We start from the raw sequence: 57,671 nt of genomic DNA, 5'->3' as shown, positions 1-57,671 counted from the left end.
AGCCAATTGAGCTTTGGAGTAATAAAGTTATTCAGCAAAAAATTAATTATGTACACAATAATCCCGTTGAGGAAAGATTAGTTTATAAAGCGGAAGATTATGTCTATAGTAATGCTATTGATTATTCAGGTCAAAAAGGAATTATTAATCATGTTGTAGTTTTTAGAATGTTTAGCTGTTGTACCACACAAAAAGATTCGTGCGGGAGCGGGGGATACACATTTAAAGGGAAGACATATATTCTTGATGGAAACCATAAAATGAACGCAGCAATACAATTCAAATTGAGTACTGGAGATGGTTCATATATTAATACAATAATTAAAAATGGTAATTTCTATGAGGCAGATCCTTCGGCTTACATACACAAAGTATACTCGTTTCCCACCTATAAATAATATTAGAAGAACTTAGATAATTATATAATGAAATTAAATTTGGTACTTTTTGATTTAGATGTCCAGATAGGGCATTTAGCTATAAATTTTAAAAATTCTGCAGTAATTAATCTTAATGTAGAAAAAGCAATTAAGGTAAAAGAGTTTTTTAGAAAGAATAAATTAAGATGTCTTCCTAGTTCAATCTCTTCGCATTCTGAATTTCCACATGAGTTTTTGGCGACTATTCTTGCTTTTTTAAAAGAAAAAACTGTAATATTTATTGGGACATATGGGCTCTCATATGAGTCTATTGAAGAGATTTATAGGGAATTAAATGAATTACATAAAGATCAGGAAAAAATAATTTTCATTTGTCATCCTAGAAAACTAAAATCAGGACAAATAGAAATTTTAAATATTAATAATCTTAATGAGATAGATGGAGGGTTAGATTTGTTAAAAAAATAAACATCCCCCCCGCTCCCACACGAATCCTTTCGTGTAGCGGTATGTTGGTTGAGATTTAGTTTTTCTATGTTATAATGAATATGCTTAATGTTTAAAAAAATGAGTGAAAATTATAAATTCCATAATCCTTAAAGTTTATATTTTATCAGTTTTGCCGTTGTAGATTGGTTAGATGTATTTACTAGTAATGAATACAAGGATTTGTTTTTGGAAAGTTTAGAATTTTGCGAAAAAAATAAAGGATTAGAAATTCATGCTTGGTGCATTATGACAAATCATGTGCATCTAGTCTTTAGAAGTATCAATGGTCAAAATCCTGAGCTGTTGGTGGGTGATTTAAAAAGATATACTAGTAGGTCAATTGTAAAAAGCATACAAAAAAATCCAAAAGAAAGCAGGAGAATTTTTGTTGGATTTTTTTAAGAAAGAAGCTAAGAAAAGTTCTAATATGAAGCATTACCAATTTTGGCGACATGACAACAAGCCAATTGAGCTTTGGAGTAATAAAGTTATTCAGCAAAAAATTTAAAAACACATGAAAAAAATCATTTTATTTTTATTAATAATAACTTTATTTAGTTGTAATAAAAAAACTGAAGCTCTAAGTCAGGAAATTAAGACATTAAGACATATGAATGATAGTTTAACTAAAATTACAAATTCTTTAAAGGATAAATATATATTTGATGAAGTGAGAGTAAAAGTAGTACCCTCGGAAAAAAACAATTATAAATTGAACTCCACTTATGAAGGAACATTCTTAATAATAGCGTATAACGAATCTGATAGTGTTTATTTTTCGACTAAAATGGATAGTACAAATGGTCTAAATTTATTAAACCCCAAGCTTTTAAAAAGAGATTTTGAAGGTTATCACTTCAACTTTAAAATGAAAGAACTGGAAAACAATATTCATTTTAATATAAAAATGAATAATAAAATTGGCAAAAACTTAGATGGATTGATGATTTCTGATAAAAAAAATGTACAGTAAGCAAATGCTAAGTCTGAACATTAGGAGACACTGGACTAGCTTGAACCTCAGCTATTCGAAGCATCTTATAAAAATCGAAATTATTATTAAAAGTCAGATACTCTGCGAGAATCCCCCCGATTGCCGCACGAATCCTTTCCTGTGATGCAATCTATTTAAACGGCAAACATCTAAAAAAAAACTGTACCTGTAACTACAATTACAGGTACAGTTTTAACAGTTATTTCAAGAAGAACACTTGCTTCAATTAGACACGGATTAATTGGTCTTGGTTTTAGCCATTTTGCAGCTACTTATCAAGAATATAAAGAAACTGGAGATTGGAATGCAGCTTCAAAAAACGCAGGGATATTTTTTGGTGTATCTTTTAGTACTGATTTTGGTTATGATAGCTCTAAAGATGCGGCAAATGGTGTTGTTCAAAATAAGCCAGTTGTTAAGCCTACAACAGTGGATAGTAATGGTGTGAAAAGTGATAGCCTTGGAGATGATTTAACAGCTACTGGGAATTTACTAACTGGAGTTTCAACATACTTTGTCGCATTAGAAAAATTTGCTTACTCTAATGCATCATATGTCTATAAATATGGTACGACAACAACTAGTGCATTACAATTAACATTAAGAAATAAGGAATTTCAATTAGCAGTAGCTAAATGGGCTCCTATGGCAGGAGACCTAGTTGGATGGGGAGCCGCAGGAATATCCGTTAGTCAATATTTTAGAGGAGATATAGGAGGCTATGAACTAGCTACAGATCTAGGCATGACTTATATTGGGACTAAAGGAGGATGGGCAACCGCAGCTAGCCTAGCATATTTCGGAGGTAAAGGAATATGGAATTATTATAATCCAGAAAATCCATTATTTCCAGTACCTATTAAACATTAAATTTATGAAAGCTTATTATTATTTTTTATATCGTGTGTATTGGCATTATAGAGATTCCCCAAAAAAAGGCCATGAAAGAGCTCTGATTACTACATCTTTTATAAGTTCTTTAATTTTGTATGTAATTTTAATTACAATATTTGGATTCTTATATTTTTTTCAAGAAAACCAAGCTCCATCTTTTTTATCAAATGACAAACTGAAAACCATATTCATAATGTTAATTATTTATGTAATTAACTATTTTTTATTTATCAAACCAATGCGTTTTTTAAAGAAAAACTTTAGAAAAGACAAAAAAGGAGGCTTTTTGATAATTCTATTTTTTATAATCCTTGGTTTTTTATTCTTAATCGGAGCGAATAAAAACAGAGATAAAATCTCTAAGACATATGATAAAACAAAAACTGAGAATAGCTCTTTAAGGTAATGTTATAGAATATGATATCTTACACCGTTTAGATTTATGTAGTTATTGAAAATACTCAAAATTAAATAAGAAAACTAAGTAGTAAATCCAGTATTATACTGGGTTTACTGTTTTAAATACTCTTGTTTTCTATTATTTTTCATCAAATTATTAATATGATACTATTTTTTACAACTTAACAAAGATAGATGATGATAATAACCCAAAGTAAAGAAAGACAAGTATTAAACTGTACCTAAAAGTTTAGACTAATTTATAAATAAATTCGATAATAATGAGCTCGATACTGTATCGGGCTCATTCCTTTTAAATCAAAAAATATTCCCCTACTTTTGATAATCACAATTCATCCCAATGAAAAAAGCCCTTTTGCTTTTCTTTTTATGCATTACATCAACTTACGGGCAAATCTTAGGTTGTACCGATCCGTTGTCTAAAAACTACAATCCAAAGGCTACTGAGAACGATGGAAGTTGTGTTTACAAATCAGTAAAAATAAAACCAGAGTATTCTAATAAGCTAAGTGATTCTATAAAAGAAACCTCGGGATTAATAGCTTTTAATTCGTTATTGTGGACACATAATGATGACCATGACAAAACCATTTATGGGCTAAATCATCAGGGAGAGATTAAAAAGAAAATTGTACTAGAAAAAGTAGTCAATACCGATTGGGAAGAAATCTCACAAGACAGCACGCATATATACATAGGCGATTTCGGGAATAATTATACAGGAAACAGAAGTAATTTGCATATCCTAAAAATCAAGAAAGAATCGTTTCTGGCAGGAAAACCTATCATCGATACCATTTCGTTTACTTATTCCAATCAAACGGATTTTACACGAGAAAAAGCAAACAAAACCAACTTTGATTGCGAAGCTTTTATCGTTACAAACGACAGCATTTATTTGTTTACCAAGCAATGGAAACAAACTAAAACCAGCATTTATACTTTACCCAACAAACCCGGAAATCATATTGCTCAACTAAAAGAAACCCTCGATGTAAAAGGATTGGTAACTGGTGCAACTTATTTGCCTTCCAAGAAACTGATTGTTCTTTGCGGGTATTCAAAAATAGGGAAACCATTTTTATATCTTTTATATGATTATAAAAACAATGATTTCCTATCGGGTAATAAACGAAAAATCAAGATCGCATTGCTATTTCATCAAATTGAAGGTATCGCAACCGAAGATGGATTACATTATTATTTAACCAATGAATCTTTAGTTAGAAAACCTGTACTTAATACACCTCAGCAAATTCATCGAGTTGATTTGAGTCCTATTTTAAGTACATATCTAGGGGATAAGTATGAAAACTTTTTAAAATAAAAATTTCATAACGCTAACCTTAATCTGTGGTGAGCAATTCATAAAAACTCATTTAAAACATAGGTTTTATATATAAAAATTAGCAGCTATAGAAGTATTTAAAGATAAAAGCACCCCAAACTTTATAAAAGAATTGCCAATACTATGGCTGTCAACATATAGAAGGTTCTACTGTAAATACCATGTCCCATAATGTTAAGTTTAGTTTCATAAAGCTTTTTGTATCGTATTTAAAAGGATCACGAGTAATAAAAATGTGTACAGTATTCAAAAGGGGAAATGTTTTTAAATTCGCCAAGGTACTTACTATATGGTATTTTATTTAAAAAGTACACAAAACCGATGTGTCAAAAAGAGATAAAATAGGCACTAAGCGTATAAGCTCAATAAAATAAATTAATAGAAAATCAATCAAAAAAACAGTTGTAAAGCTATCTTTTTTTTGTTTGTAACAAAAGGCTATCTTTGCGGCTACTTTTTTAGGAACTTCTATGAATTTTAGAAGCTAATTGAGTTGCTCATTTTTAAACAATAAAAAACTGATTTTCAGTTACAAATTTCCATGAATTACTTATCTGTAGAAAATATATCCAAGTCATTTGGTGAAAGAACCTTATTTGACAACATCTCTTTTGGAATCAATAAAGACCAAAAAATTGCTTTCATTGCCAAAAACGGCTCTGGAAAAACAACTATCATGAGTATTATCAATGGTTTAGAAGAACCAGATACAGGTCAGGTAGTTTTAAGAAAAGGAATCAGAATGGCTTTCCTTTCCCAAAACAATAATTTACAAGAGGAACTTACTATCGAAGAAAGCATATTTGCTTCTGATAATGAAACCCTAAAAGTTATTGAAGCCTACGAAAAAGCATTAGAAAATCCAGAAGATGAAGAAGCATACCAAAAAGCTTTTGACGGAATGGACCAACACAATGCCTGGGATTTTGAAACACAATACAAGCAAATTCTGTTTAAGCTTAAACTTGAAGACTTTAAACTAAAAGTAAAAAATCTTTCTGGAGGTCAGAAAAAACGTTTATCATTAGCAATTATACTAATTAATCGTCCTGATTTATTGATTCTGGACGAGCCTACCAATCACTTGGATCTTGAAATGATCGAATGGCTAGAAAGTTATTTTGCTAAAGAAAACATTACACTATTCATGGTTACGCACGACCGTTTCTTTTTGGAGCGTGTTTGTAATGAAATCATAGAATTAGACAACGGTAAATTATATCAATACAAAGGAAATTACTCTTATTACTTAGAGAAAAAAGAAGAACGAATTGCTTCTGAAAACTCAAGTGTAGATAAAGCCCAAAACTTATTCGTAAAAGAATTAGAATGGATGCGTCGCCAGCCAAAAGCAAGAACGACAAAATCCAAATCTCGTCAGGATGACTTTTATGATATTAAAGAAAAAGCACAAAGTCGCCGTCGCGAAAATAAAGTGGAGCTTGAAATTAATATGGAGCGCATGGGAAGCAAGATTATTGAGCTTCACAAAATTTCTAAAAAGTTTAAGGACCACGTTATTCTAGATAATTTTGATTTTGATTTCCAACGAGGAGAACGTATCGGAATCATCGGAAAAAACGGAACTGGAAAATCGACTTTCCTAAATTTATTAACAGGAACACTTCCGCTAGACTCAGGAAAAGTTGTTGTTGGTGAAACTATAAAAATCGGATATTATACCCAAAGCGGAATCAATCCAAAACCGGGGCAACGCGTTATCGATGTTATAAAGGAATACGGAGAATATATTCCGTTGATGAAAGGAAAGATTATTTCGGCTTCACAATTATTAGAGCGTTTCCTTTTCGATGCCAAAAAACAATACGATTTCGTAGACAGATTAAGTGGTGGAGAATTAAAACGTTTGTATTTATGTACCGTTTTAATCCAGAATCCTAACTTCCTTATTCTAGATGAGCCTACAAACGATTTAGATATCGTAACATTAAATGTTCTTGAGAGTTTCCTTTTGGATTATCCAGGCTGTTTATTGGTAGTATCTCACGATAGGTATTTTATGGATAAAATTGTAGATCACTTATTCATTTTTAGAGGACAAGGTGTTGTTGAAGATTTCCCCGGAAACTACTCCGATTTTAGAGCTTATGAAGACAGTAGTGATGTAGCTCAAAAAGAAGAAAACAAAGCCGAAAAGAAAGATTGGAAACAAAACAATCCAACCGGGAACTTAACCTTCAACGAGCAAAAAGAATATCAAAAACTAGAAAGAGAAATTAAAGATTTAGAGATCGATAAAACTAAAATTGAACAATTATTCTCGGACGGAAAAGTAGCTGACGCTGATATCGAGAAAAAAGCCAATGAGTTACAAAATATCATTAATAAAATAGATCAAAAAGAAGAACGCTGGTTTGAATTGAGCGCTAAGATTGAAGGGTAATTCAGTCTCCGTTTTCAGTCTCAGGGACGGGGTTACAGTCTTTAGTTGCAGATGAACAGTCAAAAACTTTTGATTTATAAAGATAAAAGCCAAAACAAGATTTACTTTGTTTTGGCTTTTTTGTTTTTATTTTCAACTTAAAACTTTTACAAAGTTGCATCTTAAATAAATTTAAAGGTTTTATCTTATTTTTTTATTGTACTTGTAAAAAATAAATCAATGGGATTTAAAGAATTACTAGCATATCAAAAAGCTTTTCAACTCGCAATGGAAATATTTGAACTATCAAATCATTTCCTCCCGAAGAAAAACACTCTCTTACTGACCAAATACGTCGTTCATCCAGGAGCGTATCTGCTAATATTTCCGAATCATATAGAAAAAGAAGATATGTAAATCATTTATAAGCAAACTCACTGATAGCGATGCCGAAAACTCAGAAACAAATGTTTGGTTGCAGTTTTGTTTGCAGTGCAAATACATAAATAAAGAAACATTTGACAATTTAAATGATAGAAATATTGAAATTGGAAAACTAATTAATTACATAATAAACAATCCTAGCAAATTTGGCTGCGTAATTTAGTAATCAGTCACCGTTTTTAGTTTTCACTAGATAGCAAATTAATTACTTAAAAAGAACACTGAGACTGAGACTGAAAACTGAGACTGAAATTATATTATATTTGCGTTTAAAAAAACTACTTTCTATGAAACACTTTATACCTGCGCTATTAGCCTTGACACTTTTTATTTCTTGTGCTAAAAACAAAAAAACAGAGAATACTGATATTGATTATATTACTAAAAACGAACAACAAATCAAAGATTATGTAGCAAAGAACAAATTGGATGCACATAGAACTGAATCTGGTTTATATTATGTAATTAACGAACCCGGAACTGGAGCACAACCAACACCAACCTCTAATGTAACAGTAGCTTATAAAGGTTCTTTTATAGATGGAAAAGTATTTGACGAAAGTAGTGCTGGAATTTCTTTTGGCTTAGACCAAGTTATAAAAGGATGGACAGAAGGTATTCCTTATTTTAAAACTGGAGGTAGCGGTACACTTATAGTTCCTGCCCATTTAGGATATGGAGATAATGATTACAGTTCTATTCCTGGAGGTTCAGTACTTATTTTTGATATTAAATTAATTTCAGTAAACTAAGTTACTACCTCACTGTTTATTTATTAAACGCTGAAAAAAAACACTAAAAACCTGGCTTTAATTAAATAACAAAACCACAACAAAATCTAATTCTGTTGTGGTTTTATTTTATAAAATAACTATTCTGAAAATATAAAATGAAAATCGAAATACAACCTTACAATGATAGATTTAAAGAACAGATGATTCATGTTTGGGAAAATTCTGTTCGTGCCACACATAATTTCCTTGTTCCATCTGACATTGATTATTATAAAAAAATCGTATCGTCTATCGATTTTAACTCTTTCCCCCTATTTTGCCTGACAAAAGTTGATACCGTTCTTGGCTTTATTGGTATTGCAGAAAATAAAATAGAAATGTTATTTTTAGCTCCAGAACATATAGGGAAAGGGTTTGGCAAAACATTAATGAATTTTGCTATCAATGAACTTGGCGCCAACAAAGTTGATGTTAATGAACAAAATCATAATGCGGTTAATTTTTACTCCAAATTTGGTTTTATACCATACGACAGAACCGATAAAGATGATGAAGGAAAAGAGTATCCTGTTTTAAAAATGAAACTAAAAACCAAGCAATAACTAATTATAATTTAGACCGCATCATTTATTCAAGCGAAAAAGCCACAACAAAATTTAATTCTGTTTTGGCTTTTTTTATTATGAGGTAAAGACTGTGACCGAGACTGAAAACTAATTCTACCAAGGAATCGGATTATAGTCTTTTAAAAATTTCCCACACCAATGTTTTCCTGTATTAATTCCGTCGAATAAAGGATCCATTACACGTGCAGCGCCATCAACAATATCTAGCGGTGGCTGAAAATCTTCTAGTTCTTGTTTCTTTTTGGCCAATTCGGCAGGGTCTTCATCGGTTACCCAGCCCGTATCAACAGCATTCATAAAAATACCGTGTTTTGCCAATGTTCCCGATGAAGTATGCGTTAACATATTCAAGGCAGCTTTTGCCATATTAGTATGTGGGTGGCGGTCTTCTTTAAAAAAGCGATGAAACTTCCCTTCCATCGCCGAAACATTTATAATGTGTTTTTGTCCTGTGTTGTCTTTCTTCATTACTTCCGAAAGGCGATTGCATAAAACAAAAGGCGCAACCGAATTTACTAATTGAACCTCAATCATCTCAGTCGTTTCTATTTGCCCCAATCTTAAACGCCAGCTATTTGTTTTACGTAAATCAACCTGCTGTAAATCGGCATCAAGTTCTCCTTCTGGAAAAACCTCATTTGCTACAAGAGCATTATCAAAAGAATAAGGAATCTGAGATAATTTAGCCGAAGCACGCAATCCTATTCCAGGTTCAGGCCCATGCCAGGTTACAGGCATATTTTGGTTAGAAGAAGCTCCCGAAGTCAATACCTTTAACTCATCCAAACAATTCGTATGATCTAGTAATAATTCTTGTGCTTGTTTAGGTAAAGAAGCTATTGCAAGCTCCTCATTTTCCATTAAATGAGTATAAAATCCAGCCGGACGTCTCACTGTTTGTGCAGCATTATTAATAAGAATATCCAGTCGCTCGTACTTTTGCTCAATAAAATTGCAAAAAATCTCCACACTCGGAATATGTCGTAAATCTAATCCGTGAATTTTTAAACGATGTCCCCATTCCATAAAATCATCCTCTTTAGAAAATCGCAATGCAGAATCAACTGGAAAACGTGTTGTTGCAATTACAGTTGCCCCACCACGCAGAAGCATCAAAGTAATATGATATCCAATTTTTAAACGAGAACCAGTTATAACAGCAACTTGCCCTTTTACATCAGCAGTTTGAAAACGTTTGGCATAATTAAAATCACCACAATCCGTACACATTGTATCGTAAAAATGGTGCATCTTGGTAAAACCCGTTTTACATACGTAACAATTCCTAGGCGTTTCTAATTCTAATTGTTCCTTATGAGCAAGATCATTATAAGCCAATAATTTTGGTGCAACAAATATGCTTGCTTCACGAGCATGTCGAATTCCAGTTTCTTTACGAGCCGTTTTATCCTTCTTTTCCTTTTTACGCTTAACAGCTTCCTTACCATCTTTAATTCTTCGAGAAAACTCACCTCTATCTGGTCTGGAAAACATACCCGCTTCTTTAAGCAATGCAATTCTTTGTTCTTTGGGAATATCAAATATTTGATCGGTATCGGTATTTAATTGTGCCAAAATAGCAATACATCGGGCTATTTCTTCCGAAGTTATTGTATTCTTTATTTCTATTTCTTCCTTCGTTATCATAAAATGCGTATTACTATTAGCCCAAATTTAAAGCCCGCAAATATAGTCTTTTTTAGAGTCTGAAAGTCGAAAGTCTAAAAGTCAGAAAGTCTCCCTTTTTACATTTTACTTTATACTTTATGCCTCTCGACTTTTTTGTATCTTCGCGCCTACTTTGCAAAAGTCATTATGTTATTTCAAATAAAATCATATCTCAAATTCCTTTGGAACTCAAAAAACGAACACGCAGTGCATTCGCCTTTTGTGTTTAATTTATTAACGAAATCTTTTTATGACAAAAAAACAAAGCCAGAATATGCCGTTTTAAGCGCTTATCGAAAATCATTTTCACAAAATAAGAACACAATCGAAGTAACTGATTTTGGTGCCGGGTCAAGAGTCTTTAAAAGCAATACAAGACCAATTTCGAAGATTGCTAAAACAGCTGGGATTTCTCCTAAAAGAGCCGAGTTACTATTCCGAATTACTGCTTACTTTAAACCAGATAATATACTAGAAATAGGAACTTCCTTAGGATTAGCAACTACTGCCCTAGCATTAGGAAATCCAAAAGCAAAAATCATAACACTCGAAGGTTGCACAGAAACAGCAAAACAAGCTCAATTACAATTACAAAAATTTAATTGTGCTAATGTAAAATCAATAGTTACAAAATTCGATAGTTATCTCAACAATCAATTATCAACTACAAATTATCAATTAATTTACTTTGATGGAAATCATTCTAAAAAAGCAACTTTAGATTATTTTGAACTTTTACTGCCAACAATTTCTAATGATACTGTTTGGATTTTTGACGACATACATTGGTCTCCAGAAATGGAAGAAGTCTGGAGAATCATAAAAAACCATCCAAAAGTAAAAGTTACTATTGATACATATCAATGGGGATTGGTATTTTTTAGATATGAACAGGAAAAAGAACATTTTATAATTAGGGCATAAAAAAATGACAGCCATTACTGACTGTCATTTTTGCTCAAAATTCAAAATTTAACCTAATATAAATACTCCATTAACTTACTTTTTTGCCTCGGCAGTTTCTTCTGATTTTGCTCCCATTTTATTTAGGGTATACATTGGTGCAAATTTCAATTTCAACCCAGCAATTTTTCTATTATCCTCAGACGTAAGTCCTTCTTTTTCAACTGTGTTTTTACGGCTATCGAGTGCCTCATACATCATTTTAATCTTATCCCAGTCTTCGCGAGAATAACTGTCTTTATTATTCTCAACTGTATGTACAAATTGTTGGTAAACACTATGAATATTTTTAGCATTTACCCAATCAAAATTCATATCCTCCCCTATTTTACCTTCACCAAATAGAGCATCTCGCATTTTTTGTGGTTTATTTGGTGTATTAAGAGCAGCCATTTCTGATTTAAAAGCTTCATATTTAGCTTTACTTGATTCTAATCTTTCTTGAGCTTTTGCATTTTCTTTGATATCCGCCAAAGCCATTTCTGCTTTTTCTGCTCGCGTAGCATATCCGTCTTCAATTGTTTCCCAATTGGCTTTAGCATTTTCTGCAGTTACGTTTTTTACTGAATCTACATATACTACGTAAGAATCAATAGTTTTTTCAGCTTGCACTGCTTTTTCATCTTTACATGAGGTAAATCCCATGGCAACAAATGCTAGTCCGAATAATAATTGTGTATTTTTCATAATTTTGATTTGTTAATGTTATTCATCAAATATACTGCTATTTTTAAACAAAAATCAGTTTTTTATCAAATATTATAGTTTTAATTAAATTAAAATCACAAAAATTAATAAAATATGATAATTATATAAATTTTAAAATTAATTATATAAAGCACTTTGTCAGTTTTGTAATTTGCACTTAAAAAAAGCTTCTTCCTTCCAATAAATAAGTGTAACAAAAATGTATTTTAAACTACTTATGATTAATTCAAAAGTCTTTTGTACTTTTAAAATCTAAAAATTGTAAATCAACAATCATAAACTCCAATGGCAAATCCATTAATTAAAATAACTAATATTAAACGAAATTTTGTACTTGGAAACGAAATTGTTTATGTCTTAAAAGGAATTGATTTAGAAATAAATAAAGGAGAATATGTTGCCTTAATGGGACCATCGGGCTCTGGAAAATCAACATTAATGAACTTATTGGGATGCTTAGATACTCCTACTTCCGGAAGTTATATCTTAAATGGAAAAGATGTTAGCCAAATGCAAGATGACGAATTAGCAGGAATTAGAAATAAAGAAATCGGCTTTGTTTTTCAAACATTTAATCTTTTACCAAGAACTACTGCACTAGATAATGTGGCTTTACCAATGATTTATGCAGGACATTCTAAATCAGAACGAATTATTCGTGCTACTGAAGTACTAAAACAAGTGAATCTCGAAGACAGAATGGATCACCAACCCAATCAGCTTTCGGGGGGACAACGACAACGTGTGGCAATTGCAAGAGCATTAGTCAACAAGCCATCAATTATTCTGGCTGATGAACCAACTGGAAATTTAGATAGCAAAACCTCCGTAGAAATTATGAAGCTATTTGGCGATATTCATGCCAATGGTAATACTGTGATTCTAGTAACACACGAAGAAGATATTGCTGCCTATGCACATCGCATCATTCGCTTGCGTGACGGCCTTATCGAAAGCGACACAATAACTACAAAACAATTTTAGAGCAAGATTTTAAAAAATTTTGGATTTGAAGTTGTAAAAAACTTCAACCCCTTTCTCGAAAACTTAAATTCTTAGTATCTCAAAATCTTAGTATCTTAAAAAAAATGAAAGTATATACCAAAACAGGAGATAAAGGAACTACAGCGCTTTTTGGCGGTACTCGAGTTCCTAAAGACCATATCCGTATTGATAGTTACGGAACAGTAGATGAGCTCAACTCCTACATAGGTCTCATACGCGATCAGGAAATAAATGTACATTATAAGAACATTTTAATTGAAATCCAAGACCGTTTATTTACTGTAGGAGCAATTCTAGCAACTCCACTAGAAAAAGAAGTCTTAAAAAACGGAGAATTACGTCTTAAAAATTTAGGTATTGTACCAACTGACATCGAATTACTTGAAAATGAAATCGATACCATGGAAGAAACGCTACCACAAATGACACATTTTGTATTGCCAGGAGGACATCAAACCGTGTCATATTGTCACATTGCACGCTGCGTTTGCCGTCGTGCCGAACGACTGGCAGTCCATTTAAGTCATAATGAGACTGTCCCTGAAATAACAATACAGTACTTAAACCGACTTTCTGACTATCTTTTTGTCTTGGCACGAAAGTTGTCTTCTGACTTAAAAGCGGAGGAAGTTAAATGGATTCCGAGAAAGTAATCTGCTACAGTTTTTAGTATTCGCAATGTAAACTGTAACAGAAAATTGAATACTAAAAGGAACGTTCTTAAATTTTACTAAAATAAATCATTTTTTACTTGTCTTTCTCAGTAAAAAAATTATTTTTGCACAAACTAAATTGACAAAACATGTATTGGACATTAGAATTAGCATCATATTTAAGTGATGCACCGTGGCCTGCTAACAAAGACGAACTTATAGACTACGCTATTAGAGCAGGAGCCCCATTAGAAGTAGTAGAAAACCTACAGTCGATTGAAGACGAAGGTGAGATATATGAATCAATGGAAGAAATATGGCCGGATTATCCAACAGACGAAGATTATCTTTGGAATGAGGATGAATATTAAAAAGTAACCCAAAGAAAAAGTCTCAAAAAAGAGGCTTTTTTTTTGTTTAAATTTACACATTTAGATAAATTATAGAAATACCAACAGATCATGAGTTTCATTAACAGTATTATTAAAGTCTTTGTAGGTGATAAATCACAAAAAGATGTCAAAGCTTTACAACCTTATTTAAACAAAATTAAAACTTTCGAAACTAGCTTAACAGCTCTGTCTCATGACGAACTGAGGGCAAGAACAGCATTTTTTAAACAAAAGATAAAGGACGCAAGAGCCGAAAAAGATGCGAAAATTGCTTCTCTTAAAACAGAAGTAGAAAGCATTGAAGATATCGATAAAAGAGAAGACATTTACGAAGCAATAGATACTTTAGAAAAAGAAGCTTACGAAATTTCGGAAAAAACTTTAATAGAAATTCTTCCAGAAGCATTTTCAGTAGTAAAAGAAACAGCTCGTCGATTTAAAGATAACTCACAAATTGAAGTTACTGCTACAGCAAAAGACCGCGAACTTTCGGCTACAAAAACCTATATTACAATAGATGGAGAAAAATCTATCTGGGCTAATAGATGGAATGCTGCTGGTAAAGAAATCACATGGGACATGGTTCACTACGATGTTCAATTAATTGGTGGTATGGTATTACACGAAGGAAAAGTTGCAGAGATGCAAACTGGTGAGGGTAAAACCTTAGTGGCAACTTTACCTCTTTATTTAAATGCTTTAACTGGAAATGGAGTACACTTAGTAACTGTGAATGATTACTTGGCAAAACGTGATAGTACATGGAAAGCACCTTTATTCGAATTTCATGGCCTAACTGTTGATTGTATTGATAATCACCAACCAAGCTCAGAAGGAAGAAAGAAAGCATATGATGCAGATATTACTTACGGAACAAATAACGAATTTGGATTTGACTACCTAAGAGACAATATGGCGCATTCGCCAAATGACTTGGTACAAAGAAAACACAATTATGCAATCGTCGATGAGGTCGATTCAGTATTAATTGACGATGCAAGAACTCCACTTATCATTTCTGGTCCAGTTCCTCAAGGAGACCGTCATGAATTTAATGAACTGAAACCAAAAATTGAAAACTTAGTAAGTTTACAACGCCAATTGGCAAATGGATTCTTAGCAGAAGCTAAAAAATTAATAAAAGAAGGAAATACCAAAGATGGTGGATTCTTATTATTAAGAGCTTACAGAAGTTTACCTAGAAACAAAGCTTTAATTAAATTTTTGAGTGAGGAAGGAATAAAACAATTACTTCAAAAAACTGAAAATCAATACATGCAAGACAACAACCGTGACATGCATAAAATTGATGAAGCTTTATACTTTGTAATTGAAGAAAAAAACAATCAGGTTGAATTAACTGATAACGGAATCAAATTCCTTTCAGGAGATACTGATGCAGACTTTTTCGTATTACCAGACATTGGAACTGAAATTGCTACTATCGAAAAACAAAAATTAGACAAAGATGCTGAAGCTGAAGCCAAAGAAAGATTATTTCAAGATTTTGGTATAAAAAGCGAACGTATCCATACTTTAACTCAGCTATTAAAAGCGTATGCTCTTTTTGAAAAAGATGTAGAATACGTTATCATGGACAACAAAATTATGATTGTCGATGAGCAAACAGGTCGTATCATGGATGGTCGTCGTTACTCTGACGGATTACACCAAGCCATTGAAGCTAAAGAAAATGTAAAAATTGAAGCTGCAACACAAACTTTTGCAACTGTTACATTACAGAACTATTTTAGAATGTACAGCAAGTTAGGTGGTATGACTGGTACTGCCGTAACAGAAGCTGGTGAATTATGGCAAATTTACAAATTAGACGTTGTTGAAATCCCTACGAATCGTCCAATGTCTAGAATAGACAAAGAAGATTACATTTATAAAACTACACGTGAAAAATTTAATGCTGTAATCGAAGATGTAACCGAATTATCTAAAGCAGGAAGACCTGTTTTAATTGGAACAACATCTGTAGAGATCTCTGAATTATTAAGCCGTATGCTTAAAATGAGAGGTGTAATACACAATGTATTGAATGCCAAAATGCACAAGCAAGAGGCACAAATTGTAGAAGAAGCAGGAAAACCTGGAGTAGTAACCATTGCAACCAATATGGCTGGTCGTGGTACCGATATTAAATTATCTCCAGAAGTAAAAGCTGCCGGAGGTTTAGCAATCGTTGGTACTGAACGTCACGATTCTCGTCGTGTCGACAGACAGTTACGTGGTCGTGCTGGTCGTCAAGGTGACCCAGGAAGTTCTCAATTCTACGTTTCTCTAGAAGATAACTTAATGCGTTTATTTGGCTCTGAAAGAGTGGCTAAAGTAATGGATAGAATGGGGTTACAAGAAGGAGAAGTAATTCAGCATTCTATGATGACTAAATCTATTGAGCGTGCTCAAAAGAAAGTAGAAGAAAATAACTTCGGAGTTCGTAAACGTTTATTAGAATATGATGACGTTATGAATTCACAACGTGAAGTAATTTACAAACGTCGTCGTCATGCCTTGTTTGGAGAACGTTTAAAACTTGATATCGCAAACATGCTTTACGATACTTGCGAACTTATCGTAAGCCAAAATAAAGCAACGAATGATTTTAAAAATTTCGAGTTTGAATTAATTCGTTATTTCTCTATAACATCTCCAATATCTGAAGCTGATTTTATCAAATTAACAGATATGGAAATTACAGGAAAACTGTATAAAGAAACCTTAGCTTACTATACTGAAAAAACAGAGCGTAGTGCTAGAGAAGCTTTCCCTATTATTAAAGGTGTTTACGAAGAAAAAAACAATCAATTTGAGCGTATTGTAGTTCCGTTTACAGATGGTATTAAGACATTAAATGTTGTTACCGATCTTAAAAAAGCATATGAAACTGAAGGAACACAACTAATTGCTGATTTCGAGAAAAACATCACTTTATCTATTGTTGATGAGGCTTGGAAAAAACATTTACGTAAAATGGATGAATTGAAACAATCTGTTCAATTAGCTGTTCACGAACAAAAAGATCCATTGCTTATCTATAAATTAGAAGCTTTTAACTTATTCCGTTCAATGTTGGATAACGTAAATAGAGAAGTAATTTCATTCTTATTCAAAGGTGATTTACCAGCTCAAAACGCTCCAGAAATTCAGGAAGCAAGAGAAGTTCGTCAAAAAGAAAATTACAAATTAAGCAAAGACGAAATCGAAAATAGCGAAGACATCAACCGCGAAGCTGGAGAAACTCAGCAACGTCAAGTAACTGAAACGATCACTAGAGATATGCCTAAAATTAATCGCAATGATAATGTAACAGTACAGCAAGTTGCAACTGGAGCAATCGAAACGATGAAATTTAAAAAAGCAGAAAACTTATTAGCTTCTGGCGAATGGGTTATCGTTAAATAATTTTAAGTCTCAACATTCAGTCTCAATTAACATTTTGAGACTGAAAACTGAAACTGAAAACTCAAAAAAATCCCCAATTACAATGTAATTGGGGATTTTTTTATTCTGGATTCTCTTCAAAATAACGAGCTTCAATTCGTTTGATATCTTTAATTGAGCTTTTGGCCCAAGCCAAACGTTTTTCTAAAATTTCATTATCAGATAAATGCCAGTCAATCTCTGTATTTCGTAATCTGCTTGTTAGATTCTGGATAATTATTGCTGCCGAAACAGAGATATTCAAGCTTTCTGTAAATCCTACCATCGGAATTTTAAGAAATCCATCGGCTTTTTGTAAAATCTCTTCTGATAAGCCATCTCTTTCCGTACCAAAAAACAAAGCACTAGGCTTAGTTATATCAAAATCCTCCAGCAAACAATCGTTTTCATGAGGCGTTGTAGCAATAATTTGATATCCTTTGTTTCTTAATGTACCAACGCAATTACTAATATTATCGAATTTATTAATATCAACCCATTTTTGGGCTCCCATAGCAATTTCTTTATCAATACTTTTACCATAACGTTGCTCTATAACATTGAGCTCCTGAATTCCAAAAACTTCACAACTGCGCATTACAGCACTGGTATTATGCATTTGAAAAATATCTTCGACAACAATGGTAAAGTGTTTTGTGCGGTTTTCGAGAACCTTTAAAAATTTGTTTTTTCGGTTTTCAGTAAGTATATTTTCAAGAAAAGCGAGGTAATCTAAATTAATCATTTCAATAGTATTTGTGGCAAAAATACTAAAAAACAGCACAATTAAGACTATAAAAACAATTTCCTATGATATAGTAACAACCGTATGTTCAGTTATACTATTATCTAATTTTTCATATAGCGTATTTGCTTTAGCCAAATCTAGTCCCAAAGTATCATTTACAAAAGTATCCCCCTTAAAAATAACATTTTCATCTTTAGAATGCCTCATTAAGCGCTCACACATTTGATCTACCTCATCTACAAAATAATCGGCATCAATAAGAGATAAAAACCGTTCTAAAACAGACTTCATCCCATCCTTATAATTATACATTGAAACATTTTTATCTGTTATATAAAAATCAAGATAAGCCTGAAAATATTTTTCTAAAACTACTGCTCCGTATTGCTGAAAACTAATTGTCTGAATCTCCTCATAACTAATTCCAAAAATAGATGCAGGCAACAAATTAGGCACCATATGCATTCCTTTAAATTTAGCATGAGATTTTAATACTTCACTTGGGTTTCTATACAGCAAGACAAAAGGCAATTTCGGGAAAATTGATCTTAATTCGTTAATTTGAAATATATGCCAGGAATCCAATTTTACAATTAAATTCTTTTCTTCAATAAATCTCTTCTGACCTAACAATCTGATGACAGATTTGACAACTTCTCTTTTTTTATCCAAATCAAAAAGATCACTTCTTATAATTTGATCAAGAATTGGAGCTTCAGAAACTACTATATTTTGAGGAGAAACAGCCAAAGACTGACAGATCATTGTAGAACCACAACGAGACACATGAAATAATAATGATTTTAATTCTGTAGAGACCAATACTTTAGACCATTCAATAAGGTTATCTACACTACTCACTACTTTATATCTGGTTGAATTATTATAATGAACTTTACATCTCATAAGAGTTTCATCAAAAAAAGGATCTACATACCTTTTATCTCCTAGATAAATCCATTCAAAATACACATCATTATCAGTTTCGACTAATTTATAGGGAATCCAATTTAAAAGGGGATGATCAGCATTTTCCATTTTTATAAAATATATTTTCTTATAAATTTATTATTAAGTTCCTACACTATTATTGCATTGTAAATATATACATTTTACAAAATTCTGACTAATAAACAGTCACTTAAGTATATTTTTTTATAAAATACAGCTAAACATTTGAAGAAGAAATTAAATACAAAACCGCTCTTTCATCCCTTTTAAAAAAGACTAAACCAACAAATTCCAAAATAACACTTACAGTATTTAAAAACAAATTAGTATGTTTGCTGGAAATAAGAAAAATCGCATATAACATTCTGAAAAACTTAACATCCTTCAATTAATTATTACTTCTTAAAAAAGGGAATAAATTAATTTTAATAAATAGAATCCATGATCAAAAAAATTCAATCACTTAGTTTAATATTTATCTTTTTATGTCTGACATCTTGCGAATCAACTAGTCCACAGCGTTTCTTTGATCAAGCAATACTAAACACAAATCTACTTAGCCAATTCGAACCCCATTATTTTGGCGATATGCTGGAAAAACATGCTTATGAGAACCCTAATCCTTCAAGTACAAAGAAAGGTAATGAAGCGCAAAAAGCTGTCGAGATTAAGATACAGCATATAGAACAGGCATTAGAAAAAATTAAAGTACTTGATGCCAATGATGAAGAAAGAAAAGCAATAAAAGAAAACTCAATTGAATTGTTTGAAACAGCACTAGCTGTTTATAAAAATGAATACCTAAAATATGCCAAATTTTGTGATGAAAAATCAACTTCGACAGAAAAAGAAGTTTTATTAAAAAAAATAGAAGAAGTTGATATGCCAAAGATTAACAACCTGATGGATTCTCTTTATCAAAAAGGAAAAGTATTTGCTGATAAACATCAAATAAATGTAAAATGGTAATATCAATAATCTATTGACTATAATATTTAACGCATAGAAACATAGTTTTACAAATCCTAGAAAAGGCGTTTTACTTAAAATTAATCGTATCAAATTATATTATCTACAATAAAACAGTAAAGCTTATCGGTTGAAACCGACACCGATTCTGAGTCGGTTTTTAGTATTAAATCTGCTTTCAAAGGGATTTCATAAACATCACTTATTCCCGTAAAATTTCTAATTTTATTGCTATCACTATCTGGTAATAATGCTTTTTTATACAAGCCTTTGGGATCTCTTTTAATTAGATTATCAATAGAACTATCCAGAAATACAGTTTTAACAAATTCATGTCGTCCTATTTCGTTTCTTAAATCTTCGTAAGGATTAATTACCGACATTAAAACGATAATTTCTGATTTAACAAAATCCTGTCCTACTCTAAACAATCGACGAACATTCTCGCATCTATCGTTTCTTGAAAACCCAAGGTCTTTACAAAGTGTTTTTCTATATATATCACCGTCGATTATTTCAACTTTATAACCTTTTTCTATTAACAAATGCCCTACATTATCTGCCAACGTAGTTTTTCCTGAACCCGATAAACCTGTAAATTGTATTAATATCATTTAAAATTATCATTATTTAAACTTTCATTTACAAAACAGCAGTAACCTAAATCCTTATCTTAGTTATTGTTACTTGTAAAAATACTAAAAAAAAATCTCGCTTTAATAAAATTATCTAAAGCTCATTTTTATACTAAAATTGACTAATTTTAACACGTTGGGTGTAATTACTTCGCTTGTTCGCTTAGTTCTCGCAAAATTTCATTTAACACATAGAAACATAGGTTTTGTACGCTCAAAAAAGGCGTTACACTTGTCTTAAATACACATAGCTAACTTTGTGAAAGAAATGTATTTCTTTTTGTTTTCTTTATTACAAATAAAATCTATGTTTCTATGTATTAAAATTAATTACACTCAACCGTTAACTTTATTTTTTTAGAAATAATCAAAATGAAAAAGAAACTAGTCGTTTTAACTGGAGCTGGAATTAGTGCAGAAAGTGGTATTAAAACCTTTCGCGATAGTGATGGGCTTTGGGAAGGTCATAATGTAATGGATGTCGCAACACCTGAAGGTTGGTACAAAAATCCTGAATTGGTTCTTGATTTTTACAATCAAAGACGCAAGCAACTAAAAGAAGTTGTGCCAAATTTAGGCCATACTATTTTGGCTGAACTCGAAAAAGATTTCGATGTACATATCATAACCCAAAATGTCGATGATTTACATGAACGCGCCGGAAGCTCCAAGGTTTTACACTTGCATGGTGAGTTACTAAAAGTAAGAAGTTCCCAAGATTTAAATTATATTTTAGATTGGCATGATGATTTATTCATAAGTCATTTAGATAAAAAAGGCAATCAGCTTCGTCCTCATATTGTTTGGTTTGGCGAAGAAGTTCCTGCCTTAGAAGAAGCAATAGAAATTGCTGAACAAGCCGATTATTTTGCTGTAATAGGGACTTCCCTGCAAGTATATCCTGCCGCAGGATTAATCTCCTATACTCCTGCAAATACACCTCTTTTTTACATTGACCCAAAACCCATTAAAATTCCGAACTTGAGAAATAAAATTGAAGTTATTCCTGAAATAGCCTCTAAGGGGATGGAAATATTAAAAATAAAACTAGCCGAAATAACAATAAAATAACAAACAGAAAACCAGAAATGATAGTACAAAAATGGCTTGAATTATTATCTAATTATGAACTATTTACCATAATATTTTTTTTCCTTCTCGAAAATTTATTACTAATGCTTTTGCAATCGGTATCGGCAAAATAATTGACCGTGAAGTCACTAAAATTAAAAAAACAGATATAAAGTGGGTTATTAGCACCTTACTATGCAATACGCTTGTAACTTTAATAGGCTATAAACTGTATCAATATCAAATTATTAAAATTGACTTTTCTACTTCATTTATTACAATAGTATTAGATACACTTTTATTAATTTTCCTAATGGATTTTTTTATGTTTTGCTTTCATTATTTGGCACACAAATTAACGTGGTTTCGTCCCATTCATCAATTGCATCATACTCATATTGATACTAACGTTTACAGCTTATTTGTTCTTAACCCAATTGAAACTTTAGGCTTTGGTGCCATATGGCTCATTATAATTTCAATTTTAGAATTTAATTGTATTAGCATAATAATCTATTTAATCCTCAATTTAACCTATGGAATTTTAGCTCATTTAAACAATGATATTTTTCCAAGTTTCTGGAATAAAAATAGTGTTACAAAATGGATTTCGACAACACAATTCCATTCGAACCATCATAAAAACGAATCTCATAATTTCGGCTTTTATTTTACTCTTTGGGACAAAATTTTTAAAACAATCATTTAAAATTGCAATGTTTAACTATAATAACTCACAACTAACTTTCAGAAGTTTTAACAATAACTTACATTTGCATCTTCAAAATTAACAACACAACAATGACTACTTTAAACGAATTGAATGCCATATCGCCAATTGACGGAAGATATAGAAACAAAACCCTTTCATTAGCTCCATTTTTCTCTGAAGAAGCGCTGATTAAATACCGGGTATTGATTGAAGTTGAATACTTTATTGCTTTATGTGAAGTGCCATTGCCACAGCTTGCAAACGTAAATTCAGCTCTTTTTGAAAGTTTGCGTAACATTTATAAAAACTTCTCTACAGAAGATGCCCTTTGGATAAAAGAAACTGAAAAAGTAACTAACCACGATGTAAAAGCCGTTGAATACTTTATTAAAGATGCTTTTGAAAAACTAGGTCTATCTGAATACAAAGAGTTTATCCACTTTGGATTAACTTCTCAAGACATTAATAATACCGCTATCCCTCTTTCTACAAAAGAAGCTTTTGAAAGAGTATATATGCCATCATTAATTACACTTACTGCAAAATTAAAAGAGTTGAGTGTAGAATGGAAAGATATTCCTATGCTTGCTCGTACTCACGGACAACCAGCCTCTCCTACTCGCTTAGGTAAAGAAATTGGCGTTTTTGTAGAACGTATCGAAGAGCAGATGCGTTTGTTATTTAATATTCCATTTGCTGCTAAATTTGGTGGAGCAACTGGAAACTACAATGCACATCATGTTGCTTACCCACAAATTGACTGGAAAAAATTCGGTGGTAATTTTGTAGAAAACATTCTTGGATTACACCACTCTTTTCCAACGACACAAATAGAACATTATGATCATTTTGCAGCATTTTTTGATGCTTTAAAAAGAATCAACAATATAATCATTGATTTAGACAGAGATATTTGGACGTATGTTTCAATGGAATATTTCAAACAAAAAATCAAAGCAGGTGAAATTGGTTCATCGGCTATGCCACATAAAGTAAACCCTATTGATTTTGAAAACTCTGAAGGAAATTTAGGAATCGCCAATGCAATATTCGAACATCTTTCGGCTAAATTACCAATTTCAAGATTACAACGTGATTTAACAGATAGTACTGTTTTAAGAAACGTTGGAGTTCCTATAGGACATACTATTATTGCTTTTGAAGCGACATTAAAAGGATTGAATAAATTACTTTTAAACGAATCTAAATTTCATGAAGATTTAGAAAAAAACTGGGCAGTCGTTGCCGAAGCAATTCAAACCATTTTACGTCGTGAAGCATATCCAAATCCATACGAGGCATTAAAAGGTTTAACGAGAACAAATGAAGCAATTGACAAAAATGCTATTCATAGTTTTATTGCAACTCTAGATGTTTCTGAAGAAATCAAAGCAGAGCTGATGAAAATTACGCCTAGCAACTTTCTAGGTATCTAAAATTTTCATTTACAGATAAAAATCTCGTTAATTATAAGTGCTTATACTATAAATAACGAGATTTTATTTTATAAAATTATCTTAAATTTAAAATTTTGAAATCCGATTACTTTCATTTTTTTTTATTTTTTGCTATCTTACGACAATTCAAAAAATAAATACAAAAAAAGTACATGCCTATGAGTCCAACAGAGACTGTAACAAATGCTACACAACATTTAGAACCACTAATTAGTGATTTAGGACTAATCTTAATGACAGCTGGAATAGCTGTACTAATTTTCAAAAAACTAAAACAGCCTTTGGTTTTAGGCTACCTAATCGCAGGATTTTTAGCAGGAAATCATATTGATTTTTTCCCTTCTGTAACCGAAAATAAAAGTGTAGAAGTTTGGGCCGAGATTGGTGTAATCATTTTACTTTTTAGTTTAGGACTCGAATTTAGCTTTAAAAAATTAATGAAAGTCGGTGGTACTGCCTCCATAACCGCAATTACTCAAATAATAACCATGGTCGCTTTAGGCTATTTGGTCGGTCAATGGATGGATTGGTCTAAAATGGATAGCATCTTTCTAGGTGTAATCTTATCAATCTCTTCTACCACCATTATTCTCAAGACGTTTGATGAATTGGGCGTCAAGGCACAAAAATTTGCTGGTATCGTAATAGGCTCCCTAATTGTACAAGACATAGTAGCTATTTTGATGATGGTTTTGCTATCGACTATTGCAGTAAGCCAACAATTTTCAGGAAGCGCTCTATTACTTTCAGTATTAAAATTAGCATTTTTCCTTACTGCTTGGTTTGTTGGAGGAATCTTCTTTATCCCCACTTTATTAAAAAAAGCGAAGCATTTATTAACAGATGAAATGTTGCTTATCATTTCACTAGCTTTGTGTTTAATGATGGTGATTTTAGCTTCAAATGTTGGTTTCTCTCCAGCTCTGGGAGCTTTTATCATGGGGTCTATTATCGCTGAAACTACACAAGCTGAACATATTGAGCATTTAATAAAACCTGTTAAAGATTTATTTGGCGCTATTTTCTTTGTATCAGTAGGAATGTTAATCAATCCTGAGATGCTTATCACGCACGCTCTTCCAGTAGCAATTTTAACACTTGTTACTATTTTTGGTCAATCAATAAGTTCTACTATAGGAGCCTTGCTCTCTGGACAACCATTAAAACAATCAGTACAAACTGGGATGAGTTTGGCTCAAATTGGAGAGTTCTCATTTATTATAGCAACTTTAGGAATGTCACTTCATGTAACGAGTGACTTTTTGTACCCAATAGTTGTTGCAGTATCAGCAGTAACCACATTTACAACCCCGTTTATGGTTAAATTTGCTGTTCCGTTCTCCGATTACTTAGAACGAAAACTACCCCGCAAATGGATCAAAAACATCAACCGTTATAGCCTTAATGCACAAGCGATAAAGTCTGTTAGTACCTGGCAAATTGTATTACGCTCTTACATTACTCAAATCATAATACATACAATAATTATAACAGCAGTTATTTTACTTTCTGCTAAGTATGTAGCTCCACTAGTTGCAGATACCCGATTTGGAAATACAATTGCTGCTCTTATTACCCTTATAGTTATTGCTCCATTTTTGTGGGCTCTTTCATTAAGACGAGTTGCAGTAAAAGAAGTTGAGCTTTTATGGGAAGAAAGAAAATACCGTGGTCCGATTATGATGATGATCTTAATACGAATCGGGTTAGGATTATTTTATGTAGGATTCCTATTGAATATCTTCTTCTCGCCCTTGGTTGCTTTTGTTGCCTTGGTTATCGCTGTAGCTGCATATCAATTTTTTCCTAAAAGACTAAACGAGCAATACCATCGAATAGAGAATCATTTCCTAAAGAATCTTAACGATCGAGAAACCACTAAAATAGATAGAAAATATGCCAACTTAACTCCTTGGGATGGGCATATGTCGATATTTGAAATTGCCAAAGAATCTAATCTAGCAGGTAAAACACTGGAAGAATTAAAAATTAGAGAAGAATTAGGAATCAATATCGCTTTTATAAAACGTGGAGATATTACTATACAAATCCCAACCAAAACCGAACGTTTGTTTCCTGGAGATGAAATATGTGTTATTGGTACAGATGCACAAGTAAATGAGTTTACAAATTATCTAACCAAAAATGAAATTGAAATACCACAAGCAGTTGAAGAATCGGAGATTGTTTTAAATCAATTAGAACTATCTGATGATGAATTTGCTAAAAAAACCATTAGTGAATTCAGACATAAAACAAATGCTTTAGTAGTTGGAATTGAAAGAAACGGTGAACGAATCCTGAATCCTGAATCACAGTTGATTTTAGAAAAAGATGATATTATTTGGGTTGTTGGTGACAAAAAAAGAATGAAACAATTCGGAAAAAAAGTATAAGGCAAAAAAAAGGTATAATGAGAATTATACCTTTTTTTATTTTCAATAACTAAACCTACTTATTAGGCTGAGGAGTCATCCTTAAATAAGGTTTTATAGAATTATGTCCTTTTGGAAACTTAGCTTCAATATCACTATCAGGAATCGATGGAGATATCACCACATCGTCACCGTCTTTCCAGTTTGCTGGTGTTGCAACACTATAATTTGCAGTTAATTGTAAACTATCAATTACACGAAGCAATTCATCAAAATTCCTTCCTGTCGATGCTGGATAAGTCAATGTTAATTTTATCTTTTTGTCATTTCCAATAATAAAAACGGAACGTACAGTGAATTTATCACTTGCATTTGGATGTAACATATCATATAAATTTGCTACTTTTTTATCTTCGTCGGCAATAATAGGATAATTTACAATTGTATTTTGAGTCTCGTTAATATCTTTAATCCATTCTAAATGTGATTCTAAACCATCTACACTTAGAGCGATAACTTTAGTATTTCTTTTTACAAATTCTGGGTAATAGTTAGCCACCGTTCCTAACTCTGTAGTACAAACAGGAGTAAAATCTGAGGGGTGAGAAAATAACACTCCCCAAGAATCCCCTAACCATTCATGAAATTTTATTGAACCTTGAGTTGTATTTGCTTCAAAATCTGGAGCTATATCTCCTAATCGTAATGTTGCCATGAGTATTTATTTAAAATTTTATTTAAAAATAAGTAAAAAAAGCACAAGGAAAACATTGCTCCTTATAAAAAAATCATAAAGTTGATAGACTGGATAGAATTATGCTTTGTTTTTAATATTAGGCAAGAAATAAGTAAGAACTCCAATTAAAGGCAAATAGGAACTTATTTTAAAAACATATTCAATAGTTGTTTGATCAGCAACATAACCTAAAATTGCCGATCCTAATCCTCCCATTCCGAAAGCAAATCCAAAGAACAAGCCCGAAATCATTCCAACTTTCCCTGGTTTTAATTCTTGTGCAAAAACCAAAATAGCAGAAAATGCTGAAGCAATTACAACTCCAATTATTACAGCTAATATTCCTGTCCAAAATAAATTTGCATAAGGCAATAATAACGTAAATGGAGCCGCACCAAGTATAGAAATCCAAATAATATACTTTCTTCCAAAACGATCTCCTAATGGCCCTCCTATTAATGTTCCTGCCGCAACAGATGCCAAGAAAACGAATAAATAAAACTGAGAATCCTGTATACTCATTCCAAACTTATCTATTAAATAGAAAGTGAAATAACTCGACATACTTGCCATATAAAAAAACTTAGAAAATATAAGAAATAGCAAAACGACAATCGAAATTGTTATTTTTTTATCAGACAAAGGAACGGTAGTTTCTTCTGAATCTATTTTTTTTGTATCTCTCAAATTCATATGATTCTCATACCAGACAGCTATTCTAGATAAAATAATAATTCCCAATATTCCTGCAATCACAAACCAAACAACATGCGATTGTCCATAAGGAGCAACTACTAAAGCCACTAATAATGGTCCTATTGCACTTCCTGCGTTTCCTCCTAATTGAAAGATGGACTGTGCCAAACCACGTTTTCCTCCTGAACCTAAAAAAGCAACTCTAGAAGCCTCTGGATGAAATATAGAAGAACCAATACCTACTAATCCAACTGATATTAATAACATCCAGAATTCATTAGATACCGACAACAGACATAAGCCTGAAATAGTAAAGACCATACCTATAACTAATGAATATAGCATTGGTTTTTTATCCGTATAAAACCCAATAAAAGGTTGTAATAAAGAAGCTGTAAGCTGAAAAACAAAAGTAATTAATCCAACTTGGGTAAAATTTAAATTGAAATTATCCTTTAATATCGGATAAGTAGCAGGGATTACTGCTTGCATTAAATCATTTAATAAATGTGCAAAGGCTATAGAAAACAATACAGAATAAACTGTTTTTTGAGCTAAAACCGAACCGTCGATTGTAGCTGTATTACTAGACGAACTCATAATAAAATTGAACTAAAAAATTAATATATAAACTAAATAAAACTCATAATAAAATACCAAAACGCAAGTGTTATAAACGAAATTGGAATTCCAAAACCAATCATCATACTACTCAATCTGGGCTTTAAACCATATGTAGAAGCTAAAATACTTCCAGTAATCATAGGCGCCATGGCCATTTCCATAATAGTGACTTTAATTATTGATGAGTTTTGTTTTAAAATAAAAACATATAATATCAAAAACAATAATGGTGTAATGATGAGCTTAAAAAACAATCCTAGCCTTAAAAACTTCCAGTGTCTGCTATTCTTTTCAAAACGAAGTTGTAAACCTACGGAAAGCAGCGCAAGAGGTGTAACCAAACTACCTAATTTTTGAAATACAAACTGAATATTCATATCAAAATCATAAGCAAAAACGTTCATAAAACAAGCAATCACAAATGTAATAAATGGAGGAAAAGTCAATATCTTCTTAGCAATTGCGAATGAATTAGGACTTCCTTTGGAATAAAATGCTGCTACAAAAACACCCAAAGTCGAAATTACAACGAAGGAACCTGGCTGATCGACCAAAATTGCCGTTTCCAACCCTGATTTCCCATACAAAGCCTCAATTATAGGATAACCAAGAAATGAAGTATTACTCAATCCAGCTGTAAGAATCAAGCATCCTATTAATTTATTTGACCACCCATACTTTTTTCCTAAAATCGAAAAAAGAAGAAATGCAACGATAAAAGAGATCCATGCTGCTCCAATAGGAAATAGCAATTCAGTACTCCATTTTATTTTCGGAATAAAAAACAATGCCAAAGCAGGAAGGCATAAATAAATTACGATTTTGTTTAACGTCTTATATATATGTATAGGGAAAGCCTTGATATTTTGCAATATAAGCCCTACAGAAATAAAAACGAAAATTAAAATAAAATTAGTCATCTTCTAAAAAAAACAAAAATACCACTTAATATCTACTTAAATTATTTAATTTTAAAGTAAATTATTTTGTTAGTTTAATATAAACCTTTAAATTTGTAACATATTTTATTACAGTATGATTTCAGGTAAATTTGCCATAACAACACATATTCTTACTTTACTATCGAAATTCCCAAATGATTACCTATCATCTGAATACATTGCGGGTAGCATTAATTTGAATCCTGTATTGGTACGAAAAGAAATTTCGAACCTTAAAAAAAATAATATTGTAGAGAGCAAAGAAGGTAAAAATGGAGGCACACGATTATTAAAACCTGCTTCGGAAATTACTTTACTGGATATTTTTAAAATAACTTTTGACACCGTAAATCTTGGTTACGCTAAAAACCAGCCCAATCCAGATTGTCCTGTTGGAAAGAAAATAAACGAAAATCTAGACTTATTATATGCTGATATAAACGAAAAAATAAATGTGCAATTAAGCACCGTTACATTAGAAACTTTTTCAAATCAGTTCTAAGCTATTTTTTTAAACCAAACTGTAACATTTTTTATTACTAATTAAATTATATATTATGAAAATCGCAATTATCGGAGCTACAGGTTTTGTTGGCTCAACTATCTTAAACGAATTAGCAAATCGCAATCATGAAATTACTGCTATTGCAAGAAATCCAAAAGATTCTATCAATGCTAAATGGATAAAAGCTGATATCCTGAACACAACTGAATTGGCAACTATACTAAAAGGAAACGATGTTGTAATTAGCGCTTATAATGCTGGTTGGACAAACCCTAATCTATATGATGATTTTATTGTTGGCTCAAAATCTATCCAGGAAGCTGTAAAACAATCGGGTGTAAAACGCTTTATTACAATTGGAGGAGCTGGGAGTTTATTTGTTGCTCCTAATTTACAAGCTGTAGATACTCCTGATTTTCCAAAAGAATATTATGCTGGAGCTTCGGCGGCGAGAGATTACTTAAATATTTTAAAAGAAGAAAAAGACTTGGATTGGGCATTTTTCAGCCCTGCTTTCGAGATGCACCCAGGAATTACTACTGGTAGAACTGGTAAATATCGTTTGGGATTAGACAACCCCGTTTTTGATCAAAATCAAAGAAGTATTATATCTGTAGAGGATTTGGCAGTAGCAATTGCCGATGAAGCTGAAACTCCTAAACATCACCAAGTGCGTTTCACCGCAGCATATTAATTTTTTATTCAGTCACAACCCGAGAGATAGCCAACAGGCAAAGCAATTAAACGAGTTTTCTCGAATTTGAATATTCTATAGAATGTTCACCAGCTGTTATTTATATAAAAAACAGTAAAACAAGCAAAATTCGGGGGTAAAAACACATAAACAGTTTCAAAAGCTATTTTCTACTTTTGAAACTGTTTATGTTTTGATTACTTTTACCTTTTAAAATAAAAGAGTTTGTCTGCACATAAAAAACAAGGAAGTAGTTTAAATGAAAAGCCTGGAATTTCGCAACCTGAAATTACCAGCGAAACATCAATTGAGCAAATTCAACATTTTAGACGAATTCAACCTTCTGCACAAGAATTGGTTTCTGGTATTTTATCTGGAAACATAACTGCATTAAGTAGAGCAATTACACTTATAGAAAGTACCAATCCTGATCATTTAGCCAAAGCAAATGAAATAATAAACAGTTGCCTACCTCATGCCAATCAATCGGTTCGAATAGGGATTACGGGAGTACCAGGCGTTGGAAAAAGCACTTTTATTGAAGCTTTTGGCATAAAACTCACCCAATTAGGAAAAAAACTAGCTGTTCTTGCGGTTGATCCAAGCAGTTCGTTCTCACACGGAAGTATTCTTGGTGATAAAACCCGAATGGAAGAACTTGTTAAAGATAAGAATGCTTTTATCAGACCTAGTGCTTCTGGTGACACTCTCGGTGGTGTTGCCCGAAAAACAAGGGAAACAATTATTCTTTGTGAAGCAGCTGGATTTGATACAATATTGATAGAAACCGTAGGCGTTGGACAAAGTGAAACTGCTGTTCACAGTATGGTAGATTTTTTCTTATTATTAAAAATCGCTGGTGCTGGCGATGAATTACAAGGGATTAAAAGAGGGATTATGGAAATGGCAGATGCAATTGTTATAAACAAAGCCGATGGAGATAATATTAAAAAGGCAAGATTAGCAAAAATGGAGTTTAATAGAGCATTGCATTTATTTCCTGCCAAAAAATCAGGATGGCAACCTACTGTCGCAACTTGTAGTGCCATCACTCATGAAGGAATTCCAGAAGTTTGGCAAACGATTCTTGATTATTTAGAAATGGCAAAAAGTACTTATTATTTTCAAGAAAAAAGAAAAGAGCAAAATCAATTTTGGATGATGGAAACCATAAATGAACAATTAAAAAACAACTTTTATAATCATCCCGAAATCATAGCCGAACTTGATAAAAACAAAAAAGCAGTGCAAAATGATGAAATTTCACCTTTTGCAGCTGCTAGTATTTTATTGGAGTTGTTTAGAAAAAGGTCCTAAAATTCTAAGGTACTAAGTAATTAAAGACTCAGAAACTTAGAACTTAGTTTTTTGTCAGTTCGGAGCGGAGTCGAGAAATCATAAAGCATTTCGACTCCTCTCAATGTGACAATTATTTCTTCTTTCTAAGCTTATACTTATTCTGTTTGTATAAATTCCCTGCTGTTATTACATGTGCCAAAGCATCTTTTGCAAATTCTTCGTCTAGTTTAACTGGAATTAGAGTAGTATCATTTTTAATTTCAAATTGCAATGGTTGTAAATTCGGTTGCATGATTACAACCTTATTCTCTACTCTAAAAGCATTAATATCATTAAATTGCATAATAGACCTTCCTTTTGCATCTGGTCCTATTTTAGTTAAATTTCTTCCTACCATTGGCGTTTCGAACTGTGCTCCAATGTAACTTAATAAGGTAGGAGGAATATCAATCTGACTAGCTAATTTATCATATGCTTTTCCTTTAGGAACTCCTGGTCCCATGATTAAAGCGGGAATATGAAATTTATTTATCGGAACTAAATTCTTTCCGTATGTTCGTGTATTGTGATCTGCAATTACAATAAAAATAGTATTCTTAAAGTATTCTTCTTTTTTAGCCATTTCGAAAAATTTACCAATCGAAAAATCGGCATATTTCATAGCGTTATTAACCGTTGCAGGTTTCTTATCGTATGGCTTAATTCTTCCTTCTGGGTATTCAAATGGCTCGTGATTGGAAGTCGAAAACATTAATGAGAAGAATGGTTTATCTCCTTTGGCTTTAAAATAATTATTTGCTTTTACAACCAAATCTTCATCTGAATATCCCCAAGTTCCTTTAAAAGCATATTTATGTCCATCGCTATCAAAATCTTCTTGATCAACAATATCTTCAAAACCATTTCCATTAAAAAAAGAAGCCATATTATCGAAATTGGCCATTCCACCATATATAAAACTAGTTTCGTATCCTTTTTGTTTTAAGGCAGCTGCCAAAGTGAAGAAACCTTGTTGTGAGTTTCCTAATTTCACTACACTTTCTGAAGGTGAAGGAAGAAATCCTGTAACTACAGCTTCAATTCCTCGGACACTACGCGTTCCCGTACAATATAAATTTGTAAAAAGTAATCCTTCTTTTGAAAGCTTATCAAACTCTGGTGTTAATGGCTTACCTCCTAAAATCCCAACATATTCTGCTCCAAGACTTTCTTGCAAAAATATAACCAAATTATATGGCCTTTTTAAAAGTGTATCTGGATTTTGAATATGTAGAAATGGAATTTCCGCATCTGTAAAATCATTAGAATTTACTGTCATGTACTTTTTTACACGAGCAATAGCTTCTGCTTCTTCCATTTTACCATACATCTTAGTATTTCCTTCATTTTTAATAGAGTAAGCTGCAAAAGCGACTGTATAAAATGAATTTAACCCTAAAGTATTTGTTAACTGATCTGTAGAAAAAACCGCATTACTTGCATTAATTGGTCGCTTAGATGTAAGGCTTGAACGCGCTCCTAAAAATAACAGAAAAGCTACTAATGGGAATACAATTAATTTGAATTTATAATTAGCTGGATGTGTATGAAAATATTTCTTCCCTTTCTTAAAAGCAAAATACACTACAACTCCTAAGATTAAGAAAGTAATGATTATAGACATTAAATAACTTTTTAAAAGCATCCCTACTACTTCTCTTGGGTATATCAAATAATCTAAGAATATTTTATTAGGACGTGTGTCATATTGCTTCACAAAATCTGGTGTCGCCAATTCTACAAAAAGAATCAGAAAAAGGAATAAGAAACTATAAACCACCAAAAACTTATTTGTGAATTTGATACAGTTATTAGGCAATATAGTAACTAAAAGTGCTGGAATAAATGACAAATAACATAATAAAATTAAATCCATTCGTAACCCAATCGGGAAAATATACCAGAAATTTGGAGTTTCAACAACTCTATCCTTAAATATGAAAAATAAAAACACTCGACTTAATGTAGTAATTAGCAATCCAATTGCTATAAAATTAAAAATCGGTTTTAAAAAAGCGAATTTTTTCATTTAATAAGGATTTTTTAAAGTATTGAAAAAAATATTTTAATTATAGTAAGGTGCTTATTCTTCGTAAAGTTTTATCTCTCTATCATAAAACTCATTAGCAAGAACAATCAATCCTTCCATTTCGGCATTTAATTCAGCCTCATCAAGATCTTCTGCTTCTTCCATAAACTCAACCTCATCATCTTTTAAATTGATAATAAATCTTGGATAATCAAGATGAACAATGAAGATATCATCTGGGAAATCAGTATTGTCGCCGAGTAAAAATTTAGGTAATTCCATTTTGTTTTTGTTTTGTTTTTCTATTATCTGCTATACAGACTATTTTTTTTTACAGATTTTATTCATCTGTGTGTGCTTATTGTGCTCCAAATTTATGAATTTGAAACTGAATTATTGATTAATTTTTTTGTCAGGTAATGAAAACGAATATACAAAAATATAGCCGCCGATGTTAATCCTGCTATAAGACCTATCCAAACTCCTTGTGCTTTCATATCGGTATATTCGGCTAAATAATAGGAAATAGGAAAACCGATAATCCAATAGGCAATAAATGTAATATACATCGGTATTTTAACATCTTGTAATCCACGTAAAGCTCCTAGAACAACTACCTGAATTCCATCTGAAATTTGAAAAACTGCTGCTATTAAGAGTAATTTTGATGCAATAGCTATTACTTCATTATTGTCCAGAAGTTGTCCACCATTTTCCATATTCAAAAAGATATATGGTAAATAATTATGAAAGGCTATAAACAGAATTGCAAAAATAGTTTCGATTATAATAGCAAGCAAAAAGATAGAACGTGCCACTACGATTAAATTTTTAAAATCATTTAATCCTCTTTGATTACTAACTCTAATCATTGAAGTTACACTTAATCCCATAGCAAACATAAAGGTCATCGAAGCTAAACTTAAAGCAATTTGATTGGCTGCCTGACTCGTTTTACCAATATTACCACATAACCAGATTGACGCTGTAAACAATACTACTTCAAAAAGCATTTGCATCGCTGATGGAAATCCTATGCTTATTATTTTTTTAATTGTTTCTTTTTTAATTTCTGAAAAACTAAAATTCTGAAAATGATGCTTTAATTCTTCTCTTCTTGATATCATAATATGCATGAACATTACCAAAAATATTCTTGAAATTACTGTTCCAAGTGCTGCCCCAACAATTCCCATTTTTGGAAATATCCAGATTCCATAAATCAATAAATAATTTATACCTACATGCAGCACATTTGCCATAACCATAGCATACATAGAATATTTAGTAAGCGAAAGTCCATCAGCAAATTGCTTGTATCCTTGATACATAATCAAGGGAATCAATGAAAAAGCCACCCAATCAAGATAAGGCTTAGCAAGTGCAATTACATCGGCTGGTTGTTTTAGTAATTCCATTATTGGCTTTGCCAAAACAACTACTCCAAAAAGCATCAATCCTAAAATGGTGCATAAAAATAATCCATGATGAAATGCGTTGCGAATTTTTTTATCATTCTTCTCGGCATCTCCTTCGGCAACTATAGGAGTTATTGCTGTAGAGAATCCGATTCCTAATGACATTGCAATAAAAATCATACTATTTCCTAACGAAACTGCTGCTAGCTCCGTGCTTCCTAATTTTCCTACCATTATATTATCGACAATACCTATAAGGGTATGCCCAACCATTCCTAATATTATTGGATATGCTAATTTTAGATTATAAGAAAATTCTTTTGTGTATTGAGAAAAGTTCACTTTGTATTTTTTTAGTGTGCAAAGATAATTAGAAGCTTTCAATTCTTTCTCTTTTATTCAATTTATAAGCTCATTTATTATTCAATTTATTGAGAACCTAAATATTATATAATAAAAGTTAATAATTATATAACGCCCTCCCGCTACCCTACTACTACTTTTACATCATTAATAAACTAAAACACTCTGATATTATGAAAAAGACAATCAATTTTAAAATGCTATTAATTGCAGTTTTTACAATTATATATGCTTCTGCAACGGCTCAACAAAGCACCGAAATAAAAAAATATGACCCAGGTTTCCGTTTAGGATTTGGTTTAAATGGTGGAATTCCAACAAATAAAGTTTATAGTTGGTCTCTAGGTGGTGATGTTAGATTACAGTATGATCTATCTATGAAAACATCTTTAACCCTAACAACTGGTTTTACTAATTTATTTGTCAACAAACAAGACTTAAAAGATATAGGATTCATTCCTGCAAAAGCTGGTTTCAAAGCTTTTATCTGGGAAGATCAATTTTATGTATTAGGCGAAGTTGGTGCTGGTTTTGCGGTAACAAACGGATACAACGATACTACTTTTTTATGGGCTCCAGGAATTGGATATGCTAATAAATACATTGATATTAGTGTGCGATATGAAGATTATACAAAATTTGACACTAACCAAATTGCATTACGCTTGGCATACGGGTTTAAATTGTAACACTTTCAAAAAAAGCGCTGAAGAAATTCAGCGCTTTTTTATGTTTATTATTTTTTATGTTTTGGCAAAAAGGAGATATCCATATAATACTTTTTTGGATTACTCGGTTCTATAAATACTTTTATTCCTTCTTTTTCGATAAACTCTGTTGGATCAAACCAAATATTCTCACTTATAAATATATATAGCTCTTGTTTACTTGGGTCTAACCATTGACTATGAATTTGAAAAGGATTGCGACCATTAACATTTAAACTGTAATTAAGTTCAACCTGATTAAATTTTGTTAAAATAAGTTTACCATTTTTAAGTAAATGTTGTATTTTTTGTTGTTTTAAATAGGAATATAAAATCATTGAGAAACCAATCAAAAAGAAAACAAATCCTAATCCCCCTAAAATCAATGACCCAACCCATAAAGAAGCAAATCCATTTATAACTGCTTCATGTGGAAATTTATCATCATACAAAACCTCAACTCTTTCTCCTCTATTATGACTCGGTGGATTACTCCCTACAGATGACTTAAACTCAACTTCATTCCCTGCTTTGGTTGTAAAAGAGACTACAGGCCAGTAAGTTATTGAATTGTTTGATTTCTCTGAAATTAATTCTACAACAGTACCTTGAGCTACTTCGGCATTTTTTAAAAAATGTTGTTTGTCTTGGTACAAATAAATTGCCCCACCCAACATAACCAATCCAATTCCTAGGAATAAATATTTAATAATTGTTAATGTTCTCATATTTTTTTTTCTAATATAAATAAGTGCAAATTTAACTTTAGACAAACAAGAACACCTCCATTATAAGGTTTAATTATATAAGAATAAGCCATATCTGCTAGCTCTATTGTACAAAAAACTGCTTTAGGTGAGAATTTATTACATATTCCATCGCATCAATTAATAGAATAATTTTCATAAAATAGCTGACCCCTACTTTTTTGAACGTTTTTTGTTTTTATAAAATACAAAGTCCGCAAAGCTTTCATTTCTGAGCTTTGCGAACTTTACGAAAAACTTTGTACCCTTTGCGGTTAAATTTTTTGTCGCTGATTAAAATGATTTTTTGTGCAGTATTAAAATTTTATCTAATTCGCGTATCTCAAATCTAGCATCTCCTAGTCTTACCTCTATTATCTCATTTTCAAATATCTCTCATCTGTCAACGTTCTCATAAAAGCAATTAGCTCTTTCTTTTCTTTTTCAGTTAAGTTTAGTTTGTCTTCTGGCAATGTTTGGTTATGAAGATCAAAACCTAAGCCTATTCCTCCTCCGTCATTATAGAAATCAACAACTTCTTCGAGTGTTTTATAAACCCCATTATGCATATAAGGAGCTGTAAGTTCTATATTTCTTATTGTAGGTGTTTTAAACGAAAATTTATGAATAGCTGCTTGCGTTACTACAAACTTACCTAAATCTCCGTCGAGGCTCTTATTTTTATTTGGTGTGCCTAATACTTCACTTTCAGATTTGTCAAAATTTGGAGGAACAGTTCCATTGGTAAGCGGAATAAAATGACATGTTGCACATTTGGCTTTTCCTGCAAACAGATTAAAACCTGCTTTTTCATCTGTGGTTAATGTTGCTTTATTCTGCATATATCTGTCGAACTTAGAGTCGTAATGACTCAACGAACGAATGTAAGATGCCAAAGCATTTTTTATTTCAAATTCATTTATTTCTCCTTTCGGGAATGCTTTTTTAAACTCCTTCACATAGTCAGTATTATTCTTAATAGCTACTGCCGATTTCTCAAGAGAACCATGCATTTCGTTTTCATTTTTAATAACAGCAACTGCCTGATCTTCGAGATAACTCACTCTAGAATCAGAGAAAAAAACACGCTGGAAAGCGATATTAGCAAGCGTTGGTGTATTACGCTGGATCATCGATTTTCCATCTAATGAAATCGCTCGTTCCAAACCATCTGTAAATGCTTTTTCTTCATGGTGACACGAAGCACAAGACCTTGTATTATTTCCAGATAAAATTGGGTCGTTAAATAACTTCTTTCCTAAAGCAATTTTCTCTGGCGTTGTTTTATAATCTGGAAAACCCGAAAAAGCCTCTGCATCAAATGCGTCTTTATCAAATATAGTTTGAGCAGTAGGTTTTAAACCTCTCGATTCTGTCATAAACGGAATCTCTAATTCTGTTTGGGTTTTATGCAGTCCTCTACTTAACGGATTCGCAATTTCTTTAATAAAATGCGCCCGGTCGAAAGTGTTGAAATTAGTATTTGCTTTTAAGTATTTCTTTCCTTTTTCAAAGATATCAAGAACCTGATTAGCATTCGAAACTTTTTTATTCTCTATAAAAACTCGATAATACTTTTCGATCGTTTCCAAAGATACCAATGCTTCAGGAATGGAGTTAAAAATAACAGGCGAATCAAATCCTGTAATTCCTAAGGTAATTATTCGATATACTTGTAATCGCATAGCATCAAATACATGAGCATCAGTTAATTCATTATTACTCGAAACTTTTTCTAAACGAGTTAAATTAGCAGCAAGCACCCCCAACTCCTGAACTAATTCTTTCTTACTAGTAGCATTATATTTAGGGAAAACTAATTCTTCGATAACCTGAAAACCTTCAGGTGGAACTGTTATTTTATCATTTTCTTCAAACTCACTTATTGCTGGACCATTAATAGCTTTAGAAACTGTTGGCGAGTAATATTCACTTATCATTTCGACTTTCTTATAACTTTGGTGTGCTTCTAAAAATTGTCTCTGGATTTGTGCTTCGGTCGAATCTGATTGAACCGAATATTTAAGCTTGGCAACTTTCTGAATCAATAAAGTAATATCGGCTTTAAATAATTCATTTATTTCCTGATGTTTGTTTTTTTTCTGACAAGCAACTAATACTACTAGCAACAACAAACAATATATTTTTTTCATGATTTAATAACGATTAAAAGAGGAATATTCAGAAAAACAGAAACCACTACCTCAAATCGAAGTAGTGGACAGCTGTTTTATAATTACTTAAAATTTATCTTGCTAAACCTTTAAGTACTAAGATTTGACTTGCTTGTTGTTCGTTAGGGCGGTTAGTTCCACCATCAACACCTTTATATTTGTCGCCAGTCCAGCTATGAGGTTGTACGCTCAACATAAAAGTATCCTCGATACCTACTTGCTCCGAAACATCGATTAAAGCACCATATTCCCAATCTCCAAATTTAGACAGACCTCCTACGTTATATTTTGCGGCATCTGCTTGTGTACGACGGTGATCCAATTCAACCACTACTTTTAAATCTTTTGTTGCAATGTTATATTGATAGATATAAGCATCATGCATTTCATCACCATATCCGTTAGCATCTTCCTGAACATACACAAAGTTTTTCGTTACGCAAATATTGTCCGGATTTTGGAATTTACCTGCAATTCCAGAGCGGTTATCTCCATCAAGAACAACTTCTAAAGTTCCTTTTAATGGATCGGCAACATCTAGATTTAATCTATAAACTCTACCATATTTAGTTCTAGAACCATCTGCATTTGTTCCAGTAGTATTTTGTCCTGTAGCATTAAAATACAATTCACGATCTGCAGTACCACCACCTTTACGGTAATCTAAATCCTCTACACGACCAAATTTAATCGCTTTTAGAGTATTTACTGATGCGTTAATTTGAGCACCTGTAAGCGTTTTATGGTTTTCAATTTTTACAAAAGAAACAGGGTAAGACTTACTAACTGCCATATCCATCTCTCTTTGGTTATCATCATTTCTTTTTAACATATATAAAGAACCACCAGATAAATCACCCACAGTATTCGATACATACATAAAAACCTGACCTCCGTAAGTTCCTGAGTCATCATCGCCAATTACAATAACCGTTTTTCCTTTGTAAGCAGATGAACGTAAAGGCAATGCATTTTCAGCACTTAAACGACCAAATCCAGCTAATTCTTTAGATACTGATGCCGAACCTACACTTCCGTAAGGATCTAATGCGTGCGTACGAGATTCCTCTCCAGATTCTCCACAAGTTAAATAAACAGGACCAAAACCATGCTCTGCTGGTGTAGCCATTGTAGCGCCACATAATCTCCAAGTACCTCCACTAGAATTTAGTAAATATTCTCCTTTAGTAGGTTTAAATGTCTTGTCAAGAGTGATTCTAGAAACTGCAAAATTATCTTCGTTATTTACCAAAAAAGTAAAAGTCCCATCTGTGTTTTTTAACAAACCAGAACCATCTGCTGAACCTCCAAAAACAAACTTTGGGCTATCTGGAAAAACATCATCAGAACTAAAAAGTGAGTAAATCTTCAAGTTTTCAAAACCTGCTTTTGCTTTTAATAAACTTGGTGTAACCGATTGGTCTTTTAATACAACACTAGATGTTGCCACTTCCTCTTGATCTTTAGAGTCATTATTACATGATGTCATTAATGAGCCTAGAATAATTAGGGGTAAAATAATTCTTTTCATTTTAGTTATAAGTTGGTTTATATTTTTTTGGCAAAGTAAGCCCCCACTCTTTAATTAAAAATGATTTAGATATTATCAAAAAGACATTAGTTCTATCAAAACTAGCCTATAAACCCCGAAATAATTAACATTAAATTAGTAATTAAAAACATTCATAAACTTACAGTAACATCAAACCAAAAAAAAGAGCCTTATTTCTAAGACTCGTTTTCTAATTGCTTTTTATAAATCCCTATATTTTCCTTGATATTCTCAGATAATTCAGGTTCCTTAATATCGGTATGTTTTTGCATTTCTTCCCAAATAATTTTGGCTACAATATAACGTGCCATTTCTTTATCATCGGCAGGAACAACATACCACGGTGCATCTTTGGTCGAAGTCTTATTTATTGCCTCCTCATAATATTGTTGATATTCATCCCAATGTCCTCGTTCCTTTAAATCCCCTACTGAAAATTTCCAATTGTGTTTTTCTTCTTCCAATCGTCGCAATAACCTTTGGCGTTGCTCCTCTTTGCTTAAATGCATATAAAACTTAAGAACAATAATCCCATTTTGGGTAATATGTTTTTCAAAATTTTTGATCTGCTTGATTCTATCGTCCCAAAAATCTTCCGGAATATCTTCTACCTTCTCAATTCCTGGCAAATTCTCGTTTAGTATAAATTCAGGATGCACACGTGTTACCAAAATATTCTCGTAATGCGTACGGTTAAAAATTGCAAACTTCCCTTTTTCGGGCAAAGCAAGATAATGTCTCCATAAATAATCATGCTCTAGCTCAGTCGAATTAGGTGTTTTAAAACTATGAACCACAACCCCACGCGGATTAAACTCCTTAAATACTTCACGAATCAAACTATCTTTCCCCGAAGTATCCATCCCTTGCAAGCAAATTAAAACGCCGTACCTATTATGAGCATACATCGTATCTTGCAATTTACTTAATTTAGCCTGCACCTTATCCAGCTTCACTTCCTTCTCTTTCTCATCGGCATCTATATCCAACAAAGTCGGGATTTTTGATAATTTTATTTTATCAACAACTTTAAAATTTTTCGGGTCAATTGATTTCATAATTCCTCGTTTTAATTAAAGTAAATATACTATTTTTGGTCAGCTTTTTCCCGCTTTGCATTACAATACTTTTCAGTAAATTGCTTTTTTCTAAAAAGTAACAGGAGCTTCCGCTGGTCGCTCTGTTCCTTCAAGAAAAAACAACAATTTCCTCTCAAATTATTTTCATTGCAAATGGAATTCACTGAACTCCAATTAAAATAAAAACATAGTGAAGTAATCGGGGCTAAAACAACTACATTTAAAACAACAATCATGGAAAAATTCACACTCGAAATCCTATTCCAAATCATCGGGATCGGTTCAGCATCAGGACTTATATATCAAGACAATTCATTATATATCATTGGCGATAATAGTGGTTATTTATACGAATACAACATCGATAATTCCGATTTAAAAAAATATGAAATAATTGCAAATCCAACCGAAAATATTGCAAAAAATCTAAAACCCGATTTTGAATCTATTACACATCATAACGATACCGTATATATGTTTGGTTCAGGCTCAACCGACCAAAGAAATAAAATGGTTGAATTCAATGTAAAAACAAAAACAAAAATCACAACAAACAACTTAACCGATTTTTATGCCGTAATGCAAAATTTCTCAGGTATAAAACCAGAAGATTTTAATCTCGAAGGTGCTATTTTTGATGGCGAAAATTGGTATTTATTCAATCGCGGAAACGGGAAAACCAATAAAAATGCCATATTCACCATACATGCCAAAAGTTTAGGAGAAGAATTTAGTCTTATATCTGTAGATTATAAACTCCCAAAGATAAAAGGAGTCCGAAGCAGTTTTACCGATGCCATTCTCGTTGATGATAAAATTTACTTTTTGGCTACAGCCGAAGACACAAAATCGACTTACAATGATGGAGAAATACTAGGAAGCTTCATTGGTCGAATCGATTTAAAGACCATGAAAATAGACTATACAAAAAAAATAAGTCCTACCAACAAATTCGAAGGATTGACTTTATATAAGAAATCAAACAATCAAATCGATTTTTTACTTTGCGAAGATAATGACACAGAGCTTTTAGAAACTAAAATTTACAAATTAACCCTAAACAATTAAAATGAACCCTATTTTAAATCAAAACCTTTTTCTAGTAAAAGAACACGTCGGGATGTTCAAAGCTGCTAATAATTATGACATTTACAATCCCGAAAACAATGAATTAATAATGAATTGCCGAGAAAAAAATCTAGGCTTTTTTACCAAAGTTTTACGTTTTACCGATTTTAAAAGAGCAACACCTTTTAACATAGAAATTGCAACACCTGCAGGAGAAAAAATAATCAATATAAAACGTGGGGTAGCAATTTTTCGCTCTACAGTGGAAGTATTCGACGAAAAAGAACACTTAATTGGTACATTCAAACAAAAATTGCTTTCTATTGGAGGGAAATTTGAAATTTTAGATAAAAATAAAAAACCAGTTTGCACGCTACAAGGAAAATGGACAGGTTGGGATTTTAAGTTTACCAAAGACACTAAAATGCTTGGACAAGTAAATAAAAAATGGGCTGGAATAGGGAAAGAATTCTTCACTAGTGCCGATAATTATGTACTACAAATAGAAAATTCAGTAGCGCAAGACGATAGCGTAAGACAACTTATTCTTGCTGCAGTAATGTGTATCGATATGGTATTAAAAGAATAAAAATAAAAGCCAAATATATTAAGTCACGAATCTCCAATAAAAAGGAATTCGTGACTTTTTATTATTATTTATTATTTTGATACGCTTCTCTATTCTTCTGTTCAGCCAAAATCTTTTCTAGGAAAGGAGTTGTTTGTTTTTCAATTTCTTCTTTTGAAATTTCCAAAGCCTGCGGATCTTTAATTAATTGCAACCAAGGTTTCTTTCCATCAAAATCATAAGTCCCAAAAACAATTACAGGAGTTCCTTTAACCTTTACATTTTCTTCATCTGCCAATACCCATTGATCAGCCCAATCATAAAGATAACGAGCATCTTTTTCCTGAAGCCTCAAACAAGAATGAGAAGCTGGATATCCTGGCAAAGCATATTCATGAAAACCAATACCCTTTTTGTTCTCTATATTAAAATTCCAGCGTAACTCCCACTCATCATTAAAAGTACTTATTGTTTTCTCAGCTTTCCAATTGGTATAAAAAAGCCCTGTTGGCGTAGGGTCTTTTTTTCTTCCCATATTTGTTTGGCCAGTATAAGCCAACTGTCCTTTCTCATAAGCCGCAAAAGTTTGCGATGGATACGAAAAGAAGATTATCTTATCAATATCTCTTAAATAAGGAACTGTTAACGGAAACGGAAGATAGTTCTCAATCTTTTCATTTAAATCCGATGGAACAATAATAGAATCTATTTTGGCAAAATTTACTTTGTCAGTGCGATTAATAGCAGCAAGGATACCTAACTGTACATCGTTTGCTGTAGTCGCCTTTAACCAATCTTTTCTATTCTCAATATGATACGAAATTGCGGTTGGCTTTTTTCGTATTTCTATTTTTTTTATATCTGGAATCTCATTTTTTTTACATGAGAATGACAGAATTGCTATCGTTAAAATAAGAAGTGTCTTTTTCATAATAGATGTGTTTATTACAAATTTGGCTTATTTAATAAAATAAAGCATTACATAATTTTCTCTATTTGTTTCTTTATTTGAAGATAGTAATAAAGCACGTAATACTTTTTAAAAACCTAAAACGTAATAGTTCAAAATGCAGTTAATTTTATATTAAGAATCCCTATTAAAAGCTACTTCCAAAGTTGAAAATAAGTATTTTTGCATGACAAACTTTTTTAAACAAATTGTACTTTACAATTCATAAAAATAACTACTATGAGTAATCTAAAAAATAAAAATGCACTAATTACTGGTGCAGGAAAAGGAATAGGAAAAGCGGTTGCAATCGCATTAGCCAAAGAAGGTGTAAATGTAATTTTAATGGCAAGAACTCAAGCTGATATTGATACTGTTGCAACCGAAATAAATACTCTTGGAGTAAAATCATTAGCAATTACTGCAGATGTGTCTGATATTAATTCTGTAAATAACGCAGTAGAGAAAGCTTTAGCAGAATTTAAAACTATCGATATTTTAATTAATAATGCAGGGATTGCTGCTTTTGGTAATTTCTTAGAATTAGAACCAGCAGCTTGGGAAAGAATTATTCAGGTAAACTTAATGGGTACTTATTATGTAACTCGTGCCGTTTTACCAACTATGATTGAAAATCAAACTGGAGATATCATCAATATTTCTTCGACAGCAGGTTTAAACGGAAATGCATTGACTAGTGCATATAGTGCTTCAAAATTTGCAGTTCTTGGACTAACTGATTCTTTAATGCAAGAAATGAGAAAACACAATATAAGAGTTACAGCTTTAACACCAAGTACTGTAGCAACCGATATGGCAAAAGATTTAAAACTAACAGATGGTAATCCTGAAAAAGTAATGCAATCTGAAGACATAGCAGAACTAATCATTGCACAACTTAAATTAAACCGCAGAGTTTTTATAAAAAACAGCAGTATTTGGTCAACAAATCCTTAATTAAGACTTAAAAACTGTCAATTATAATAAACACAAATTCCACAAATTCACACGAAACAGTTAGTGTAAATTTGTGGAATTCGTGTTCGTTATTTTATACAAATCAGTATTGCATTTATGTCAATCTCGACTCCGTTCAATTTGATAAATAAGTTACATTTTTTTCTTCTAAAATCGACTAAGTCTTGCCTCTTGTTTCTTCTAGCTTATTTCTCACTTTAAGCTTCCGCTAATTTATTTAAAAACTCTAAACGAACACTTCCGTCTTCATCAATAGTAGTCAAATTAATCTCGTGTAATGTATTCACTAATTCAGGATTCCAAGGTGTTTTTACTTTTACATAATTCTCTGTAAAACCATGAATGTATCCTTCTTTATTTTCACTTTCAAAAAGCACTGTTTTGTTAGCTCCTAATTGACTTTCGTAAAAAGCTCGACGCTTTTTAACCGATAATCCACGTAACATCTTGCTACGTTTGGCACGCACATTTGCAGGAACAATTCCTAGCATATTAGCTGCTTCGGTATTGTCTCGCTCAGAATAAGTAAAAACATGTAAATAGGATATATCCATCTCATTCAAAAAATGATAGGTCTCTAAGAAATGCTCATCTGTTTCACCAGGAAACCCAACAATTACATCAACGCCAATACAGGCATGAGGCATAACTTCACGGATTTTATTTACTCGTTCTGTATATACTTCACGAAGGTAACGACGCTTCATTAATTTCAAGATATCATTACTTCCTGATTGCAACGGAATATGAAAATGAGGTACAAAAGTTCTGCTTTTAGACACAAATTCAATTGTTTCGTTCTTAAGTAAGTTTGGTTCAATCGAAGAGATTCTCAAACGCTCGATTCCTTCTACTTTATCCAAAGCCTGAACAAGATCAAGAAAAGTATGTTCGTGTTTTTTATTTCCGAACTCCCCTTTTCCGTAATCACCGATATTAACTCCAGTTAGAACTATTTCTTTAATATTCTGAGACGATATTTCTTTGGCATTTTGCAACACGTTTTCTAAAGCATCACTACGAGAAATTCCTCTCGCCAGCGGAATGGTACAATAGGTACATTTGTAATCGCAACCGTCTTGTACTTTTAGGAAAGCACGCGTTCTGTCACCAATCGAATAACTTCCTACATAAAAATCGGCTTCCGATATTTCGCAAGAATGCACTTCGCCCATATCGTTTTTGCTCAAATCATTGATATAATCTGTGATTTTAAACTTCTCGGTTGCCCCCAAAACTAAATCAACACCGTCTACAGATGCTAATTCTTCTGGTTTAAGCTGTGCATAACACCCAACAGCTGCAACAAATGCTTTATCATTAAGTTTCATCGCTTTTTTCACAACCTGCTTAAACTGTTTATCTGCATTTTCGGTAACTGAACACGTATTGATTACATATATATCAGCAACATCTTCAAAATCGACACGATCAAAACCTTCATCATTAAAATTCCTAGCAATTGTAGATGTTTCCGAAAAATTCAGTTTACATCCAAGCGTATAAAAAGCAACTTTTTTTCTATTTTCCATAGCAATAAACTACGTTTTAAGTAGTATCTATTATAATTTACCTCTTCATAAAAGAGTTTGCAAATTTACGTACAATTTTCTTCAAAACGAAATCAATAATTAACTAGATATCACTATTTTGACTTGCGTAAATATTTATTTCTTCCAAAAAAAAATCTAATTTTCCTTTTAACAGAAATGAAAAGCAAAATCTAGAAAAATCAAACAAAAATATGATTTTGACACCATGAAAATGCTAACTAGATTTTTTTTATAAATTTAAATGAAATAAATAATTCGAGAAACATTCTAACTACAGATAAATTTTATTCATATATAGTCCTTATTTTCTCTCTAAGACTATCATACACAAACAAAATTTATCCAATTAAATTGATATTAGCAAAATGCAACCTTTAAAAAACAATGATTTTAAAAAATAAAGTTTTCCTATTATACGCTTTGTTCGCGTAAATATTCGTCTTAAATTCACCACACGAAAAATGTGGTAAAACAACACTAATTAACATCAATTTACGTTAGTTGTTTTTCATAAAGTTTTTAATTGAATAAAAGCGAAAATGGGCCAGCCGAAAACCATATAGAGTAGGTATTAAAATTAATTTAAAAATTATGAAAGCATTTTTCCTTACAATCTTATTAATGCTATTAACTACTTTTGGAGTGCAAGCACAAACTGCTGGTACAATAACCAATCCTTTTCCTTCTATTGCAACACTTACCTCATGGGCAAGTTATAATTCACAATCAAAATTTGATATTGAAGTTCGCGGTATTGGCTTTAAATTCGAAGTAAAATCTGTTGAAGAAGGTTCTACTGCCTTTACTTACATCAGAAAAGTAACTATAAATGACATTTCTTATACAGATCGAATCGTTTATAGAATTGCAACTGGTAATACTGCAAGTATTATATCACTAGTAACTGCTTCGACTGATTTAGTGTCATTATACACACCACAATTATCTACTTACAAAAGTAACAACTGTAAAACAGAAATGTCTAAAGATAAAAACACAACTTGTACTTGTTATGAGAATGCTAACTACTCTATTGATGTTTGCGACGAACGTGTGAAACTTACAATGGGAGATGGAAATAAATATTTTATTTCAGTTGCGAAAAAATAAATATAAAAACACCTAAGATACTGTTATCTTGCAACGGAACTGTGTTACCTAAATCTTTACATACCAAAATAGGCAACTACTCACCTACATTTGTCAGAGGATGAAAATCTAAAAATTTGCAAAGATTTGGGGGCATTATGTTTTAAAGTCTAAAGATTAGGATTCTTTAGTTCATACCAAACTTCTTTTTCACCATCAAACATAAAAGAATTTACATACGTTAATCCTAGTTTTTCGAGAATACTTCTAGAACCACTATTTTTTTTATCTGCGTAAGCATAAATTACTTCTACTTTCATCTCATTAAAAGCATAATCCACAAAAGCTTTTCCTGCTTCGGTAGCATATCCTTTTCCCCAATATTCCTCAATAAAACGATATCCTATTTCGTAAAAATTCTGGTGATTATTGATTGTATCAGTAATAAATTTTATTCCAGACCAACCTATAAAAGTATTGGTTTCTTTAAGAACTACTGCCCAGCGACCTATTCCAAAAGTCACATACTGTTTTTGTATAAGTTCTATAGCGGTACGACTTTCATCAATATGAATAACAGGTTTTTTCCCTACATACTTATGCACATTTGGGTTAGAATCTAGCTCAAACATTCCCTCATCATCTGTAGTGAGGAATTCTCTTAGTAATAATCGTTCTGTCTCAATTGGGGTTTTCATACTTAGTTTAAAATATATCGTTGCACTACTTCGGCAACACCATGATCATTATTTGAAGCAACAATAACATCAGCTCTATCTCGTAATTCAGGAGTAACATTGTCTACCCAAACTCCTAAACCTGCATATTCTATCATCGTTAAATCATTGCCTGCGTTTCCTACAGCAATAATTTCGCTTTGATGAATGTTTAATTTTTCAGCCAAAAGCCTTAAACTCGCCGCTTTATCAATTCCGTTTTGAGCTACTTCAAGAAAAAAAGGCTTAGACATTGCAACACTTAAATATGGCATTCTCGCTTTTAAATCACCTTCAAGACCTTTCAAATAATTTGGCTCTTCGAGCAAAATACATTTCACAGCATTAGTAGTAACTGCCTCTTTAAAACTTGCGACTTTAGTATGCTTTAAACCCGTAATTGTCTTTTCTATTTCAATAAACTCAGAATCTGTTTCGCTGATAATCTCATTATTTAAATAGGTAATAATGTGTGTTTTCTTTTCCACACTATAATCATACAATTCGTGTATTTGTTCTTTTGACAAAGTTTGTTCAAAAAGAATTTCATCATCTTTTACACTACTTATAACTGCTCCATTAAAAGAAATCATATATGAATTATTTAAATCCAATTCTAGTTCTTTTGCATAAGAGGTCATTGCTGAAGTAGGTCTACCGGAAGCCAAAACTACATAAACCCCCATTGCTTGAGCATTAAGGAGCATTTCTTTATTAATATCCGAAATTTTATGGTCATCGGTCAACAAGGTGTCATCCATGTCTAAAACCAACATTTTATATTGCATTTTTTTTAGTTTTCAGTTACGACTTCAATTTTCAGTGATTACTGTAACTGAAAACTGCGACTGTAATTTGTCTTTAAAGACTCATTCTGAAGTCTTCGATAATAGGATTTGCTTTTGCAAAATCAGTCTCTTGAATAAATACCTCAACAGCTAAATCTGTGTTTCCAAAACCGCCTAAACGAGCCGACTGGATATTGTTTTTAATAACTGTATCTACTTGCGCCTCTTCTAATTTTTGTTGTAATGCTTGTGCTAAAATTTCACTTCCCGAAAATACTTTCATTAATCCCATATCATTTCTATTTTATTTATTAATAACTTAATTAAAATCTATTCTTCAATATCTTCTTCTTCATCCTCGATTTCTTCTTCATCCTCTATTTCGAATAAATAAGGTTCAAGCAACATTTTATCAGTCAAAATTTCGATGCGTTCTGTAAGTTGTTCTGCAAAAACAATACGTTGTGTCTTAGCAATACTATTTGAAATACGCATAATTTTAGTTTCATGACGTAATTTCAAAATTGGGTCTGCATCATCCAAAATAAACATCTTCAAACAGTTCACATTATAACCTGCAGTAGTAAACATATCGCTTAATTTATTTGGAGTTCCGATTAAAACATCAATCCCAGTTGAGATATAATTTTTATCATATTCCATGTCACCTTTATCGTGCACTCCATAAACCTCAAGTTTAGTATACTTTCCGTACTTTTCAAAAAGGTCTTCCATTTCCAATACCTTCGCTTTATCCTCTACGATAATCAAAGCACGCGGAGACTCTTCATTTTTACCTGCCAATTGCTGAATAACATTCAAAACAATTGTAGTTGATTTCCCGCTTCCTTTTGGAGCTACAATAATACAATCTACACCACTCTTTAGCGTAGAAAAAGTTTCTTGCTGCAATGCATTAGCTTCGGTTAAACCGTTCTCTATTAATGCCTCTTGTAACTTTTCGTTTATTTTTTTTAGTTTCATCTTTTCTAATGCTTTAAGCTTTAAGCAAAATGCTTTAAGCAAAAATTATTTATACTATTTATAGTCTATTGCTTAATTCTTATTTACTTGCGAACATCTTCACATCTGTTTCCGAAATTTCGCTTCCTCCTAATATAATAAGGCGCTCGACAACATTCCGTAATTCTCTAATATTTCCTGTCCAATCATATTCTTGCAATAATTGTATCGCTTGTGGCGAAAACAACTTAATAGCATTTCCTTGCTCAGAGGCTATTTTTTCGACAAAATGCGTAATCAAAGCAGGAATATCTTCTCTTCTGTCGTTCAAAGATGGAACTTTTATCAAAATCACAGCCAAACGATGGTATAAATCTTCACGGAAACGCCCTTCAGCAATTTCTATTTTTAAATCTTTATTGGTAGCAGCAACTACACGAACATCGACTTTTATATCCTTTTCTGCTCCTACTCTGGTAATCATGCTTTCTTGTAAAGCACGTAACACTTTGGCTTGAGCCGAAAGACTCATATCACCAATTTCATCAAGAAAAATAGTCCCTTTATCAGCAGCTTCAAATTTACCTGCTCTATCTTTTACAGCCGATGTAAAAGCCCCTTTTACGTGGCCAAACAATTCACTTTCGATTAACTCACTCGGAATTGCAGCACAGTTTACTTCGATTAAAGGGAAATTAGAACGTGCACTTTTTTCATGCAATTGATGCGCAACCAATTCTTTACCAGTTCCATTAGGCCCTGTAATTAAAACTCTAGCTTCTGTTTCGGCTACTTTATCGATCATAATTTTAATATGACTAATAGCTTCACTATCACCAATCATTTCATAATTCTTACTAACTTTTTTCTTTAAAATCTTATTTTCAACAACAAGTTTTTTTCTGTCCAAAGCATTGCGAACTGTATTTAACAAACGATTTAAATCTGGTGGTTTCGATATATAATCAAAGGCTCCTAAGCGCATTGTATGAATTGCTGTTTCCATGTCACCATGACCAGAAATCATAACCATCGGAATCTCCGGTTTGATTTTTTTTACTTCTTCCAATACCTCGACACCATCCATTTTTGGCATTTTGATATCACACAAAACCAAATCGTAATCGTTATTTTTTATCTTTTCAAGTCCCGAAATACCATCTTCTGCATCCTCTACCTGATAGCTATCATTTTCTTCTGATAGTATCTTAGTAAGTACTCTACGGATAGCTGCTTCGTCTTCTATAATTAGTATTCTACTCATTTTTTTGAGGTTCTAAGTTGCAAAGGCTCAAAGGTACAAAGTTTAAAATCTTTGTCGCTTTATAACCCTACAGCTTTATTATTTTTTTAATATTAACCAAAAAGATTAAAAAAGAACAAAGGCACAAAGTCTAAATCCTTCGTCCCTTTGCATACTCCATATCTCTGCTGCTCTTTTAGTATTTAAGCCATCTATATAATTCTTTCCATGTAGGTTTCTTACCGTACATCAATATTCCTACGCGATAAATTTTAGCAGCAAACCAAACTACTGCAAAAAATGAGGCAAATAATAAAGTTACTGAAATAAGTATTTGCCACCAAGGCACTCCAAATGGGAGTCGCATTAACATAACAATTGGTGAAGTTAGCGGTATCATCGAAAATATGACAGCAATTGTCCCATGTGGGTCATTTACTACAGTAAAGAAACCAATATAAACACTCAAAATCAAAGGCATGATAATAGGCAACAGAAATTGTTGAGAGTCAGTTTGATTATCAACCGCCGCACCAATAGCTGCATAAAACGAGCTATATAAAAAATAACCTCCTATGAAATAAATTACAAATCCAATCAGAATACTTGCAATTGGTAGACTCCATAATTCATTAATATACATCTGTGCAGTTCCTACTAATTCTTTTTGTGCAGTAGCCATTAACTCTGGTGGTACCTTAGCCGTTGGCCCAACATTTACACCAAAAAATGCTGATGCTGCAAACATTAAAGCAAATCCTATTACTGCCCAAATTAAAAACTGTAGCAATCCTGCCAATGAGGTTCCGATTATCTTACCCATCATCAACTGAAAAGGTTTTACTGATGAAATAATAATCTCAATAATTCGATTGGTTTTTTCTTCTATTACACTTCGCATAACCATATTACCATAAATAACGATAAACATCATTATCAAGTAACCAAATGATCCTCCGATTGCAATTTTTATTTCGTTTAGCCCTTTTAAGCTTTCCTCTCCCGATGCTTTTGCAAGATGTATATTTACATTTGCTTGGGCATTTTTTATAGCTAATGTATCTAAATTTGCCTCTTGAAAATTAATTCGGGTAATCTCATCAGCAATTGTATTTTGTGTGTTTTCAATAAAAGAAATACTCGGGCTATTATTCGATATAAATTCGATTTTACTCTCTAAATCTTTTATTTTATCTGTTTTAGGAATCAAAAGCAATCCGTCTAAACGCTCTTTGGCAATACTATCTTTTAAAGATTCCAAAGATACTTTCGATAAATCAAGATATCTAAACTCAATATTTTTTGCATTCTGCTTCGTAAACTGCGAAGCAAACAACCCCGTTTCGTCATGAATTGCAATACGCTTTGTTTCGGCTTTCATAGAACTTAAATATCCGATAAAAGCAGCTATCCCAACAAACAATAGCGGACTTAAAAAAGTCATTACGACAAAAGACTTATTACGAACTTTAGAAATAAATTCTCTTTTTATAATTAATGATATAATACTCATTTATATATATTACTAGATTATTGAATTATTAGGCTTCTTAGACTGCTCAATTTTTGAACTATTAGTACTTAAACTTTAGCTATATTTAAATTTTACTCTGTCTACTATCTAAAAAACTATTTCGTTACTGTTTGAATAAAAATATCGTTCACACTTGGAATTTTCTCAACAAAATGAGTTACTTGTCCTCGTTGCGTTAATATATTCAATAATTCATTTGGAGTGGCATTTCCTATCTGGATTTCTAGTTTTAATTCGTCACTCAATGATTTAAAACTTGCTGGCGAAACAGTGAATTTTTGTGCAATATCATACATCAAACCCTCGATATTGTTTGTTAATATACCTACCTCAAAGCTATTCGTCTTAAATTGTCTTTTTACATCGACCAATTTTCCTTCAATCAATTTATTAGATTTATGAATCAAAGCAATGTGATCACAAAGTTCTTCTACACTTTCCATTCTATGTGTCGAAAAAATAATTGTAGAACCTTGTTCTTTTAATGCCAAAATTTCATCTTTTATGACATTGGCATTAACAGGATCAAAACCAGAAAATGGTTCATCAAAAATCAATAATTTTGGTTTATGCAATACACAAACTACAAATTGAATTTTCTGTGCCATTCCTTTTGACAATTCCTGAACTTTTTTGTTCCACCATCCTTGTATCTCTAATCTATCAAACCAATATTCCAATTGTTTTTTGGCTTCGGCTTTAGATAATCCTTTCATTTGAGCCAGATACAAACATTGTTCTCCTACTTTCATAGAATTATATAAACCTCTTTCCTCAGGAAGGTATCCGATATGTTGAACATGTTTGGGTTGCAATTTCTCACCATCAAGAATTACCTCTCCACTATCTGGATAAGTAATTTGATTTATAATTCGTATAAGTGATGTTTTTCCAGCTCCATTAGGCCCTAATAGCCCATAAATACTACCTTTTGGAACATTTAATGAAACTTCATTAAGCGCAACATAATCACCGTATTGTTTTACGACATTATGTACTTCGAGTAAGTTGCTCATGCTTTTTTGTTGGATTTACTAAGTCAATATGGCCATTTTGGCCTCACGTGTGTAAAAGTAAATAATTAGTAGCGAATACTTAGTATTGTTACAAAAAAAAACCCATCCTAAAACAAAGTTAAGATGGGTTTGTAAATTAATTGTAACGTTTTATAAAAGATTAAGATCTATTTATGAAAACATATCTTTTACTTTTTCAAAAAATGATTTATCTGTTTTCTCAGGATTTGGAATAAAATGTTCATCTGTTAAAGCATTTTCAAAAAACTGCTTTTGCTCTTTGCTTAATGTTTTTGGTGTCCAAACATTAACATGTACTAACAAATCTCCATTTCCGTATCCATTGATACTTGGAATTCCTTTTCCTTTCAATCTCAGAATTTTTCCTGATTGGATTCCTTCTTCTAATTTAATTCGTACTTTTCCATTAATTGCTTCGATATCTTTAGAGATACCTAAAACAGCTTCTGGAAAACTTATATATAAATCATAATGTAAATTTTCTCCTTCGCGCTTCAATAGTTCGTGTTCAAGTTCTTCAATCGCAACGATTAAGTCTCCTGGCACGCTATTTCCTGGAGCATCGTTTCCTTTACCAGAAACTTTTAACTGCATTCCATCAACAACTCCCGCAGGAATTTTGATTGATACCGTTTCATCTTCCTGAACCATTCCTTGCGAATCCGCATTGGCAGGTTTTTTATCTAAAATCTGACCAGAACCTCCACAAGTTGGACAAGTCGAAGCTGATTGCATTCTACCTAAAATAGTATTAGTCACACGCATTACCTGCCCTTGACCGTTACATGTAGAACATGTTTTATAAGTAACCCCTTTGGCTTGAACCTTACGTTTTACTTTTACTTTTTTCTCCACACCATTTGCAACCTCTTCTAAAGTTAATTTAACTTTAATTCTAAGATTACTTCCTTTAGTACGACGAGGGCCTCCGCCTCCACCGCCTCCGAAACCACCAAATCCGCCTCCGAAGATGTCACCAAACTGACTGAATATGTCATCCATATTCATGCCACCATGTCCGCCACCTCCAAAACCACCTGACCCATCAAAGGCTTGATGCCCATATTGATCATATTTGGCTTTTTTATTAGGGTCACTTAAAACTTCATATGCTTCTGCAGCCAATTTGAAGTTCTCTTCTGCCTCTTTATTATCCGGATTTTTATCTGGATGATATTTTAAGGCACATTTACGGTACGCTTTTTTAATCTCACCAGCATCCGCATTTTTTGAAATGCCTAATATTTCGTAAAAATCTTTTTTCATAATTGTTTAAATTCCAAAAAACAAAACCCAATAAATAACTCAATTCCAAAAAACAAAACTATTTATTTGGGATTTGGGATTTATAATTTGTTATTTTAGTTTCCAATAACCACTTTAGGATAACGAATAATTTTGTCTCCTAATTTGTATCCTTTTTCAAGTACATCAACAATCTTACCTTTCAGCTTATCTGAAGGTGCTGGAATTTGAGTAATTGCTTCAGCATAATCTGCATCAAATGCATCACCTACCCCTACTTCTACCTGCTCCAATCCTTTAGATACTAATGTCGTTTTTAGTTTGTCGTAAATTAACTCTACTCCTTTTGCTAAAAGCTCATCATCAGATTTGTTGATTTCTACTAATGCTCTGTCAAAATCATCTAATATAGGAAGCATTGCTAACAACACCTCTTGATTAGCAGTTTTAAACAAATCCATTCTTTCTTTTGAAGTTCTTTTTTTGTAATTTTCAAATTCAGCAAACAACCTCAAGAATTTATCTTTTTCTTTAGCTAAGTCTTGAGTTAATTGTTCTTCTACACTTAATTCCTCAATAATAATTTGTTCGCCATTGGCATTATTCTCTAATGTTACGTCATCTATTTCTTGATCGATTTCTGTATTCTCCGTAGTCATATTACTTTTATTTTTAAAAATATTCTTAAACTTCATTTTTTTATTCTTTTCTATGGATTGCAAAAGTACTGCCAAATCTTATAAAATGTCAAATTGTCATCTTTTGACAAAATCTCATTTTATTCAACTGCTAATTAATAGATCTAAAGCAATCATATTCTCAAAAAATTAATATAATTTTAAGAAAATTGCAATATAGATTAAATACATTTGAGGTAATTACAAAATTAATTTTTACCTAACAAAAATTGGATTTAAGGTTAGCTTCGGCTTTATAATAAATTATTAATTCAACTTTACCCATATTAAAAAAGCTTCGCCTATTATCAGACGAAGCTTTTTTTATACTTTTTTTATCTTTAGCCCCCTGAGGGTCTCTGATAAGTAATTAATAACGTTTTATTGCACGGGCGGAGGGATTCGAACCCCCATCAACGGTTTTGGAGACCGCTATTCTACCCTTGAACTACGCCCGTAACTTAAGGTCGCAAATTAAACGCTTTTTTTTCTTTCTCACCAATTATTTCTCGCAAATTTAAACCGATTTAAGCTAATAAATACTAATAATTCATTAACACAATCACCACCAAAGCTTTATAAACTTTGCATTCTTCTTTCAAAACAAAAAATCTGCAAAATAACCACAAAGCACGCTAAGATTTTAAAGGTATAGTTGTATAAAAATACAAAGTTCGCAAAGCTTTGTATTTATCTGGCTTTGCGAACTCTGTGTTTTCTATGCGTGAAGTAAAATTAAATCTTAGTGCACTTTACGGTTAAAAACTAATCTAACAAAGCCTTTTTTAATCCTTCTAAATCAACAGAAACTTGCTCACCGGTTAATAAGTTCTTAAGCGAATATGAATTTGACTCTATCTCTTGTTCACCTGCAATAATAGCAAAAGGAATTGCACGTTTATCTGCATGTTGAAACTGCTTTCCAACCTTGACATTGTCAGGATATAGCTCTACTTTTATATTTTCTTTTCTTAATTGTTGAATTGCTTTCAGCGCATAAAATGCTTCTTTATCACCGTAATTTATAAATAACGCTTTAGAAGTTGCCACAACAGTTTCTGGAAACAATTGTAATTCTTCAAGCACTAAATAAATACGATCTAAACCAAAAGAAATTCCAACTCCACTCATATTTTTCAATCCAAAAATACCAGTTAAATCGTCATATCTTCCACCACCTCCAACAGACCCCATAGCAACAGTTTTTGGCGCT

At 32.1% G+C, this 57,671-nt stretch carries 54 protein-coding genes, 1 tRNA gene and 2 pseudogenes (2 of these 57 running past the window's edge); 29 read left to right on the top strand and 28 right to left on the bottom strand.

The features are described 5' to 3' along the window. From IUY40_RS19650 to IUY40_RS00775, 11 genes and pseudogenes are all read left to right on the top strand, one after another. Positions 1-398, top strand: the 3' portion of a protein-coding gene (locus IUY40_RS19650; protein WP_317190891.1) for a hypothetical protein. The gene continues 34 nt to the left of window position 1, outside the view; only the last 398 of its 432 coding nucleotides appear in the window; its start codon lies beyond the left edge, outside the window; it ends in the stop codon at positions 396-398. 27 nt (positions 399-425) lie between these two features. Further along, positions 426-848, top strand: coding sequence for a hypothetical protein (locus tag IUY40_RS00815; protein WP_195734992.1), 423 nt, complete (start codon positions 426-428; stop codon positions 846-848). Positions 849-1,055: 207 nt separating this feature from the next. Further along, entirely contained in the window at positions 1,056-1,271 is a 216-nt protein-coding gene (locus tag IUY40_RS19390; protein ID WP_229335226.1) for a transposase, read from the top strand. 112 nt (positions 1,272-1,383) lie between these two features. Then, entirely contained in the window at positions 1,384-1,842 is a 459-nt protein-coding gene (locus tag IUY40_RS00805; RefSeq protein WP_195734991.1) for a hypothetical protein, read from the top strand. 450 nt (positions 1,843-2,292) lie between these two features. Beyond that, the gene (locus IUY40_RS00800) at positions 2,293-2,733 is read left to right on the top strand and encodes a hypothetical protein (RefSeq protein WP_195734990.1); all 441 of its coding nucleotides are present in this window, start codon (positions 2,293-2,295) and stop codon (positions 2,731-2,733) included. 784 nt (positions 2,734-3,517) lie between these two features. Then, entirely contained in the window at positions 3,518-4,504 is a 987-nt protein-coding gene (locus tag IUY40_RS00795; RefSeq protein WP_195734989.1) for a T9SS C-terminal target domain-containing protein, read from the top strand. 88 nt (positions 4,505-4,592) lie between these two features. After that, positions 4,593-4,790 (top strand): annotated as a pseudogene (locus tag IUY40_RS19385) (IS1595 family transposase); the annotation flags it as partial. 276 nt (positions 4,791-5,066) lie between these two features. Continuing rightward, positions 5,067-6,929: an ABC-F family ATP-binding cassette domain-containing protein gene (locus IUY40_RS00790; RefSeq protein ID WP_195734988.1), complete on the top strand. Its 1,863-nt coding sequence runs from the start codon at positions 5,067-5,069 to the stop codon at positions 6,927-6,929. A gap of 219 nt (positions 6,930-7,148) precedes the next feature. Then, positions 7,149-7,515: pseudogene (locus tag IUY40_RS00785) on the top strand (four helix bundle protein). A gap of 124 nt (positions 7,516-7,639) precedes the next feature. Beyond that, a complete protein-coding gene (locus IUY40_RS00780) occupies positions 7,640-8,104 on the top strand; it encodes an FKBP-type peptidyl-prolyl cis-trans isomerase (protein ID WP_195734987.1) in 465 nt (154 codons plus the stop codon). A gap of 137 nt (positions 8,105-8,241) precedes the next feature. Beyond that, a complete protein-coding gene (locus IUY40_RS00775) occupies positions 8,242-8,688 on the top strand; it encodes a GNAT family N-acetyltransferase (protein ID WP_195734986.1) in 447 nt (148 codons plus the stop codon). 117 nt (positions 8,689-8,805) lie between these two features. On the opposite strand, the gene IUY40_RS00770 is transcribed toward IUY40_RS00775, so the two are convergent. Continuing rightward, positions 8,806-10,359 carry an SDR family oxidoreductase gene (locus IUY40_RS00770; RefSeq protein ID WP_195734985.1) on the bottom strand — a complete coding sequence of 518 codons (1,554 nt, stop codon included), beginning with the start codon at positions 10,357-10,359 and terminating at the stop codon, positions 8,806-8,808. Between the two features lie 168 nt (positions 10,360-10,527). On the opposite strand from IUY40_RS00770, the gene IUY40_RS00765 reads away from it, so the two are divergent. Then, the gene (locus tag IUY40_RS00765; RefSeq protein ID WP_195734984.1) at positions 10,528-11,304 is read left to right on the top strand and encodes a class I SAM-dependent methyltransferase; all 777 of its coding nucleotides are present in this window, start codon (positions 10,528-10,530) and stop codon (positions 11,302-11,304) included. Positions 11,305-11,379: 75 nt separating this feature from the next. On the opposite strand, the gene IUY40_RS00760 is transcribed toward IUY40_RS00765, so the two are convergent. Next, complete coding sequence (locus IUY40_RS00760) at positions 11,380-12,030, bottom strand: DUF6565 domain-containing protein (protein ID WP_195734983.1); 651 nt, start codon at positions 12,028-12,030, stop codon at positions 11,380-11,382. 306 nt (positions 12,031-12,336) lie between these two features. On the opposite strand from IUY40_RS00760, the gene IUY40_RS00755 reads away from it, so the two are divergent. The 4 genes from IUY40_RS00755 (at position 12,337) to secA (ending at position 17,512) form a co-directional block, all read left to right on the top strand. Beyond that, the gene (locus tag IUY40_RS00755) at positions 12,337-13,035 is read left to right on the top strand and encodes an ABC transporter ATP-binding protein (RefSeq protein WP_195734982.1); all 699 of its coding nucleotides are present in this window, start codon (positions 12,337-12,339) and stop codon (positions 13,033-13,035) included. A 104-nt stretch (positions 13,036-13,139) separates the two neighbouring features. Next, the gene (locus tag IUY40_RS00750) at positions 13,140-13,709 is read left to right on the top strand and encodes a cob(I)yrinic acid a,c-diamide adenosyltransferase (protein WP_195734981.1); all 570 of its coding nucleotides are present in this window, start codon (positions 13,140-13,142) and stop codon (positions 13,707-13,709) included. Between the two features lie 149 nt (positions 13,710-13,858). Next, positions 13,859-14,080, top strand: a complete 222-nt coding sequence (locus tag IUY40_RS00745; protein WP_007138072.1) for a DUF2795 domain-containing protein — start codon at positions 13,859-13,861, stop codon at positions 14,078-14,080. Between the two features lie 90 nt (positions 14,081-14,170). After that, complete coding sequence (gene secA / locus IUY40_RS00740; RefSeq protein WP_195734980.1) at positions 14,171-17,512, top strand: preprotein translocase subunit SecA; 3,342 nt, start codon at positions 14,171-14,173, stop codon at positions 17,510-17,512. A gap of 100 nt (positions 17,513-17,612) precedes the next feature. Here secA and IUY40_RS00735 read toward each other — a convergent pair whose 3' ends face one another. Continuing rightward, positions 17,613-18,275, bottom strand: coding sequence for an RNA methyltransferase (locus tag IUY40_RS00735; protein WP_195734979.1), 663 nt, complete (start codon positions 18,273-18,275; stop codon positions 17,613-17,615). Between the two features lie 63 nt (positions 18,276-18,338). Then, positions 18,339-19,316, bottom strand: a complete 978-nt coding sequence (locus IUY40_RS00730; RefSeq protein ID WP_195734978.1) for a sulfotransferase family protein — start codon at positions 19,314-19,316, stop codon at positions 18,339-18,341. A gap of 354 nt (positions 19,317-19,670) precedes the next feature. Here IUY40_RS00730 and IUY40_RS00725 point away from each other — a divergent pair, with 354 nt between their 5' ends. After that, positions 19,671-20,198 carry a hypothetical protein gene (locus IUY40_RS00725; protein WP_195734977.1) on the top strand — a complete coding sequence of 176 codons (528 nt, stop codon included), beginning with the start codon at positions 19,671-19,673 and terminating at the stop codon, positions 20,196-20,198. A gap of 89 nt (positions 20,199-20,287) precedes the next feature. Here IUY40_RS00725 and cysC read toward each other — a convergent pair whose 3' ends face one another. Continuing rightward, on the bottom strand, positions 20,288-20,812 hold the full coding sequence (gene cysC, locus IUY40_RS00720) for an adenylyl-sulfate kinase (protein WP_195734976.1): 525 nt from the start codon (positions 20,810-20,812) through the stop codon (positions 20,288-20,290). A gap of 393 nt (positions 20,813-21,205) precedes the next feature. Between cysC and IUY40_RS00715 the strand changes: the two genes are divergently transcribed. From IUY40_RS00715 to IUY40_RS00700, 4 genes are all read left to right on the top strand, one after another. Then, the gene (locus tag IUY40_RS00715; RefSeq protein ID WP_195734975.1) at positions 21,206-21,904 is read left to right on the top strand and encodes an NAD-dependent deacylase; all 699 of its coding nucleotides are present in this window, start codon (positions 21,206-21,208) and stop codon (positions 21,902-21,904) included. 313 nt (positions 21,905-22,217) lie between these two features. After that, positions 22,218-22,613: a sterol desaturase family protein gene (locus tag IUY40_RS19380; RefSeq protein ID WP_317190888.1), complete on the top strand. Its 396-nt coding sequence runs from the start codon at positions 22,218-22,220 to the stop codon at positions 22,611-22,613. Between the two features lie 92 nt (positions 22,614-22,705). Beyond that, positions 22,706-24,052 (top strand): adenylosuccinate lyase, encoded by a 1,347-nt coding sequence (purB, locus tag IUY40_RS00705; protein WP_195734974.1) that lies wholly within the window; start codon positions 22,706-22,708, stop codon positions 24,050-24,052. Positions 24,053-24,225: 173 nt separating this feature from the next. Continuing rightward, positions 24,226-26,469, top strand: a complete 2,244-nt coding sequence (locus IUY40_RS00700; RefSeq protein ID WP_195734973.1) for a cation:proton antiporter — start codon at positions 24,226-24,228, stop codon at positions 26,467-26,469. A 55-nt stretch (positions 26,470-26,524) separates the two neighbouring features. On the opposite strand, the gene IUY40_RS00695 is transcribed toward IUY40_RS00700, so the two are convergent. The 3 genes from IUY40_RS00695 to IUY40_RS00685 all read right to left on the bottom strand — a co-directional run bounded on the left by IUY40_RS00695 (position 26,525) and on the right by IUY40_RS00685 (position 29,424). Further along, the gene (locus IUY40_RS00695) at positions 26,525-27,163 is read right to left on the bottom strand and encodes a peroxiredoxin (protein WP_195734972.1); all 639 of its coding nucleotides are present in this window, start codon (positions 27,161-27,163) and stop codon (positions 26,525-26,527) included. Between the two features lie 99 nt (positions 27,164-27,262). Further along, positions 27,263-28,480, bottom strand: a complete 1,218-nt coding sequence (locus tag IUY40_RS00690) for an MFS transporter (protein ID WP_195734971.1) — start codon at positions 28,478-28,480, stop codon at positions 27,263-27,265. A 32-nt stretch (positions 28,481-28,512) separates the two neighbouring features. Beyond that, on the bottom strand, positions 28,513-29,424 hold the full coding sequence (locus IUY40_RS00685; protein WP_195734970.1) for an AEC family transporter: 912 nt from the start codon (positions 29,422-29,424) through the stop codon (positions 28,513-28,515). 115 nt (positions 29,425-29,539) lie between these two features. On the opposite strand from IUY40_RS00685, the gene IUY40_RS00680 reads away from it, so the two are divergent. The 3 genes from IUY40_RS00680 (at position 29,540) to meaB (ending at position 31,961) form a co-directional block, all read left to right on the top strand. Further along, positions 29,540-29,947, top strand: a complete 408-nt coding sequence (locus IUY40_RS00680; protein ID WP_195734969.1) for an Rrf2 family transcriptional regulator — start codon at positions 29,540-29,542, stop codon at positions 29,945-29,947. 55 nt (positions 29,948-30,002) lie between these two features. Further along, positions 30,003-30,644, top strand: a complete 642-nt coding sequence (locus IUY40_RS00675) for an NAD(P)H-binding protein (RefSeq protein ID WP_195734968.1) — start codon at positions 30,003-30,005, stop codon at positions 30,642-30,644. A gap of 225 nt (positions 30,645-30,869) precedes the next feature. Next, complete coding sequence (meaB, locus tag IUY40_RS00670) at positions 30,870-31,961, top strand: methylmalonyl Co-A mutase-associated GTPase MeaB (protein ID WP_195734967.1); 1,092 nt, start codon at positions 30,870-30,872, stop codon at positions 31,959-31,961. 112 nt (positions 31,962-32,073) lie between these two features. Here meaB and IUY40_RS00665 read toward each other — a convergent pair whose 3' ends face one another. The 3 genes from IUY40_RS00665 to IUY40_RS00655 all read right to left on the bottom strand — a co-directional run bounded on the left by IUY40_RS00665 (position 32,074) and on the right by IUY40_RS00655 (position 35,771). After that, the gene (locus IUY40_RS00665; protein ID WP_195734966.1) at positions 32,074-34,011 is read right to left on the bottom strand and encodes an LTA synthase family protein; all 1,938 of its coding nucleotides are present in this window, start codon (positions 34,009-34,011) and stop codon (positions 32,074-32,076) included. Positions 34,012-34,065: 54 nt separating this feature from the next. Beyond that, a complete protein-coding gene (locus tag IUY40_RS00660; RefSeq protein WP_195734965.1) occupies positions 34,066-34,293 on the bottom strand; it encodes a hypothetical protein in 228 nt (75 codons plus the stop codon). 92 nt (positions 34,294-34,385) lie between these two features. Next, positions 34,386-35,771, bottom strand: a complete 1,386-nt coding sequence (locus IUY40_RS00655; protein ID WP_195734964.1) for an MATE family efflux transporter — start codon at positions 35,769-35,771, stop codon at positions 34,386-34,388. 194 nt (positions 35,772-35,965) lie between these two features. Between IUY40_RS00655 and IUY40_RS00650 the strand changes: the two genes are divergently transcribed. Continuing rightward, positions 35,966-36,481, top strand: a complete 516-nt coding sequence (locus IUY40_RS00650) for a hypothetical protein (protein WP_195734963.1) — start codon at positions 35,966-35,968, stop codon at positions 36,479-36,481. A gap of 47 nt (positions 36,482-36,528) precedes the next feature. On the opposite strand, the gene IUY40_RS00645 is transcribed toward IUY40_RS00650, so the two are convergent. From IUY40_RS00645 to IUY40_RS00630, 4 genes are all read right to left on the bottom strand, one after another. Next, positions 36,529-37,227 (bottom strand): DUF3592 domain-containing protein, encoded by a 699-nt coding sequence (locus tag IUY40_RS00645; protein ID WP_195734962.1) that lies wholly within the window; start codon positions 37,225-37,227, stop codon positions 36,529-36,531. Positions 37,228-37,619: 392 nt separating this feature from the next. Further along, positions 37,620-39,398, bottom strand: coding sequence for a cytochrome c peroxidase (locus tag IUY40_RS00640; protein ID WP_195734961.1), 1,779 nt, complete (start codon positions 39,396-39,398; stop codon positions 37,620-37,622). 94 nt (positions 39,399-39,492) lie between these two features. After that, the gene (locus IUY40_RS00635; protein ID WP_195734960.1) at positions 39,493-40,950 is read right to left on the bottom strand and encodes a DUF839 domain-containing protein; all 1,458 of its coding nucleotides are present in this window, start codon (positions 40,948-40,950) and stop codon (positions 39,493-39,495) included. Positions 40,951-41,147: 197 nt separating this feature from the next. Next, positions 41,148-42,029, bottom strand: coding sequence for a PPK2 family polyphosphate kinase (locus IUY40_RS00630; protein ID WP_195734959.1), 882 nt, complete (start codon positions 42,027-42,029; stop codon positions 41,148-41,150). A 255-nt stretch (positions 42,030-42,284) separates the two neighbouring features. Here IUY40_RS00630 and IUY40_RS00625 point away from each other — a divergent pair, with 255 nt between their 5' ends. After that, positions 42,285-43,118, top strand: a complete 834-nt coding sequence (locus tag IUY40_RS00625; protein ID WP_195734958.1) for a hypothetical protein — start codon at positions 42,285-42,287, stop codon at positions 43,116-43,118. Between the two features lies 1 nt (position 43,119). Next, complete coding sequence (locus IUY40_RS00620) at positions 43,120-43,707, top strand: phospholipid scramblase-related protein (RefSeq protein WP_195734957.1); 588 nt, start codon at positions 43,120-43,122, stop codon at positions 43,705-43,707. 64 nt (positions 43,708-43,771) lie between these two features. On the opposite strand, the gene IUY40_RS00615 is transcribed toward IUY40_RS00620, so the two are convergent. Further along, positions 43,772-44,617: a L,D-transpeptidase gene (locus tag IUY40_RS00615; RefSeq protein ID WP_195734956.1), complete on the bottom strand. Its 846-nt coding sequence runs from the start codon at positions 44,615-44,617 to the stop codon at positions 43,772-43,774. A 258-nt stretch (positions 44,618-44,875) separates the two neighbouring features. Here IUY40_RS00615 and IUY40_RS00610 point away from each other — a divergent pair, with 258 nt between their 5' ends. Next, the gene (locus IUY40_RS00610) at positions 44,876-45,592 is read left to right on the top strand and encodes a 3-ketoacyl-ACP reductase (protein WP_195734955.1); all 717 of its coding nucleotides are present in this window, start codon (positions 44,876-44,878) and stop codon (positions 45,590-45,592) included. A gap of 218 nt (positions 45,593-45,810) precedes the next feature. On the opposite strand, the gene mtaB is transcribed toward IUY40_RS00610, so the two are convergent. Then, positions 45,811-47,145: a tRNA (N(6)-L-threonylcarbamoyladenosine(37)-C(2))-methylthiotransferase MtaB gene (gene mtaB, locus IUY40_RS00605; RefSeq protein WP_195734954.1), complete on the bottom strand. Its 1,335-nt coding sequence runs from the start codon at positions 47,143-47,145 to the stop codon at positions 45,811-45,813. A 612-nt stretch (positions 47,146-47,757) separates the two neighbouring features. Between mtaB and IUY40_RS00600 the strand changes: the two genes are divergently transcribed. Further along, on the top strand, positions 47,758-48,276 hold the full coding sequence (locus tag IUY40_RS00600) for a hypothetical protein (protein WP_195734953.1): 519 nt from the start codon (positions 47,758-47,760) through the stop codon (positions 48,274-48,276). A 149-nt stretch (positions 48,277-48,425) separates the two neighbouring features. On the opposite strand, the gene IUY40_RS00595 is transcribed toward IUY40_RS00600, so the two are convergent. The 11 genes from IUY40_RS00595 to hisS form a co-directional block, all read right to left on the bottom strand. Next, positions 48,426-48,953: a GNAT family N-acetyltransferase gene (locus tag IUY40_RS00595; RefSeq protein WP_195734952.1), complete on the bottom strand. Its 528-nt coding sequence runs from the start codon at positions 48,951-48,953 to the stop codon at positions 48,426-48,428. A 2-nt stretch (positions 48,954-48,955) separates the two neighbouring features. Beyond that, the gene (locus tag IUY40_RS00590) at positions 48,956-49,759 is read right to left on the bottom strand and encodes a Cof-type HAD-IIB family hydrolase (protein WP_195734951.1); all 804 of its coding nucleotides are present in this window, start codon (positions 49,757-49,759) and stop codon (positions 48,956-48,958) included. Positions 49,760-49,832: 73 nt separating this feature from the next. Next, positions 49,833-50,051 (bottom strand): DUF2007 domain-containing protein, encoded by a 219-nt coding sequence (locus IUY40_RS00585; protein WP_035622589.1) that lies wholly within the window; start codon positions 50,049-50,051, stop codon positions 49,833-49,835. Between the two features lie 38 nt (positions 50,052-50,089). Further along, a complete protein-coding gene (locus tag IUY40_RS00580) occupies positions 50,090-50,743 on the bottom strand; it encodes a DEAD/DEAH box helicase (RefSeq protein ID WP_195734950.1) in 654 nt (217 codons plus the stop codon). 79 nt (positions 50,744-50,822) lie between these two features. Then, on the bottom strand, positions 50,823-51,986 hold the full coding sequence (locus IUY40_RS00575) for a sigma-54 dependent transcriptional regulator (RefSeq protein WP_195734949.1): 1,164 nt from the start codon (positions 51,984-51,986) through the stop codon (positions 50,823-50,825). Between the two features lie 175 nt (positions 51,987-52,161). After that, complete coding sequence (locus tag IUY40_RS00570; protein WP_195734948.1) at positions 52,162-53,478, bottom strand: ABC transporter permease; 1,317 nt, start codon at positions 53,476-53,478, stop codon at positions 52,162-52,164. A 116-nt stretch (positions 53,479-53,594) separates the two neighbouring features. Beyond that, on the bottom strand, positions 53,595-54,515 hold the full coding sequence (locus IUY40_RS00565) for an ATP-binding cassette domain-containing protein (protein ID WP_195734947.1): 921 nt from the start codon (positions 54,513-54,515) through the stop codon (positions 53,595-53,597). Positions 54,516-54,686: 171 nt separating this feature from the next. Beyond that, positions 54,687-55,802, bottom strand: coding sequence for a molecular chaperone DnaJ (gene dnaJ, locus IUY40_RS00560; protein ID WP_195734946.1), 1,116 nt, complete (start codon positions 55,800-55,802; stop codon positions 54,687-54,689). A gap of 95 nt (positions 55,803-55,897) precedes the next feature. Continuing rightward, positions 55,898-56,476, bottom strand: coding sequence for a nucleotide exchange factor GrpE (locus IUY40_RS00555; protein WP_195734945.1), 579 nt, complete (start codon positions 56,474-56,476; stop codon positions 55,898-55,900). Positions 56,477-56,845: 369 nt separating this feature from the next. Next, positions 56,846-56,916, bottom strand: a tRNA-Trp gene (locus IUY40_RS00550). Positions 56,917-57,223: 307 nt separating this feature from the next. Then, positions 57,224-57,671, bottom strand: partial view of a histidine--tRNA ligase gene (gene hisS / locus IUY40_RS00545; RefSeq protein ID WP_195734944.1) — the 3' portion only. The gene runs 926 nt beyond the window's last position; only the last 448 of its 1,374 coding nucleotides appear in the window; its start codon lies beyond the right edge, outside the window — the gene reads right to left on this strand; it ends in the stop codon at positions 57,224-57,226.

The sequence above is a fragment of the Flavobacterium sp. ALJ2 genome, assembly GCF_015594725.1.
Lineage (GTDB): Bacteria > Bacteroidota > Bacteroidia > Flavobacteriales > Flavobacteriaceae > Flavobacterium.
This window is presented reverse-complemented; position numbering and strand designations above follow the sequence as displayed.

Coding starts and splice junctions, on each gene's coding strand:
- IUY40_RS00815 (WP_195734992.1), top strand. CDS start 426: ATGAAATTAAATTTGGTACTTTTTGATTTAGATGTCCAGATAGGGCAT.
- IUY40_RS00805 (WP_195734991.1), top strand. CDS start 1,384: ATGAAAAAAATCATTTTATTTTTATTAATAATAACTTTATTTAGTTGT.
- IUY40_RS00795 (WP_195734989.1), top strand. CDS start 3,518: ATGAAAAAAGCCCTTTTGCTTTTCTTTTTATGCATTACATCAACTTAC.
- IUY40_RS00790 (WP_195734988.1), top strand. CDS start 5,067: ATGAATTACTTATCTGTAGAAAATATATCCAAGTCATTTGGTGAAAGA.
- IUY40_RS00780 (WP_195734987.1), top strand. CDS start 7,640: ATGAAACACTTTATACCTGCGCTATTAGCCTTGACACTTTTTATTTCT.
- IUY40_RS00775 (WP_195734986.1), top strand. CDS start 8,242: ATGAAAATCGAAATACAACCTTACAATGATAGATTTAAAGAACAGATG.
- IUY40_RS00770 (WP_195734985.1), bottom strand. CDS start 10,359: ATGATAACGAAGGAAGAAATAGAAATAAAGAATACAATAACTTCGGAA.
- IUY40_RS00765 (WP_195734984.1), top strand. CDS start 10,528: ATGTTATTTCAAATAAAATCATATCTCAAATTCCTTTGGAACTCAAAA.
- IUY40_RS00760 (WP_195734983.1), bottom strand. CDS start 12,030: ATGAAAAATACACAATTATTATTCGGACTAGCATTTGTTGCCATGGGA.
- IUY40_RS00755 (WP_195734982.1), top strand. CDS start 12,337: ATGGCAAATCCATTAATTAAAATAACTAATATTAAACGAAATTTTGTA.
- IUY40_RS00750 (WP_195734981.1), top strand. CDS start 13,140: ATGAAAGTATATACCAAAACAGGAGATAAAGGAACTACAGCGCTTTTT.
- IUY40_RS00745 (WP_007138072.1), top strand. CDS start 13,859: ATGTATTGGACATTAGAATTAGCATCATATTTAAGTGATGCACCGTGG.
- secA (WP_195734980.1), top strand. CDS start 14,171: ATGAGTTTCATTAACAGTATTATTAAAGTCTTTGTAGGTGATAAATCA.
- IUY40_RS00735 (WP_195734979.1), bottom strand. CDS start 18,275: ATGATTAATTTAGATTACCTCGCTTTTCTTGAAAATATACTTACTGAA.
- IUY40_RS00730 (WP_195734978.1), bottom strand. CDS start 19,316: ATGGAAAATGCTGATCATCCCCTTTTAAATTGGATTCCCTATAAATTA.
- IUY40_RS00725 (WP_195734977.1), top strand. CDS start 19,671: ATGATCAAAAAAATTCAATCACTTAGTTTAATATTTATCTTTTTATGT.
- cysC (WP_195734976.1), bottom strand. CDS start 20,812: ATGATATTAATACAATTTACAGGTTTATCGGGTTCAGGAAAAACTACG.
- IUY40_RS00715 (WP_195734975.1), top strand. CDS start 21,206: ATGAAAAAGAAACTAGTCGTTTTAACTGGAGCTGGAATTAGTGCAGAA.
- IUY40_RS19380 (WP_317190888.1), top strand. CDS start 22,218: ATGGATTTTTTTATGTTTTGCTTTCATTATTTGGCACACAAATTAACG.
- purB (WP_195734974.1), top strand. CDS start 22,706: ATGACTACTTTAAACGAATTGAATGCCATATCGCCAATTGACGGAAGA.
- IUY40_RS00700 (WP_195734973.1), top strand. CDS start 24,226: ATGCCTATGAGTCCAACAGAGACTGTAACAAATGCTACACAACATTTA.
- IUY40_RS00695 (WP_195734972.1), bottom strand. CDS start 27,163: ATGGCAACATTACGATTAGGAGATATAGCTCCAGATTTTGAAGCAAAT.
- IUY40_RS00690 (WP_195734971.1), bottom strand. CDS start 28,480: ATGAGTTCGTCTAGTAATACAGCTACAATCGACGGTTCGGTTTTAGCT.
- IUY40_RS00685 (WP_195734970.1), bottom strand. CDS start 29,424: ATGACTAATTTTATTTTAATTTTCGTTTTTATTTCTGTAGGGCTTATA.
- IUY40_RS00680 (WP_195734969.1), top strand. CDS start 29,540: ATGATTTCAGGTAAATTTGCCATAACAACACATATTCTTACTTTACTA.
- IUY40_RS00675 (WP_195734968.1), top strand. CDS start 30,003: ATGAAAATCGCAATTATCGGAGCTACAGGTTTTGTTGGCTCAACTATC.
- IUY40_RS00665 (WP_195734966.1), bottom strand. CDS start 34,011: ATGAAAAAATTCGCTTTTTTAAAACCGATTTTTAATTTTATAGCAATT.
- IUY40_RS00660 (WP_195734965.1), bottom strand. CDS start 34,293: ATGGAATTACCTAAATTTTTACTCGGCGACAATACTGATTTCCCAGAT.
- IUY40_RS00650 (WP_195734963.1), top strand. CDS start 35,966: ATGAAAAAGACAATCAATTTTAAAATGCTATTAATTGCAGTTTTTACA.
- IUY40_RS00645 (WP_195734962.1), bottom strand. CDS start 37,227: ATGAGAACATTAACAATTATTAAATATTTATTCCTAGGAATTGGATTG.
- IUY40_RS00640 (WP_195734961.1), bottom strand. CDS start 39,398: ATGAAAAAAATATATTGTTTGTTGTTGCTAGTAGTATTAGTTGCTTGT.
- IUY40_RS00635 (WP_195734960.1), bottom strand. CDS start 40,950: ATGAAAAGAATTATTTTACCCCTAATTATTCTAGGCTCATTAATGACA.
- IUY40_RS00630 (WP_195734959.1), bottom strand. CDS start 42,029: ATGAAATCAATTGACCCGAAAAATTTTAAAGTTGTTGATAAAATAAAA.
- IUY40_RS00625 (WP_195734958.1), top strand. CDS start 42,285: ATGGAAAAATTCACACTCGAAATCCTATTCCAAATCATCGGGATCGGT.
- IUY40_RS00620 (WP_195734957.1), top strand. CDS start 43,120: ATGAACCCTATTTTAAATCAAAACCTTTTTCTAGTAAAAGAACACGTC.
- IUY40_RS00615 (WP_195734956.1), bottom strand. CDS start 44,617: ATGAAAAAGACACTTCTTATTTTAACGATAGCAATTCTGTCATTCTCA.
- IUY40_RS00610 (WP_195734955.1), top strand. CDS start 44,876: ATGAGTAATCTAAAAAATAAAAATGCACTAATTACTGGTGCAGGAAAA.
- mtaB (WP_195734954.1), bottom strand. CDS start 47,145: ATGGAAAATAGAAAAAAAGTTGCTTTTTATACGCTTGGATGTAAACTG.
- IUY40_RS00600 (WP_195734953.1), top strand. CDS start 47,758: ATGAAAGCATTTTTCCTTACAATCTTATTAATGCTATTAACTACTTTT.
- IUY40_RS00595 (WP_195734952.1), bottom strand. CDS start 48,953: ATGAAAACCCCAATTGAGACAGAACGATTATTACTAAGAGAATTCCTC.
- IUY40_RS00590 (WP_195734951.1), bottom strand. CDS start 49,759: ATGCAATATAAAATGTTGGTTTTAGACATGGATGACACCTTGTTGACC.
- IUY40_RS00585 (WP_035622589.1), bottom strand. CDS start 50,051: ATGGGATTAATGAAAGTATTTTCGGGAAGTGAAATTTTAGCACAAGCA.
- IUY40_RS00580 (WP_195734950.1), bottom strand. CDS start 50,743: ATGAAACTAAAAAAAATAAACGAAAAGTTACAAGAGGCATTAATAGAG.
- IUY40_RS00575 (WP_195734949.1), bottom strand. CDS start 51,986: ATGAGTAGAATACTAATTATAGAAGACGAAGCAGCTATCCGTAGAGTA.
- IUY40_RS00570 (WP_195734948.1), bottom strand. CDS start 53,478: ATGAGTATTATATCATTAATTATAAAAAGAGAATTTATTTCTAAAGTT.
- IUY40_RS00565 (WP_195734947.1), bottom strand. CDS start 54,515: ATGAGCAACTTACTCGAAGTACATAATGTCGTAAAACAATACGGTGAT.
- dnaJ (WP_195734946.1), bottom strand. CDS start 55,802: ATGAAAAAAGATTTTTACGAAATATTAGGCATTTCAAAAAATGCGGAT.
- IUY40_RS00555 (WP_195734945.1), bottom strand. CDS start 56,476: ATGAAGTTTAAGAATATTTTTAAAAATAAAAGTAATATGACTACGGAG.